Origin of the sequence: Hydrogenophaga bisanensis (genome assembly GCF_042665135.1) — a bacterium.
Lineage (GTDB): Bacteria > Pseudomonadota > Gammaproteobacteria > Burkholderiales > Burkholderiaceae_C > Hydrogenophaga > Hydrogenophaga bisanensis.
The window spans coordinates 1-53,771 of record NZ_JBHTBX010000017.1 but is presented as its reverse complement, the minus strand read 5'-3'; the positions used below and the strand labels follow the sequence as shown (position 1 = coordinate 53,771).

Genomic DNA, 53,771 nt, shown 5'->3' with positions numbered 1-53,771 from the left:
CCCGATCTACGACAAGATCGTGATCAAGTCCAGCAAGTACCACGCCCACGATGAGAACGGCGAGTACAAGATGGGCGATGTGATCGAGATCACCGAGAGCCGTCCGCTGTCGAAGACCAAGAACTGGGTGGCCTCCCGCCTGGTTCAAAAGGCTGCCCTGGTGTAAGCCTGTTCGTGCCGCCCGCCGGCATGAATCCTGAAAGCGACCGACAATCTCGGTCGCTTTTTTCATTTCTGGCGGTCACACGACCGCTGCCATTTGCCCGCCAGGGCACCACCACAGACGAGGAGCACGACATGATCCAGGTAGGCGACAAGATTCCCGCGGTGACGCTGATGGAGTACAGCGAGGTCGAGGGCAATGGCTGCAGCATCGGTCCCAATCCAGTGGACACGGCCAAGGCCAGCGCAGGTAAGACCATCGCCCTGTTTGCGCTGCCCGGCGCCTTCACGCCCACCTGCTCGGCCAAACATGTGCCAGGTTACGTGGAGAAGTTTGATGAACTCAAGGCCGCCGGCGTGGACGAGATCTGGTGCCTGAGCGTGAACGACGCCTTCGTGATGGGAGCCTGGGCGCGTGACCAGAAGACCGGCACCAAAGTCCGCATGCTGGCCGACGGCAGCGCCGACTTCGCCAAGGCCACAGGCCTGACGCTGGATCTGACCGGGCGCGGCATGGGCCTGCGCAGCAACCGCTACTCCATGCTGGTCAAGGATGGTGTGGTCAAAACCCTCAACATCGAAGGTCCCGGCAAATTCGAAGTTAGCGACGCGGACACGCTGCTGGCTCAGGCCAAGTCGGCCTGATGTTTCTGGCGCTGCCGGGCGGCGCTCAGCCGCCCGACAGCGCGTCCAGATCGGCTTTGAGGTAGTGCGCGCCCGGCAACGGGTTGTGGTAGTAAGGGGCCACTTCCTCGAAGCCCAGCTCCTCATACAGGGCGCGGGCAGCCTCCATGTCGCTGAGCGTGTCCAGGAGCATGTTGGTGTAGCCGGCCACCCGGGCACGGGACATGGTCTGCTCGACCAGCATGCGGCCCAATCCGAAGCCCCGGTAAGCCCGGCGCACAAACAGGCGCTTCATCTCGCAGGCGTTGAGATGGTCGCTGTTGACCAGCGCACGAAACGCACAGCAGCCGGCCGGCGCTCCATCGACCGTCGCCAGCAGGAGCAGACCGTAAGGCTCGGCGTACTGCCCAGGCAGGCCAGCCAGTTCCTGCTCGAACCCTTGGAAGCACAAATCCACCCCGATGTCGGCCTGGTAATCGACGAACAGGCCGCGGATGGCATTCAGGTCTTCGTGGCTTTGCGCAACGCGCACGTCAATGGCGACGGATCCGGTATCGGTCATGGTGCAGGGGCAACAGTCCTCGCTGAAAGTTGCCAATATACCCGGGTGCCCGCCCCAGGGCCCGATCAGGCCTTGAGGAGATCCTCAATCAGCCGGTGCAGGGCGTCGGGTTCGGGTTCGCCCACATAGCGTTTGACGATGTGTCCTTGCTTGTTCACCAGATAGGTGGTCGGCGTGAGTTTGACGTCGCCCCAGTCCTTGGCCAGCTGTCCGGTGTTGTCCAGTGCCACCTTGAAAGGCAATTGTCGGGTGGAAGCGAAGTTCTGCACCCAAGCCGGGGGGTCGTAACTCATGGCCACCGCGATGGTCTCGAAGCCTTGTTCCCGGTACTTCTGGTAGGTGGATGCCAGCATGGGCATTTCCTTGACGCAGGAGACACAGGTGGTGGCCCAGAAGTTGACCAGAGTCACCTTCCCCCGCAGGTCCGCGGACGTCAGGGTGCTGCCATCGAGCAGCACGAACCGTGAATCGGGTACGGCTTCGCGGCTGCCGCAGCCGGCCATTGAAAAGGAGGTGGCCAGCAGGGGGACGGAAGCCAGACTGCCCAGCAGATAGCGGCGACGCGAGAGTGACATGGCAGCGTGCTCAAAGATAGACGTGAATAGACTCGGGTGATAACCCCCGGCTCTCCGAGCTCGAATCAGCGCGCGAAGTTCCCCAGTCTACCGGAGCCGTGCGCGGGCCTGCGCCAGTCGGGCCTCCAGATACTCGCCGTAAAAGTCAGGCACGGCCACGCCCACGAGACGCTCCGCCAGTTCCCGACCCTCAGCATCGAAGAAAAGAACGGTCGGGGCGAAGCGGGCCTTCCAGCGACGGGCGAGCTCTGCAGGACTGACTTGCTGACCGCTGAAATCCTGGATCAGCCCGGTGCGGTCCTGAATGTCCAGCTGGACGGCATGAACCTGTCCGGCCTGAACCATGGGCCCGAGGTGATGCTGCCGGACCACATCGCAGTAGACGCAGCCGGCCAGGGTGGTCATGACCACCAGAGGCTCACCCCGGGAGACGGCCGTTTGGGCGGAACCGCGCAGTGAGCGGGTGAGGGGCAAGGACCGAATGGCGGTGGTGGTGTTCATGGCGGCGAGTCTCCAGAGGGATCACACGATTCCACGGCGTTGAAGATCGCCAAGCTCAGTCTCGTTCATGCCCAGCCAGTCGGACAGCACCTCACCCGTGTGCTGCCCGAGCAACGGGGGCGGGAGATCGGTCCGCACGGGTGTGGCACTGAGCTTCATCGGACTGGACACCAGATTCACCTCGTCGGCCAGGGGGTGGGACCACGCATGCACCATGCCGCGTGCGAGGACGTGGGGATCTGCGAAGACCTCCGCCAGGTTGTTGATGGGACCGCAGGGCACCTTGGCCGCCTCCAGCGCGGCCAGCCAGTCGGCCTTGGTGCGCTGGCGCATGATGTCCTCCAGCATCGGGACCAGCACCTGACGGTTGCGCACCCGATCGGCATTGCGGGCAAAGCGCGGGTCCTTGGCCATGGAAGGACACCCGGCCACCTCGCAGAACTTGGCGAACTGACCGTCGTTGCCGACCGCCAGGATGATGTGCTGGGCGTGACCGTGTGCGTCGGGCAACACCTCGAACACCTGGTAGGGCACGATGTTCGCGTGGGCGTTGCCGGCGCGACCGGGTACCTTGCCCTCCGCTCGACCCCGGACCAGGTAGTTGGCACCCAGGTTGGCCAGCATGGCCACCTGGGTGTCGAGCAGGGCCATGTCGATGTGCTGGCCCTCACCCGTGCGCTCCGCGTGGCGCAAAGCCGCAAGGATCGCGACCGTCGCGTACATGCCCGTGAACAGGTCCGCCACGGCGACGCCGACCTTCTGGGGGCCGCCGCCGGGCAGGTCATCGCGTTCGCCGGTGATGCTCATCAGTCCACCCATGCCCTGGATCGCGTAGTCGTAGCCGGCACGCTCCCGGTAGGGGCCGGTCTGGCCGAATCCGGTGATCGAGCAATAGACCAGTCGGGGATTGATCTGGCGCAGGGTCTCGTAGTCCAGTCCGTAGCGGGCCATGTCGCCGACCTTGTAGTTCTCGACGAACACATCGGCCTTGGCCGCCATGGCACGGATCAGCTGCTGACCGGCCGATACGGACAGGTCGCAGGTGATGGAGCGCTTGTTGCGGTTGGCGCCCAGGTAGTAGGCGGCTTCGGCCGTGTCGGCTCCGTCCCGACCCTGGAGAAACGGCGGGCCCCATCCACGGGTGTCATCGCCGCCCGGGTGATGGGGCCCCGAGGGACGTTCGACCTTGACAACGTCGGCGCCCAGATCGGCCAGGGTCTGCGTGCACCAGGGCCCAGCCAGGACACGCGAGCAATCGAGGATGCGGATACCATCGAGTGAGTTCATACATCGATTGTGCGCGACAAGACGGCTCCGTGCTGTCGCCAGCACCCATCGGAGACAGCTTTGCCCATGTTCCCCAAGGCCGGCAGTGCCAGGCCGGCGACCGCCATTGCCACGTTGCTGGCCACCGCTCTGATCGGTGCCTGCAGTCCGACCTTCAACTGGCGCGAAGTGCGTCCCGCCGAAAGCGGGATCGGGACCCTGATGCCTTGCAAGCCCGAGACGGCCGAGCGGGCGGTGCCACTGGGGCCAACGCCCGTGGTTTTGCACATGTCCAGTTGCGACACCGGCGGCCTGACCTACGCGCTGGCCTGGGCCGAGCTGGGTGAAGGGGTGGATCCCGACGCCGCCCAGAGCGCCTGGGAAAGCGCCAGCCGCCAGTCGCTTCGGGCCGTGGGGCCAGGCACAGCTGTCCCGGTCAACGTCCCAGGCGCCGCGAAGGCGACCAAGGTGACCCTCTCTGGCCAGAATCACCAGGGCAAGACCACCGATGCCCAGGTGACCTACATCCGGCAGGGCCGCCGCCTGTATCAGGCGGCCGTCTACGGTCACCCCTTGTCCGAGGACGCGCTCGGGCCCTTCTTCGACAACCTGCGGGTGACGCCATGAGCGATGCCTGGTTGAGCCCCCGGGCCGCCGTTCGTGTCTTCCTGGCGTTCGCGCTCGCCTACTTCATCTCGGCACTCATCCGTGCCGTCACCGCCACGCTGGCCCCGGTGCTCAGCGCAGAGATGCATTTGCAGGCCAGCGACCTGGGCCTGCTGGCTGGCGGTTATTTCCTGGGTTTCTCGCTCACCCAGTTGCCGCTCGGCACCTGGCTGGACCGGTATGGACCGCGGTCGGTGATCCTGGGCTTTCTGGCGGTGGCGGTGGCCGGGTGCATGGCCTTCGCGATGGCCACCGGTTTTTCGGGTTTGCTGTTGGCGCGGGTGATCATCGGCATGGGGGTGAGCGCCTGCCTGATGGCACCACTGACCGGCTATCGCCGCTGGTTCAAGCCGGAAACGCAGCTGCGCACCAACTCCTGGATGCTGATGACCGGATCGCTGGGCATGGTGGCGTCCACACTCCCGGTCCAGTGGCTCATGCCCGCGCTTGGCTGGCGGGGCCTGTTCTGGTTGCTGGCCGCCCTGTTGGTGCTGGCGATGCTGGCGCTGGCGTGGATCGTCCCTGCCTGGCAAAGCCAGACACCGAGGTCGGAGGAGGCGGTGGCCTCTCCAAAGGCGGGCTATGGCGACATCTGGCGCCACCCTTACTTTCGGATGATGGTGCCGGTCGGCTTCGTCAACTACGGGGGCATGGTGGCGGTCCAGACGCTGTGGGCGGGGCCATGGATGGTCAAGGTGGGCGGTGCCAGCGCAGAAGCCGCCGCATTCGGACTGTTTGCCATCAACCTGAGCATGCTGGCCGCATTCTGGCTCTGGGGGGTGGTCAACCCTGGTCTCTCCCGGCGGGGACTGACAGCCGAACGCCTGATCGCCGGTGGGCTGCCACTGAGTTTTGTGCTGTTGCTGGCCATCGTGTGGCTGGGTGCCGATGCCGGCTGGCCTCTGTGGGCTGCTTTCTGCGTCAGCAGCACTTTTGTGGCGCTGTCCCAGCCGGCGGTGGCCCTGGCCCTGCCGGCCGCGGCTGCGGGACGAGCCTTGTCGGCTTTCAACCTGGTGATCTTCGCCGGGGTCTTTGTGACGCAATGGGGCATCGGACTGGCCATCGATGCGCTGTCCTGGCTGGGCTGGGAAGAGAGCTTGCGCTTTCGGGGGGCAGTTGCGATCTTCCTGGCGTGTTGCGTCCTTGCCTATGGTCTGTTCCTGCGCGGACACCGGGGCTTGCGGCGGGCTAAACTTGCCGCATGAACGGCATCCTGATCGTCGCCCACGCCCCGCTGGCTTCTGCTTTGCGGTCCTGCGTGCTGCATGTGTTCCCCGACAGTGCAGAGGCGGTGGCGGCGCTGGATGTCCAGCCGAACACACCCCCCGAAGAGACGCTGGCCCAGGCCCGCATCCTGATGCAGGGCCTGGGTACGCCCGGTGCCTTGGTGGTGGCCGATGTCTTTGGGGCCACGCCCTGCAACGTGGCACAAAAGCTGGTGGACGGGGTGCGCTCCAAGCTCATCACCGGTGTCAACCTGCCGATGCTGCTGCGCACCGTGTCCTATCGGCACGAATCCCTCGATGCCCTGGTGGCTCGCGCCATGAGTGGCGCGACACAGGGCGTCATCCAGGTGGCGATCACCGCCCCGCAGAATCAGGCCCGAAGAGCCACCCATGATCAAGACCACCGTGACCATCAGCAATAAGCTGGGCCTGCATGCCCGGGCGTCGGCCAAGCTCACCAAGCTGGCGGGCAGTTTTCCGTGCGAGGTCTGGATGTCGCGAGGCGAGCGACGCGTCAACGCCAAAAGCATCATGGGCGTCATGATGCTGGCGGCAGGTATCGGCACCGATGTGCAGATCGAGACCGACGGGCCCCAGGAACAGGAAGCCATGGATGCGTTGCTGGCGCTGATCCATGACAAGTTCGGCGAGGGAGAGTGACCCCATGAGGCGAGCATGAGCTTCTGCGTTCACGGACTGACGGTATCGCGGGGCATCGCCATCGGGCGGGCGGTCATCGTCGCGTCCAGCCGGCTCGACGTTGCCCACTACTTCGTCAAGCCCGATCAGGTTGAGTCCGAGATCGAACGCCTGCGCCAGGCCAGAAACGCCGTGGCGGCGGAGATCAGCCGGGTGCAGGAGAGCCTGTCCACCCTGGCATCGCACGATGCGCACCCGGAGCTGGCGGCCCTGCTGGATGTGCACCTGATGCTGCTGCAGGATGAACAGCTCACCAGCGGTGTGAAACACTGGATCATCGAGCGGCACTACAACGCCGAGTGGGCGCTGACGACGCAGCTGGAAGTGATCGCTCGCCAGTTCGACGAGATGGAGGATCCCTACCTGCGAGAGCGCAAGGCGGATCTGGAGCAGGTGGTCGAGCGCATGCTTCGGGTCATGCGGGGCGTGTCCTCGCCGGTGGCTGCGCCCAGCGCGGCATCGCTGCAGACGGAGTTGCTCGACCCCTCGGTGGATGTGCCGCTGGTGCTGGTGGCCCACGACCTGTCGCCAGCCGACATGCTGCAGTTCAAGCAGAGCGTGTTTGCCGGCTTTGTCACCGACGTCGGTGGCAAGACCAGCCACACCGCCATCGTGGCGCGCAGCATGGACATTCCGGCCGTGGTCGGGGCGCGCTCTGCCAGTCACCTGATCAACCAGGATGACTGGGTGGTCATCGACGGCGACGCCGGCGTGGTCATCGTTGATCCTTCGCCGGTCGTGCTGGCGGAATACGGCTTCAAGCAGCGCCAGGGCGAACTGGAGCGGGAGCGCCTGGCACGTTTGCGCAATACGCCAGCGGTCACGCTGGATGGCCAGAAGATCGAGCTGCTCGCCAACATCGAACAGCCTGACGATGCCGCTGCCGCGGTCAAGGCCGGTGCGGTGGGCGTGGGTCTGTTCCGAACCGAGTTTCTGTTCATGGGGCGAAACGGCCGCCTGCCGGACGAAGAGGAGCAATACCAGGCCTACCGACGGGCCGTGGACGGTATGCAGGGCTTGCCGGTGACCGTGCGCACGGTCGACATTGGCGCCGACAAGCCCCTCGACCGGTCACCGGCAAGGGCCGGCGAGGACTACCTCAACCCGGCACTGGGTCTTCGGGCGATCCGGTGGAGTCTGGCGGAACCGGCGATGTTCCTGGCCCAGCTTCGGGCGGTATTGCGGGCTGCGGCGCATGGACCCATCAATCTTCTGATCCCCATGCTGGCCCACGCCAGCGAAATCCGCCAGACCTTGGCCCTGGTGCAAAAGGCCCGGGACCAGCTCGACGCCCGGGGCATGGTGTACGGGTCCGTGCGCATGGGGGCGATGATCGAGATACCAGCGGCGGCACTGACCATGCCCCTGTTCCTTCGGCATTTCGACTTCCTGTCCATCGGCACCAACGATCTCATCCAGTACACCCTCGCCATCGATCGTGCCGACGAGGCGGTCGCCCACCTGTACGACCCGGTGCACCCGGCCGTCCTGCAACTGCTGGCCAGCGTGATTGCACAGGCCCGCGCCGCCGGCAAGGGGGTCAGTGTCTGCGGAGAAATGGCGGGTGACGTGGCCATGACCCGTCTGCTGCTCGGACTGGGCTTGCGCAGCTTCTCCATGCACCCCTCGCAGATTCTGGCCGTCAAGCAGCAGATCTTGCGCTGTGACACGGGCAAACTGGCCACCTGGGCCCAGACGGTGCTGGAGGCCGAGGATCCCGCCGCGCTGATGGCGGATTGAAGCCGCCCTGCCCGTTGTCGTCCCGACAGGGTCAGCGGCTGCGGGTGGCCACGATGGCCGCCCCGATGATCATCACACCGGCCAGGATCACCGGGGCGCTGGGCGCTTCGCCGCGCATGCCCAGCAAGGTCAGGGTCGACAGCAGCGGGGTCAGAAAGCTCAGCACCCCGATCTGCCGGGCATCCCCGCGCTTGAGGGCTGCATCCCACAGGAAAAACGCCCCCCCTAGAGGACCCAGTCCGAGCACCGCGATCAGCAGCCAGTCCTGGGTCGACAGGCTCACTGGCGTCTCCAGGAAGTAGTGGCAGGCCAAAGACAGCAGGCCCGACACCAGGGCGAAACTGCCAATTGCCGCCGTCGGGAAGGCGGGCACGCGCTTGGTCAGCAGCGAATAGCTGGACCAGATGAAGGCGGCGCCCAGCGCGGGCAGATAGCCCCACGCCCAGACCGCCTCGACGCCGTCACCACCGCGTCCAAGTATGGCCAGCACCGCGCCGCCAAAACCGACCAGGGCCGCGATCACATGTCGCCGGGTCAGCGTGATCCCAGGCAGGAAGAGGGGTGCCATGACCACGATGCCCAAAGGCCACAGGTAGTTCACCAGATTGGCCTGCACCGGTGGCGCATGGCGCAGGGCGATGAACAGCAGGAAATGATAGGCAAACAGGCCGTAGATGCCGATGGCCAGTGTCCGGGCAGGCACCCGCCACAGACGGAAGTCGAATCGGGACAGGGGCAGCGCAATCAGGCTGCCGACCAGCAGGGCGACGCCGGTCAGCAGGAACGGTGGCACATGCGACAGCGACACACCCAGGGCCGCCAGCGAGGCCCACAGACCAATGGCGCCCAGAGCGAGCAGGTTGGCGATCACGCACGACCTCCCGTGCACACTGTTTGACGAATGACAAAGCCGGTGGACTGGATCATGCTGGATACTCGTTGGGGTATTTTGAAAGGACTCGTTTCATGAGCACGTTTGACCACAGCGGTCTGATCCAGGACATCAACGAAAGCCTGGCACCCTTTCGCAAGGCACAGCCGGAAGCCATGGCGGGCTTTGGCGCGCTGGCCAGGGCGGCCATCACCGATGGCGTGCTCAGTGCCAAGCAGAAAGAACTGATTGCCCTGGCCATCGGTGTCACCCAGCGCTGCTCGGGGTGCATCGGGTTTCACGTCAAGGCCTTGCACCGGCTGGAATGTACACGCGCAGAGCTGGAGGAGATGCTGGCGGTGTGCGTCTACATGGGCGGCGGGCCGGCACTGATGTACGCAGCCGAAGCCATCACCGCCTGGGAGAAGATGGCGCCGGCCGGCCAGGGGTGAGTCCTTCGGAGAGGCGACCGGGCCTCAGGGCTTGGGGGTGTTCAGGACGCCGTGGGCCTGCTGGTCGGCGTGATAGCTCGATCGCACCATGGCGCCCACCGCCGCGTGGGTGAAGCCCATCTCGTACGCCTTTGCCTCGAACATCTTGAAGGTGTCCGGATGCACATAACGGCGCACCGGCAGATGGTGTCCACTGGGCGCCAGGTACTGGCCGATGGTCAGCATGTCGATGTCGTGCGCGCGCATGTCGCGCATGACATCAAGGATCTCCTCATCGGTCTCGCCCAGGCCGACCATGAGGCCGCTCTTGGTGGGGATGCCGGGGAAGCGCTGCTTGAATTTCTTGAGCAGGTTCAGGCTGAACTGGTAGTCCGACCCCGGGCGGGCTTCCTTGTAGAGCCGGGGAACCGTTTCGAGGTTGTGGTTGAGCACATCAGGCAGGCCGTTGGCCAGGATGTCCAGGGCCTTTTCATCTCGACCACGGAAATCGGGCACCAGCACTTCGATCTGTGTCCCGGGTGACAGCTCCCGCGTGCGCTGGATGCAGGCCACATAGTGGCCGGCGCCGCCATCGCGCAGGTCGTCGCGGTCCACGCTGGTGATCACCACGTACTTCAGCTTGAGCTGGGCAATCGTGCGGGCCAGGTTTTCGGGTTCGTCCGCGTCCAGCGGGTCCGGGCGGCCATGGCCCACATCGCAGAACGGGCAGCGGCGGGTGCACTTGTCACCCATGATCATGAACGTGGCCGTGCCTTTGCCAAAGCATTCGCCGATGTTGGGACAGCTGGCTTCCTCACAGACGGTCACCAGCTTGTTGCTGCGCAGGATGTCTTTGATTTCGTAAAAGCGTGTCGACGGCGACCCCGCCTTGACCCGGATCCATTCCGGCTTCTTGAGCACCTCGGCCGGGGCAATCTTGATGGGAATGCGTGCCGTCTTGGCCTGGCTCTTCTGCTTGGCCGTGGGGTCGTAGCTGGCGGCGGGCTGTGCCTCGCGGACCGTGTTCGGCTCGGTGACGGCGGGGGTGTCGGTGCTTTTCATGACAGGAGCGCCCGGGGGCGCGGCGTGGGGCAGGCAGGGAAGATCGTTCAGGGAGACAGTGTGGCAGACAAGCGCCCGGAAAGCACCTGGGCCACTTCATCTGGTGAAATGACAATTCCTATTGTAGAAAGATCCACCGTCTGCAGGCCCTGATACCCACACGGGTTGATGCGGAAAAACGGAGCCAGATCCATGGCCACGTTCAGGGCCACACCGTGGTAAGTGCAATGGCGGCTGACCTTGATGCCCAGTGCCGCGATCTTGCCGAGGCCTGAAAAATCCGGTGCGGGTGGCTGCGCGGCGTGTGGGTCACGCTTCATCGGGCGCTGGGGCAGCAGGGCGTGGCTGCCCGGATCGTCCAGCCGCACATAGATGCCCGGAGCACCCGCCACCCGGTGGCCCGTCACCCCGAAATGGTCCAGCGTGCGGATCACCGCTTCCTCGATGCGGAAGACATATTCCTTGACGTAGTAGCCAGCGCGCTGCAGATCCACCAGCGGGTAGGCCACCACCTGGCCAGGACCATGGTAAGTCACCTGCCCGCCCCGGTTGGTGCGCACGACAGGCACGTCACCAGGCGCCAGCAGATGATCATCCTGGCCAGCAAGGCCTTGCGTGTAAACGGGAGGATGCTCGCACATCCATAGCTCGTCTGGCGTGTCGGCCCCGCGCGTTGCCGTGAAGGCCTGCATGGCCTCATAGGTGGGCTTGTACGGTACCTGGCCCAGCCAGCGCGTCTGCATCACAGGACGTACTTGACCAGCGGGTGGCTGGTGAGCGTGCGGTAGACCTCGTCCAGTTGCTCGCGGGACGTGACTTCGATCGACACGGTCAGCCCCAGGTAGTTGCCCGCCCGGCTGGGACGATGCTCAAGGCTGTCTTCGTCAAACGCAGGTTCGAAGCTGCGCGCGATCACCACCATGGCCGACACGAACTCGGTCGTGTTGGCACCCATGACCTTGATCGGAAAACGGCAGGGGTAGGTGATGAGCGACTGCTCGGGGGGGATCTCGGGCGGCTGTTGCATGGTGGAATTATCCGGCGCCATTGACGTCTGCACCGATCATGAGGCCATTGACGGTCGGCTGGGGTTTCTACGTATAATGGGCGGCTTTGCGAACCATCGCATCCGTTTGTAAACCGCCTGTAATTTGCCATGACGACAATGCCCAGGCCCCAACAGAGGCCTGAGCCGGTGAACAGGTCAGACAAAGACAACGCGGCTGACGATTGGGAAGATGGGGCGCAGGAACCTGAATTCAAGCCACTGACGCGCGAAGAGGCGCAGCAGTGGCGGGCCAGCCAGCCAAGGCTTTCGCTTTGGATGCTGGTCGGGGTGCAGTGGCTGGTGGGCATCGGTTCGGCGGTGCTGGCATGGGTGCTCACGCAGCGCATGCCGGTGGCCTGGTCGGTGCTCTATGGCTCGGCAGCGGTGGTGATTCCGTCGGCATTGATGGCCTACGGTCTGACCTCCAGTGCCCTGTCCCGGCTGTTGGCGGGTGTGGCGCAAGCCGCGTTTGCCGGCTTCCTGTTGTGGGAAGGGGTCAAGATTCTTCTGGCGGTCGCCATGTTGTGGCTGGCGCCGAAGGTGGTCCCTGAACTCAGCTGGCTCGGCCTGGTGGCCGGGTTGATATTGACTCTGAAGGTCTACTGGTTTGGATTCTGGTTCCAGACCCGTCGTCCCTGAATAACCATCGTTGACTGGCGAAAACGAACATGGCTGCAGAAGGCACTCTCACGGCAGGCGATTACATCCGCCACCACCTTGTTCACCTGACGAACAAGAAGCAGGAATCCATCGTCGACTTCTCGGTCATCAACATCGACTCGGTCGTTGTCAGCCTGACCCTGGGCATCCTCGTCTGTTTCTTCCTCTGGCGTGCCGCCCGTCAGGCCACCGCTGGCGTGCCGGGCCGCTTCCAGGCGGCCGTCGAGATCCTCGTCGAGATGGTCGAAAACCAGGCCAAGTCGGTGATCCACAATGCCCAGAGCCGCAAGCTGATCGCGCCCATGGCGCTGACGGTCTTCTGCTGGATCTTCATGATGAACTTCATGGACATGATTCCGGTCGACCTGTTGCCGCAAATCTGGCACTCGGCTGGCCCGGCCATGGGCTTCAAGGACTACCTGCGCGTGGTCCCCACGGCGGATCTGTCGACCACCCTGGGTTTGTCCGTCTCCGTGCTGCTTCTGTGCGTGTTCTACAACATCAAGATCAAGGGTCTGGGTGGCTGGACACATGAACTGGTGACTGCGCCTTTTGGCACCAGCAAGAACCCCGTGTGGGCGCTGCTGCTGGGCGTGGTCAACTTCCTGATGCAAATGATCGAGTTCGTGGCGAAGACCGTTTCGCACGGCATGCGGTTGTTTGGCAACATGTTCGCGGGTGAGCTGGTGTTCATGCTGATTGCGCTGCTGGGTGGTTACGCTGCCCTCTCGCTCGGCGGGGGCCTGTTCTTCGTCGGGCACCTGATCGCCGGTACGGTATGGACCTTGTTCCACATCCTGGTCATTACCCTGCAGGCGTTCATTTTCATGATGCTGGCCCTGATCTATCTGGGGCAGGCGCATGACGCTCACTGACGCGAACCGGTAGGCCGCGCTCGGGTTTCTTTCGTTTCCTTTCTTTCTTCAACTCTTCTTTCTTTCAACTAGGAGTCATCATGGAAAACATTCTGGGTCTCGTCGCTCTGGCTTGCGGTCTGATCGTTGGTCTGGGTGCCATCGGCGCCTCGATCGGTATCGCCCTGATGGGTGGCAAGTTCCTCGAGTCTTCCGCTCGCCAGCCTGAGCTGATGAACGACCTGCAGACCAAGATGTTCATTCTGGCCGGTCTGATCGACGCCGCCTTCCTGATCGGTGTGGCCATCGCCCTGCTGTTCGCGTTCGCCAACCCGTTCGTCCTGGCTTAATGGTTTTTGCTGCCGAGCCCGGCGGCGCCTGACGGACCGGCCGACAACTCCCGGTCCGCGCGTTTCTTTCCGGCCGGCGCTGCAGCAAGCGCGTCACCACTCTTGTCAACACACAGAAAGGCGTTGCGATGAACATCAATGCAACCCTCTTCGCGCAGGCCATCGTCTTTGCGATCCTGGTGTGGTTCACGATGAAATTCATCTGGCCACCGATCGCCAAGGCTCTCGATGAGCGTGCACTGAAGATTTCCGAAGGTTTGGCTGCCTCCGAGAAGGCCAAGACCGAGCTTGCAGCCGCCAACCAGCGTGTCGAAGCCGAGCTGAGCCAGTCGCGCAACGAGGCGGCCACCCGTCTGGCCGATGCCGAGCGGCGCGCCCAGGCTGTGATCGAGGAAGCCAAGGCGCGCGCCAGCGAAGAGGCTGCCAAGATCGTGGCCGCCGCCCGTCAGGAAGCCGACCAGCAGATCGTCAAGGCCCGCGAAACCCTGCGCGAGGAAGTGGCTGCGCTGGCTGTCAAGGGCGCGGAGCAAATCCTGCGCCGTGAAGTCAACGCTGGCGTCCACGCCGAGTTGCTGGGCCGTCTGAAGACCGAGCTCTGATCCGCAGGCATTCAAAGGTAGACCATGGCCGAAATCGCCACCATCGCCCGCCCCTACGCAGACGCCCTGTTCAAGGCAGCAGGCGCCGATGCCGCCAGTGCGCTTGCCTGGCTCGATGAACTTGCTGCCGTGGCGTCCAACGCCCAACTGCTGCAGTTTGCCGACAACCCCAAGACCAGCGTCGAGCAGGTCCATGGTGTCATCACCGGTGTGCTCAAGACGGCGTTGCCGGCCATGGGCCAGAACTTCCTGAAGACCGTCCTTGAAAACGGTCGGCTGGCAGCTCTGCCCGGGATCGCCGCCCAGTTTCATGCACTGGTCAATGCCCAGCAGGGCACGTCCGACGCCGTGGTCTACAGCGCCTTCGACATCGGCGCTGCCGAGCTGGCCGATCTGGCGGTGGTGCTCGAGAAGCGGTTCGCCCGCAAGCTCAAGCTCCAGGTGCAACTGCAACCCGATCTGATCGGTGGCGTGCGCGTGGTGGTCGGCGACGAGGTGTTCGACACCTCCGTCAAGGCCCGACTGGAACAAATGAAAGTGGCCCTGACGGCTTGAGCCTTCCGGATTCACACCTCTGGCCCGCATCCCTTATTTGAAAGAAGGAAAGAGTCATGCAACTCAATCCCGCTGAAATCTCTGAACTGATCAAGTCCCGCATCGAGGGCCTGGCTGCTTCGACCGACGTGCGCAACCAGGGCACCGTGGTGTCCGTGACCGACGGTATCGTTCGCGTGCATGGCCTGTCGGACGTGATGCAAGGCGAAATGCTGGAATTCCCGGCCAACAAGGATGGCGTGCCTTCCTTCGGCCTGGCCCTGAACCTCGAGCGCGACTCCGTCGGCGCCGTGATTCTGGGTGAGTACGAGCACATTTCCGAAGGCGACACCGTCAAGTGCACGGGCCGCATTCTGGAAGTGCCCGTGGGTCCCGAACTAGTCGGCCGCGTGGTCAACGCGCTGGGTCAGCCCATCGACGGCAAGGGCCCGATCAACGCCAAGATGACGGACGTGATCGAGAAGGTTGCTCCGGGCGTGATCGCCCGTAAGTCGGTGGACCAGCCGGTGCAGACCGGCCTGAAGTCGATCGACTCGATGGTGCCCGTCGGCCGTGGCCAGCGCGAGCTGATCATCGGCGACCGCCAGACCGGCAAGACCGCCGTGGCCATCGACGCCATCATCAACCAGAAGGGTCAGAACATGACCTGCGTGTACGTCGCCATCGGCCAGAAGGCGTCGTCCATCAAGAACGTGGTGCGCGCCCTGGAGCAGGCCGGCGCCATGGACTACACCATCGTGGTGGCTGCTTCCGCGTCCGAATCGGCCGCCATGCAGTACCTGTCGGCCTACGCTGGCTGCACCATGGGCGAGTACTTCCGCGACCGTGGTCAGGACGCCCTGATCGTGTACGACGACCTGTCCAAGCAGGCCGTGGCCTACCGTCAGGTGTCCCTGCTGCTGCGCCGTCCCCCGGGTCGTGAAGCCTACCCCGGCGACGTGTTCTACCTGCACAGCCGTCTGCTCGAGCGTGCAGCCCGCGTGAACGCCGACTATGTCGAAGCCTTCACCAAGGGCGAAGTCAAGGGCAAGACCGGTTCGCTGACGGCACTGCCGATCATCGAAACCCAGGCCGGCGACGTGTCCGCTTTCGTGCCGACCAACGTGATCTCGATCACCGACGGTCAGATCTTCCTGGAAACCAGCCTGTTCAACGCCGGTATCCGTCCCGCCATCAACGCCGGTATCTCCGTGTCCCGCGTCGGTGGTGCCGCCCAGACCAAGCTGATCAAGTCGCTGTCCGGCGGTATCCGTACCGACCTGGCCCAGTACCGCGAACTGGCCGCTTTTGCGCAGTTCGCCTCCGATCTGGACGAAGCCACCCGCAAGCAGCTGGACCGCGGTGCCCGCGTGACCGAACTGCTCAAGCAGGCCCAGTACGCCCCGCTGCCCATCTCGCTGATGGCCGCCACGCTGTTCGCCGTGAACAAGGGCTACATGGACGATGTGGATGTCAAGAAGATTCTGTCGTTCGAAGCTGGTCTGCATGCCTTCCTGAAGGACAAGCACGCTGCCCTGCTGGCCAAGCTCGAGAACGACAAGGCCATGGACAAGGACGCTGAAGCTCAGCTGACCGCCGCCATCGCCGACTTCAAGAAGACTGGCACGTACTGACCCGCCCTTGGCGAGCTAAGGAGCAGCAATGGCAGCAGGTAAGGAAATCCGCGGCAAGATCAAATCGGTGGAAAACACCAAGAAGATCACCAAAGCCATGGAAATGGTGGCCGCCTCCAAAATGCGCAAGGCGCAGGACCGCATGCGTTCGGCCCGGCCCTACAGCGAGAAGGTGCGTCAGATCGTGGGCAACCTGAGCAAGGCCAACCCCGAGTACACGCATCCGTTCATGGAGCGCAACGACGCCAAGACCGCCGGTTTTGTGGTCGTCACCACCGACAAGGGTCTGTGTGGCGGCCTCAACACCAACGTGCTGCGCGCCGTGACCAACCAGCTCAAGGAGCTGCAAGGTCAGGGTCAGGGCGCCGAGGTGGTGGCCATCGGCAACAAGGGTCTGGGCTTCATGAACCGCGTGGGTGCCAAGGTGGTGTCCAGCGTGACCAGCCTGGGGGATACCCCCCATCTGGAGAAGCTGATCGGCCCCGTCAAGGTGCTGCTGGATGCCTACACCGAAGGTCGCATCAACGCGGTCTACCTCTGCTACACCAAATTCATCAACACGATGAAGCAGGAAGCCGTGGTCGAGCAGTTGCTGCCCTTGTCGTCCACCGAACTGCAGTCGGGTGCCGGTGGCAGGGATTGGGACTACATCTACGAACCGGATGCGCCGGCGGTGATCGACGAGCTGCTCCTGCGCTACGTCGAGGCCCTGGTCTACCAGGCGGTCGCTGAAAACATGGCGTCCGAGCAATCGGCCCGCATGGTGGCCATGAAGGCCGCGACCGACAACGCCGGTAACGTCATCAGCGAACTCAAGCTGGTCTACAACAAGACCCGCCAGGCCGGCATCACGAAAGAGCTGTCGGAAATCGTGGCCGGCGCTGCGGCGGTCTGATCCCCGGCGCTCAACTGAAATCTAGAGAAACTCAAAGGTACACATCATGTCTCAAGCACAAGGCAAGATTGTTCAGTGCATCGGCGCCGTCGTGGACGTGGAATTCCCCCGCGACCAGATGCCGCGCGTTTACGACGCCCTGAAGATGGAAGGTTCCGCCCTGACGCTGGAAGTCCAGCAGCAGCTGGGCGACGGCGTGGTCCGCACGATTGCGCTGGGTTCGTCCGACGGCCTGCGCCGCGGCATGGTGGTGACCAACACCAACGCCCCCATCACGGTGCCGGTCGGCAAGGCCACCCTGGGCCGCATCATGGATGTGCTGGGTCAGCCGATTGACGAGCGCGGCCCCGTGAGCCAGGAACTGACGTCCTCCATCCACCGCAAGGCTCCGGCCTATGACGAGCTGTCGCCGTCGACCGAACTGCTGGAAACCGGCATCAAGGTGATCGACCTGGTCTGCCCGTTCGCCAAGGGCGGCAAGGTGGGTCTGTTCGGTGGTGCCGGTGTGGGCAAGACCGTGAACATGATGGAGCTCATCAACAACATCGCCAAGGCGCACTCGGGTCTGTCCGTGTTTGCCGGCGTGGGTGAGCGTACCCGTGAAGGTAACGACTTCTATCACGAGATGGCCGATTCCGGCGTCGTGAAGCTGGACAACCTGGCCGAGTCGAAAGTGGCCATGGTCTACGGCCAGATGAACGAGCCCCCGGGCAACCGTCTGCGCGTGGCCCTGACCGGTCTGACCATTGCCGAGTCGTTCCGTGACGAAGGCCGTGACGTGCTGTTCTTCGTGGACAACATCTACCGTTACACCCTGGCCGGTACCGAAGTGTCCGCCCTGCTGGGTCGTATGCCTTCCGCCGTGGGCTACCAGCCGACGTTGGCCGAAGAAATGGGCCGCCTTCAAGAGCGGATCACGTCCACCAAGGTGGGCTCGATCACCTCGATCCAGGCCGTGTACGTGCCTGCGGACGACCTGACCGACCCTTCGCCGGCCACGACCTTCGCCCACTTGGACTCCACCGTGGTGCTGTCGCGTGACATCGCTGCACTGGGTATCTACCCTGCCGTGGACCCGCTGGACTCCACCAGCCGCCAGCTGGACCCGCTGGTGGTGGGTCAGGAGCACTACGAAGTGGCCCGCGCCGTGCAAGGCACGCTGCAGCGCTACAAGGAACTGCGCGACATCATCGCCATTCTGGGCATGGACGAACTGGCTCCCGAAGACAAGCTGGCCGTGGCCCGCGCCCGCAAGATCCAGCGTTTCCTGTCGCAGCCGTTCCACGTCGCCGAAGTGTTCACCGGCTCGCCCGGCAAGTACGTGCCGCTGTCGGAAACCATCCGCGGTTTCAAGATGATCACCGCCGGTGAGTGCGATCACCTGCCCGAGCAGGCCTTCTACATGGTCGGCACGATCGACGAGGCGTTCGAAAAGGCCAAGAAAGTCGCCTAAGTGCGGGGCCCTTCGGGGCTCTCCACTGAGACCACTTTCCCCTTTTCACAGGAGCAACTATGAGCACCATCCACGTCGATGTGGTCAGCGCCGAAGAGTCCATCTTCTCCGGCGAGGCCAAGTTTGTGGCGCTGCCCGGCGAAGCGGGCGAGCTCGGCATTCTGCCCGGGCACATTCCGCTGATCACCCGCATCAAGCCGGGTGCGGTGCGCATCGAGAAGGCCGACGGGGACGAGGAATTCGTGTTCGTGGCCGGCGGCATTCTGGAGGTGCAGCCCAACCGCATCACGGTTCTGTCCGACACGGCCATCCGCGGCCATGACCTGGACGAGGCCAAGGCCAACGATGCGCGCAAGCAGGCCGAGGAAGCCGTCAAGAACGCCAAGAGCGATATCGACCTGGCCAAGGCCACGTCGGAGCTGGCGGTCATGGCGGCACAGATCGCTGCCCTGCGCAAGTATCGCCAGAAGAAGTGAACCTGGCTCGGGATGCATGCCCGGCGCCCAGAAAACCGGCCGTTCGCGGCCGGTTTTTTTTTGAGCCGCCAGTTTGCATCCCTTCGGACAGCCGCACTACCATTGCAACGAGCAGTCTCCCGCCATGACGTCCATTCTTGAAAGCCCCGACCTGAGCCCCGAAGAGGTGGCCGCGCGTCTGCTGGTGACCCCGTCGGCTCTGGATGACCTGACGTTGGCGGATGCGGTGAAGATTGTGGGTTATATGCGACCCAAACGGTTTGCGGCCGGCACCGTCTTCATCCGTGAGGGGGAGGTTCGTCGCAACGATTTCATGCTGCTGGTGTTGGAGGGAGACATTTCCGTGGACAGCGCCAACCCTGGCGATGGGGAGCCGCTGGTCTATGACGTTCTAGGTCCCGGTAGCCTGATCGGCGAAATGGGCATGCTGGACGGTGGACCCCGGTCAGCCAACTGCACCGCGGTGACGGATGTGGCTGCGGCCATCCTGACCCGCACGGCCCTGATGCGATTGCTCAGGGATGATCCGCGGGTCGGCTCGCGCCTGTTGTTGGCCATCACCAAACGGCTGTCCGATCACCTGCGAGAGACCACCCGGAAGTTGCGAACCTTCGCCCAGATGAACAAGGCCTTGCAGGAAGAATTGCTGATCGTGATGAATCGACGGGTAGGTCCGGCGGGGTCTGCGGGACGATGATCCGTACGCCCACAACGTGGCACGCCAGGGACAACCGGGTGGCCCCGCATGAAAGAACGCATCCAGTCGCGCCGCTGGATGACCGGTATCGGGCGCCACGCTGGCTGCCCGGTGGCAATGCGCAGACCCTGTGGTCCGCCGTCCTCGCACGGCGCCACATCGGGCCACCTCCGCACTGGCGCCGTGAGCGCTGGACCACCCCTGACGGTGACTTCATCGACGTCGACTGGACCACACACCCGGTGAAGGAGGGGGCGCCCCTGCTGGTGCTCTTTCATGGCTTGGAGGGTTCGTCTTCCAGCCAGTACGCCGTGGCGTTTGCCGACTGGGCAGCGCGTCAGGGTGTGCTGATGGCGGTTCCACACTTTCGCGGATGCTCCGGCGAACTGAACCTGGCACCGCGCGCCTACCACTCTGGCGATCACCAGGAAATCGACTGGATCCTGCGTCGATTTGCCGACATGCAGCCAGAGCGACCGCGGATGGCGGCGGGCGTGTCGCTGGGTGGCAATGCCTTGATGAGGTGGGCGGGTGAGCACGGTGCCGCGATCCAGGGGGTGGTGGGTGCCATCGCGTCGGTCTGTTCGCCACTGGATCTGGCCGCGGGTGGGCATGCCATCGGGCGAGGCTTCAACCGCCTGGTCTATACGCGGGTGTTTCTCAACACCATGGTGCCCAAGGCCCTGCGCAAGTTGCAGCAGCATCCGGGTCTGTTCGATGGTGAAGCGCTGCGGCGAGCCCGCGATCTGTACGAATTTGACAACCTGTTCACGGCGCCGCTGCACGGCTTTCGCAACACGGATGACTACTGGCGCCGGGCATCGGCCAAGCCCTGTTTGTCGGCCATCCGCGTGCCGGCCCTGGCGCTCAATGCGCTGAATGATCCGTTCGTGCCCGCCGCCTCACTGCCCTGCGCCAGGGAAGTGGGTCCTTGCGTGACCTTGTGGCAACCGGCTCATGGTGGACATGTGGGGTTTCCGGCGTCACTGCCCCGCTGGCGTCTGCCGGGGCATGTCCTGACCATGCCGGAGGCGGTGGGTGCTTGGTTGCTCAGTCATGCTGTGTCGAAAGAGACGGCACAGCCGCAGGAGGTGTGATGGATGAGATGGTGAAGGCTGCCATGGCCAAGTGGCCCCAGGTCCCGGCCTGCTATGGCTGGCTGGGACTGGATGCGCGGGGGACGTGGTACATGCGCGATGACCGCACCCAGGCAGCGGGACCGTTTGCGCCGCTGTCGGGCGAGTCGACCAAGGTGTCCAAGGGCGCGCCCCTTTTGCACGACAAACTGATCGCGTTCATCCACCGCAACTACCTGCCTGACGATCAGGGACGCTGGTTTTTCCAGAACGGTCCGCAACGCGTGTTTGTGGAGCTTGAACTCACCCCGCTGATCTGGCGGCTTCAGCCCGACGGCCGTGTGCTGGCGCATACCGGTATGGATGCCGGACCGCTGCAGCGATGCCTGCTGGACGAGTGGGGTCGGCTCTACCTCCAGACGGCGGCGGGCTTGGGTCTGGTCCACACCGCCGACATGGACAGTGCGGCCGATCGGGTCGAGCGCGGCGAGTGGGTGCCGCAAGAGGTGCGCTCAGCGGATCTGGAGCGGCTGGGCGGCTTCATCCGCAGCCCGCAGCGGGCTCAGCAGTCAGACACACCAGCCTGAACCGATCGGGTGATCCGGCAACAAAAAACCGGCTCGATGGCCGGTTTTTTTGTTGGGCAGCATTGCCGCCGGGCAATTACTTGGCGGCCTCTTCAGCAGGCGCCGCTGCGGCAGGCGGGTTGGGCACGTCGAACTTGCCGCCACCGGCGTTGGCCAGGTGCACCACGGCACGGCCAATCTCGATGTCGGAGAAGGCGCCGCCACCCTGGGCACCCATGGCGCCCTTGCCCTTGAGAGCGGAGTTGAGCAGGGCCTCGTAGCCAGTGGCCACCCGGGCCGCCCAAGCACCGGCGTCACCGAACTTGGGGGCACCGGCCAAGCCAGCGTCGTGGCAGGCCGCGCACTGGGCCTTGTAGACCGCGTCACCCGCCTGCAGAGGGCGGTTGGCGTCGCGCAATTCCACCGAACCCACTTTCTGGATGCGGACCGCCGTGGCCAGCTCCTGATCGACCGCACCAGCGGCGGGCTTCTCACCCCGGGTCACGAAGTAGACCAGACCGATGATGATGAAGACCGGAACCACGAAGGAGAAGAAGGACGTCCACAGCAGCTGGGCGGGCGTCTTGATGGGGCCGGTGTGAGAGTCGTGCGCGTGATCGCTCATGTTGTCCTCGGGGTCGCGAAACGGGGCCAGGGAGTGTGGGGTGGGGCCCGGCCCGAAGCGGGCAGGGAGCCAGCGATTATAAGGGCCGGGGCCTTTGAGCCAACTTGCTCGGGTATGCCCTGCTAGAATGCAGCTTGGTTGCGGCTGTAGCTCAGTGGATAGAGTATTGGCCTCCGAAGCCAAGGGTCGTGGGTTCGATCCCCGCCAGCCGCGCCAACATCTATGACTCACGTGGGTTTCTCATGCCCGCGCCACAGTCAGACCTTCTTCCTCGACTCAACAAGTGCTGCTGCCATGGGCCAACTGGGCGCATCTGTGGCCAAAATCCTTCGGACGCACGCAGTTCGGACTGTTGGTAAGCTTGCGGCGTGAACACCGTTCCTACCGGATCGACCTTGGTGCGGTGCTATGACCGTGAGAGTGGCACGCATGCGCACGAGCATGCGCAGGTCCTGTTTGGCGTCGGCGGAACCCTGCAGGTCGAAGTCGCAGGGCATGCCGCCTGGGTGGACGCGACCTGTGGTCTGGTGGTGCCTGCAGGGGCTATTCACGCCCATTGCGCCACATCAATGGCGCGGGTCCTGGTCATTGATGACCTGACCGGACCTGCCACGGAGCGCCTGCGGCGATTCGAGCTTCCACCGGGTTGGTCCAAACATAGGTTCGCCTTTGACGCTCTTCTGGACACGCTGTTGGGTGCCACCACGATCAGGCAACGGCGTCGCATTGACCTGGACGCGCTTGCCGAGCGAATCGATGCGGATCTGGCGCGCGACTGGACGGTGGCCGACCTTGCCGAGGCCTGTTGCCTGAGTCCGCAGCGCCTTCGGGCGCGCTTTGCCTCGGGCCTGGCTCAATCTCCCATGGCTTTTGTGCGGGCTCGGCGACTGAGGCGGGCCGAGGAGTTGTTGCGTCGTGGCTTTGCACTGGATACCGTTGCCGTGCAGGTAGGCTATGCGAGCGCCAGCGCCTTGTCCGCCGCATTGCGCCGTGAGTGCGACCTTGGCGCCAGGGACCTTCGGAGAAAACGAGCGTTTCTCGAAAGTTGAGCGCCTGACCCGCACCACAATGCGGGCCATGCAAGTTGCTCATCGTCCGTTGCTGGGTGTGGCCTGTGTGATCGGAGCCGCCGTTCTCTGGGGCACCACCGGGACTTCGCAGGCTTTGGCAGGCGGCACCCTTTCGTCGTTGTGGTTCGGTGCACTACGGCTGGCCTTTGCCGCCTGTTTTTTCGTGGTTTTTGCCGCCGCCACGGGTGGCCTGACACGGCGTGCCTGGAAGGATCTTCCGCCAACGGTCGCCCTTGGCGCCGGACTGTGCATGGCTGCCTACAACCTGACTTTCTTTGCCGGCGTAAAGCTCACCGGGGTGGGGGTAGGCACCGCCATCGCCCTGGGCAGTGGCCCGATCTGGGCAGGACTGCTGCAGGCGGTGTTCCAACGCCAGCCACCCACGGGTGCCTGGTGGCTGGGAACGGTGGTCGCAATCGTGGGCGGCGTGCTGCTGTCGGCTGGGGGTGGCGTGCAGTCGATCTCGGCAACAGGGGTGGTGCTGTGTCTGGCCTCGGGGCTGTCATACGCCGTCTACACCCTCTTGAACAAACGCGTGGTCGGCCTCGCCCCCGCATCATCGATCACGCTCGCCGCCTTTGGCGTGGCCGCCTTGGTGGCGTTGCCGGCGGCCACTTTCCAGACGGGATTGCCGCATGTTGGTAGCAGCGATCTGGTTGCGGTCGCCTACACGGGCGTGGTGACGGCGGGTGTGGGCTACCTTCTGTTCAGTTTCAGCCTGCATCACGTCCGGCCAGCCACCGCGGTGACACTGGCACTGACCGAGCCCGTCGTGGCCTTCGTGCTGGCGGTGCTGGTACTCGGTGAACCGACAGGCATGGCTGCCACGATCGGTCTGACGCTGGTCGTGGCGGGGGTGCTGGGTGTGGTGCGCAGCGAGCTGTCTTCGATTCGTGGTGGCTCTCGCGCCAAGTCGTGAGATGACTCCTGGCCGATGATCCGTTGAACCCGAAGGTACCAGGGCGCGTGCCTGGTTTGCTGTCAGGGTGCCTCGTGCTTGGCCTGATCGGCCAGGCAGTTCAAGTTTTTAGCCGCACCCCCGGGTGGACTGATGGGCTACCTGCTGGTGGTAGCGGCCGCAGCCACTGCCGAATTTGTGGTTTCTCGCCCCTACAATCACGCCGCCCTGACGCAGGCCCCCACGCGCTCTCAACGTTCGTCATGAAATCACTGACCGTACCTTTCATCCAACTCCCGCTGGCCTTGACGATGTTGCTGTATCTGCCCGCCCATGCGCAGACTGTCGAGGTGGTCGGTACCGGTGCGACCTTCCCTGCCAAGGTATACGTCCAGTGGGCAGCAGACTATGCCAAGAAAACCGGCCAGCCGTTGACCTACAAGCCGGCAGGCTCTTCAGCAGGGGTCAAGGGCATCACGGAGCGCACGGTCGATTTCGGCGCGACCGACGTCCCGCTCAGTCAGGCCGAACTGGACAAACGCGGTCTGTTTCAGTTCCCTACCTTGGTGGGCGGCATTGTTCCCTTCGTGAATCTGCCGGGCATCGCTGCCGGAGAACTCCGGCTGGATGCAGTGACCTTGGCCCGAATCTGGGCGGGGGACATCACGCGCTGGAACGACTCGGCGGTGAGGGCCTTGAATCCTGGACTGACTCTTCCCAATCTGCCCATCCAGCGGGTGGTTCGAAGCGACGGATCGGGAACCACCACCGTGTTTGTCGAGTATCTGAGGACGGCTGCGCCTTCCCAGGCCGCTGCCATCGTGCCGGACGGTGGGCGCGCCAGGTGGCCAGGCGAAACGATCGGTGCCGACGGTTCCAGCAAGTTGGTCGCGGCGGTCAAGGCCACGCCAGGGGCCATTGGTTATGCATCGTCCGACTACTCGATCCGAGACAACTTGAGTGGTGTGGCTCTGCTCAACCGTCGGGGAGAGTATGTCCAGCCGACATTGCCGGCATTCAAGGCGGCCATCGTGGCAGGCGCTCTCTTCAAGAACCAGCTTGAGCCCACCTCGCTGCTCAACGTCGATGGGGTGGGTGTCTGGCCCATCGTGACCGCGACTTACGTGTTGGTGTCCCGAGAGCCGGAGTCGCTGGAGCGTGCCAGTCGCACGCTCAACTTCTTCTACCAGTCGTTCTTGCTGGGGGACCGAGCGGTTGCGGGGACAGGATTTGCCCCTTTGCCCATTGCCACACAGGCGCGCATCGTTCGCCTGCTGACCACCTTCAAGACACCCAGCGGTCAAACCGTGCCAGTCATGGGAGCCTCCAGCGGAGAATCAATGGTGGCCATGCAGCGTTAAGGACATTCCTGAAGAAACTTGCTGGCCAGAACCACGGGTGGATATGCGTTGCCTGTTGATGCGACCGATCCAACGATCCTCGATGAATCTACGTATGCCTGAGGCTTGCATCATTTACTTGACGTATCTTCGGAGTCACCAGAGTCATCAGAAGCGCAACGCCTTGTCAGGTGTTCCGGCAGCCACTTCATCTGCCGGGCATCGCTCCAGTTGACGCCATAGAGTACCAACTGCTGCGATGGCGTTCCATCAGCTTGCCATGCAGCATGCACTGAAAACTGCTTGTCAGCGTCTGGCTCGTCCAGCATGAATTTTCATTGTGACCACCAGAGGTCATGTCGTACAGGCTTCAGGATCGGGTACCGACCATTCGTTCAGGCGAAGCGATGGGGATGCCGCCAGTGGACAGCATCCCCATTCCGGATCATTTCACCCGCTTGATGTCGCTGTAGGCGCCGCCGGTCTTGAGCACCACGGTGACATCGGCCTGTCCCCGGTTGCGCCAGAACCAGCCGTGGTTGCCGGTGAAGGCTGCCACCAGCTCACCTTCGTCCGATCCCACACCGCGTCCCTTTTCGTAGCTGATGGATCGCCCCGGGGCGTCACCGTGCGTGTCGAAGTTCACAACCCCGCCTTGCACGGTCCAGGAGAACAAGGCTTTCTCGCCTTCCTTCATCTTGAGCTTGATCTCGGTGCCTTGGCCTGGGGTCAGTGTGAACGTCATTTCGTCCCTCCACGCGTGATCTCCTGCAGAGTCCGCACTGGGGGCAGGCTGCGAAACGCTTGGGGCTGAGGCTGCTGGTGCCGGCGTTGATGCCTGGCTGGCGGCTGCTGACTCTGTCGGTGGCGAATGCGAGTCCTGAGTGGCCGCCGCATCTTCCGCAGCCTCTTTGGCCAGCCGGGTCTTGATCTCGCCCATCTCGGTCAATCCCAAGGCCCGGCCAATGCCCGTGGGGTCGACCCCGTACTCGGACGGGAGGACCACGGTGTAGAGAAGGACCACGGCAGAGACCGCAGCGATGATGGTGGAACGGATGAGCTGCCGGGTCGAGGGCAGTTCGGCACGGGAGGGAATGTCTGTGTTGTACATGGTGTTCAAACCCGAATTCATTGAGAGACGATGTAGCCGGTCAGTTGCATGCCCACCAGAATGAACCCGGCGGCCATCATGGCCACGTTGGCGCTGTAGGCGTAGCGCGCAAAGCCTGCGGTTCGGCGCCAGTAACTGATGCCGATCAGGATCACGGACAGCGCGAGCAACTGCCCGATCTCCACCCCGACGTTGAACGCCAGCAGGTTGGGCACAAGGCCATCGCGTGAGATCTCGTATTCCTGGATCTTGGTGGCCAATCCAAAGCCATGGATCAGACCAAAGATCAGGGTGGCCACCTTCGTGTTGGGCTGAACCCCGAACCAGCGCTGAAACGCTCCCAGGTTATCCAGCGCCTTGTAGACCACCGAGAAGCCGATGACCGCGTCGATCAGGTAGCTGTTGATCCCGATGTTGTAGTAGACCCCCAGCACCATGGTGGTGGAGTGCCCGATGGCAAACAGGCTGACATAGACCGCAATGTCCTTGAGCTTGTAGAGGAAGAAGATGACCCCGAACAGGAACAGGATGTGGTCGTAGCCGGTGGCCATGTGCTTCGCACCCAGATACGTGAATGGCAATAGGTGCACACCGGAGATCTCCTGGATGTACCCCTTGTCGCCCTGGGTCACGGCGTGGGCGAACACATCGGCAGAAGTGAAAAGAAAAAGGGCCAGAACCAGCAAGTTGGCCATGGCAGGGTCCAGCCGCGCCCATGGCGAGGCACGCAGCCGGTCATAACAAAGGCTGAGCATTGAAACTCCGAGGTGAAAAAAGCAAACGTCCCGGACCGCGTGCGCAGCCCGAACCCGAGAAGCAGGGACAGGGTCAGGCGCGCGGGGGACGTTCCAGGCCATCGAGCGATGGCGATGGCCCGGAGCTAGCTGGGCGAGCCCGCCAGATGGCAACCGGCCCATTCAAACCGGGGAGGCTTTGGGGTAATGCGTGCGCATGATCGTGGCTGTGATCACCTGCGTGATGCGAATGGCTGTCAGCAGGCGCCGGGACATCGTCCTCATGGCTATGACCATGTCCACTATCCAGGTCCCAGGATTCAGAGTGATCCAACACGGCAAAAGCGGCGGAGCCGTGCGACTTGACCAACCCCCAGGGCGTGATCAAGGCGCCCATCAGCATCACCAGGGCGGTCAAGAACGCTGCAAAGCGATCGCCGCCAGCCCACCAAGCGCTGGGCAGATTTCTTTGGCTAAGGGCATTGATCATCGGTGAGAAGCTCACTTCAACACCTTTTATTGTAACCTCTGGGGGAGGATATCCTGAACTACAAGAGATCATCAAGATGCACACCCATGAAACCCACCCGGCCGTGATCAAACGCCTGCGACGTGCGGGAGGCCACTTGAGCAGCGTCGTCAAAATGCTTGAAGACGGTAAGCCCTGCCTGGAGGTGGTCCAGCAGTTGCAGGCCGTCGAGAAAGCCATCACCCAGGCCAAGAAGACGCTGATTCAGGATCACCTGGACCATTGCCTGAGCCACATGTTGGACGCCCAGGGCCAGGCACAGCCTGACTCCCTGGACGAGTTCCGTCAGATCACCAAGTACCTATGAATGCCAGCGTGGGCTTCGCGCTGGGGGCGGCTGCCCTGTTCGGCCTGAGTACGCCCATTGCCAAACTGTTGCTGGGCTCAGTATCCCCGGTACTGCTGGGCGGACTGCTGTACCTGGGTAGCGGGGTCGGTCTGATCGCCGCTAGGTTCTGGCGTGACAAGGGTTGGCAGATCACAGGGCTAAAGTCGGGCGAATGGCCCTGGCTTGCTGGCGCCATCGTCTTCGGAGGGGTTCTGGGGCCTGTAGCTCTGATGCTGGGCCTCCAACGCACCGCAGGGTCGACAGCATCCCTGCTTCTCAATCTCGAAGCCGTGATGACGGCCGTACTGGCCTGGGTGGCGTTCAAAGAGAACGCGGACCGCAGAGTGGTGGTGGGGATGCTGGCCATCGTGGCGGGCAGCGTGATCCTGTCGTGGCCCACCGGCGGTTCGACCGACAGGGAGCTTGGATGGGGCGCCGGGCTGATCGTGTTGGCCTGTCTGTGCTGGGCCATCGACAACAACTTCACCCGCAAGGTGTCTGCCTCGGATGCACTCTTCATTGCGGGAAGCAAAGGCCTCGTGGCCGGGTGTGTGAATGTCTCCATCGCCATGGCCGTTGGAGACTCATGGCCCCCATTGCCCACCGCGTTGGGCACCATGGCGGTGGGGTTTTTGGGTTACGGGGTGAGCCTGGTGCTGTTTGTTCTTGCGCTTCGGGGACTGGGAACCGCTAGAACGGGCGCGTACTTCTCGGTGGCCCCGTTCATCGGCGCCCTCGTATCTTTGATGTTGCTGGGCGAATCGGTGGGGTCTGCCTTCTGGGTGGCCTCTGGTTTGATGGCCTTAGGTGTCTGGCTGCATCTGACAGAGCGACATGAGCACAAACATACTCACGATCCCATGGAACACACCCATCCCCATTTTCATGATGAGCATCACCAGCATGTGCACGACTTCGCGTGGGATGGGCAGGAGCCGCATGCGCATGAGCACAAGCACCCTGCGATGACGCACACGCATCCGCACTACCCCGACATTCATCATAGGCATGTCCACTGACATGAACACGATGGGAAAGCGGATTGCCCAGACCATCAATCAGCGACGAAATCTCTTCAAGTCAATTCGATGAGCAATGACCCGTTGGCTGCATGGCAGCATGACCTGGTTTGTGCGCTGATCCTGGGGCAGTCGCATGAGCACGGACACGGACATGGTCACGGGCATTCGCACGGCCACGGCCATGCAGACCATGATCACGATGGCCACCATCATCATTCAGACCTTAACCTCAAGTCCGCCTATCTGCATGTGATCGCCGATGCCGCCACCTCTGTGCTGGCCATCGTGGCGCTGCTGGGCGGCTGGTTTTTTTGGCTGGATGTGGCTGGATCCGTTGATGGGCATCGTGGGTGCGGTGCTCGTGGCGGTGTGGGCCATGGGACTGATCGTTGAAACCGGAAAGGTCCTGCTGGATCGCGAGATGGATCATCCCGTGGTGGACGAGATTCGTGAAGTCATTGAGTCGCCACCCGGGCAAGACGTGACCCGCATTACGGATCTTCATGTGTGGCGTGTCGGTCAGAGCGTGTACTCCTGCGCGCTGACGGTCGTGACCAGAGACCCCGCTTTGACCCCTGTGATGATTCGCGAACGGCTGTCCGTGCATGAGGAGATCGTGCACTCGACCATCGAGATTCATCTCGTGACCGACTCACCGTCCGTCCGAATTCATCTTCTACCGGCACAAGGTGTGACTCAACCTGGCAGCCGGCCACCCATCACTTCCGCCAGTACCCGCGTGTAAACAACACCAGGAACGACAGCATCTCCAGGCGACCGAGCAGCATGGCCAGCGTGCACACCCAGGTCTGGAAGTCTGTCAGTCCCTGGTAGTTACCGGAGGGGCCGATTTCATTGAGACCTGGCCCCATGTTGTTGACGCTGGCGACCACGGCCGAGAAGGCGGTGTCGAAGGAGAGATCGCTGAGCAACAGCAGCATCGTCAAACCGATGATGGTGCCGCCATACACCAGCATGAAGCCCAGCACGGCGAAGATGGTGCTGTTGTCAACCACCTGACTGCCCAGCGTGACCGGATTGACTGCACGTGGGTGAATGATGCGCGACATCTCGCGTCGGGTCTGCTTGATCAGGATCACGATGCGGACCATTTTGATCCCGGCCCCCGTCGAGCCGGCGCTGGTGGCTACACCCGAGAGCATGATCATGAACAGCGGGGCGAACACCGGCCAGGTGGTGTAGTCGACCGTGGCATAGCCGGTGGTTGAGCCGATCGACACCACGTTGAACAGTGCCATCCGAAGCGTCTCAAACGGGTCTGACGTGGTTCCTTTCACCAGCAAGAGACCGGTGATGAACAGGCTCGATCCCACAAGCATCAGCATGGATCCACGCCATTCAACGTCCCGCCATATGCGCCAGGGCTGTCGCTTGATCAGCGCCATGAAATACAAGGCAAAGTTCCCGCTGGCCAGCAGCATGAAGACGATGGCGACCCATTCCAGCGTCGGCGACTGGAAGAACCCGAAGCTCGCATCGTGGGAAGACAACCCACCCAGACTGAGGGTGGTGAACATGTGCATCCATGCATCCAGCGGCGACATGCCGCCCAGCCAATAGGCGGTCACACAGGCCAGAGAGAGCAGGACGTAGACCGACCACAGGCCTTTGGCTGTCTCCGTGATTCGGGGTGTCAGCTTGGCATCTTTCATTGGCCCGGTGGCTTCTGCCCGGAACAGCTGACTGCCCCCCGAGCCCAGCATGGGCAGGATGGCCACGGCCAGCACCAGAATGCCCATGCCCCCCAGCCACTGAAGGAAACAGCGCCAGAGGTTGATGGATACGGGCAGCTGGTCCAGGCCGGTGTACACCGTGGAGCCCGTGGTGGTCAGCGCTGAGACGGCTTCAAAGTAGGCATCGGTGAAGGTGGTGGGCGTGCCCGCCAGTTCGAAATACGACAGCAGGGGTATGCAGGCCACCAAGGGCAGCAGGGTCCATGCCAGACCCACCAGCAGGATACCGTCTCGGGCCTGCAGCTCCTGCTGCTTGCCGCGGCGGGAGGCCAGGTACCTGAGAAAGACGCCGCAGGCGAGTGTTGCCGCAATGGCGGCCGGGTAGGCCAGCAACGCCCCATCGTCTGTCCACCAGGAAACCCCCATGGGCACCAGAATCGTCAGCCCGAACACCATGAAGATGGCACCGAGCACCGGAGCAACACGAAGAAAGGGCATGTTGGTCAACCGAAGAAGGTGGCGCTGACCTGAAAGAGCTTCTCCACCTGACGCACCAGACGCTTGTTCGGGATGAAGATGATGATGTGATCGTTGGCCTGGATCACTGTGTCATGGTGTGGCATGAGTACCTCGGAGTCGGGGCCTTCGCCGCGAACGATCGCGCCGATCCTTGCCCCACTGGGCAGCTTGACTTCCTGAACCAGCCGACCCACCAGTTTGGAGGTCTTGACGTCGCCGCGCGCAATGCCTTCCAGTGCCTCAGCCGTACCGTGGCGCAGGCTGTGAACGGCCGCGACGTCCCCTTGGCGCAGGTGGGCGAGCAACTCACCGATCACGGTCTGTGCGGGAGATATCGCAATGTCGATGGTGCTGCCCTGCATCATGTCGGCATACGCCCGCCGGTTGATCAGCGAGAGCACCCGGTTGGCGCCAAGGCGTTTGGCCAGCATGGCCGACATGATGTTGTCCTCGTCGTCGCTGGTCAATGCCAGGAACATGTCCATGTCACCCACGTTCTCGTCCAGAAGCAGGTCTTCATCGGCGCCGTCGCCATTGAGGATGAGCATCTCCGATGGAAGCTGGCTGGCCAGGTACTCGCATCGCCGGCGATCACGTTCGACAATCTTGACTTCGCACTGCCCCGCCAGGCTGCGTGCCAGCCGCAACCCCACCTTGCCGCCACCTGCAATCATCACCCGGCGCACCGGTTCATCGATGTTGTGGATGGCGCCGAGCACATGCCGGATCATCCGCGTGTCGGCCAGCACGAATACCTCATCGCCCGGCAGGATGCGCGCGTCGGGTGTTGCTGGGACCTCAGCGTCCTGCCGGTAGAGCGCCACGACCCGCATCTGCACCTGCGGAAAGCGCTCACGGATCTCTCCAATGGGATGACCCACCACGGCGCCACCATCGGCCGCACGCACAGCAATCAGCGAGACGCGCCCGTCCGCAAATTCCAAGACCTGAAGGGCTTCAGGGTAGCTGATGAGTTGGTGGATGTAGCGCATCACCGACTCTTCCGGGCAAATGACATGATCCACCGCAAAGCCGCTCTTGCCCAGCAATTCGTCGCCTTCCTGGAATTCGGGAGACCGCAGTCGGGCGATGGTGGCGGGCACATTGAAGACGTCGTGCGCCACCTTGCAAACGACCAGGTTGGCTTCGTCGGCGGCCGCACAGGCGATCAGCATGTCGGCATCGCGGGCGCCTGCTTCTTGCAGGACGGACGGCTGAATGCCATTGCCGACCACACCGCGCAGATCGTGCTTTTCTTCCAGGAGCCGCAGCCGCGCAGGGTTCTGGTCGATGACGGTGATGTCGTTCTGTTCTGAAACGAGACTCTCGGCCACGCTTTCGCCGACCCGACCCGCGCCGAGGATGATGATCTTCATGATACGAAATGATACGCCTGCGCTCGACACCCTAGACTGGGTTTGGTCTGGTAGACCGTGGGCAGTTTTTCTTCCTCAACAAGGTGTGTGTGACCGCCAGCAGCCTATTCCTGATTCACGTGATACTGGTGCGGCTGGTGGGAAGTAGATCACCAGCAGAGACCCATGACTTCTGGTGAGACGAAGGTGGAAAGCATTGATATGCGCTAGGCTTTGCCATAAACGCCATCCATGGAGATACACATGCTGATTCGCCTGACCTATGCAAGCCGTGCCCGGAACCTGGGGCCGATGGATGTCAAGGACATTCTCGAAAGCTCCAAGCGCAACAACCAGGCTCTGGGCGTCACCGGGGCACTCTGCCTGTCCAACGGTATTTTTCTGCAGTGCCTGGAGGGAGACAGGGCTGTCGTCAATGCGCTCTACCACCGTATCCTCCTCGATCCACGTCATCAGGATCCTGCCATTCTTGATTTTGACGAGGTGACTCATCGCCAGTTCAGCGCTTGGTCGATGGGGCTGGTCAGTGCTGTTGCGGACAACCAATCGTTGTTCCTCAAGTACGCCTCAGGCCCTGAGTTCGACCCCTACCAGATGCGACCGGTCGCGCTTCGCGCATTCTTTAACGAGTTGATCCAGAACACTCGCTGGATTGGATAGGTACGCCACCTCTGAGTCGGCCCAGAATCCGTTTTTGAAGTCAGACTTACCTCACCGGCTGATGCGCAAGGCGCTGGGCTTGCCGGCGAACACCCTCGAAGATCGTCTCGGCCACGTCTTGCGGAAAGCCCCCTGGCATCTGCGACGTCACCGAGGCGATGGCTGGTTCCAACCGGTCGAGCAGTTCGGTCAGGATGTCCTCTGCGTTCGCACCCCAGCCGCAGCGTGCGGCGGTGGCGTTGAAGTGTCGCCGCAGGATGGTGGCCAGTTCATGGTGCCGGTTCTTGCCGCTGACGGCCATGGCCAGTTTGGCGTTGCGCCAAGCCAGTTGGGTTTTGCCTTTGCCAATGATGGGCCAGGCAGAGAGCACGTCGTACAGGGGCGTCAGTGCATACGCACCACCGGCCTGCAACCGGATGCTGAAGTTCTTGGCGTGGCCGTCCGTGGCTGCCAGCTGCCAGAAGACGATCTGGCTGGCCAGGAGTGTGCGCAGATCGGCGCGCGCGTTCTGTGAGCCGCTGAGCACCTGGGCGATCTGCTCAACCCCGGGGCCACCGTCGGCCTCTTACTTTCTGGTGGGGCTCACGCCCAAGGCCTGTCAGAAGTCCTCCTGCGGCAGGCGAAGAATCCACTGGCCCGAGGGGTGGAGTTTGCGGTCGAAGCGTTCTACCACCAGCACCGGGGGGTGGTCGGCGAAGGTCACGATGTCGGCCTTGGCGACGTTGAACCCCAGCGCTTCCATGAACTTCAAGCACAGCCACTCGTTGCAGACCGACGTGCGCATGTCTGCCTGCATGTTGCCCACCAGTCCGATGGGCAGCTTGATGATGTGGGTGGTGGGTGGTGGGTGTGGCGCCCAGTGGCCTCATCCATTGGCCAGCGTGACGCAGCAGGGCGGTCTTCTCCTGCGCACCCGCGATCGAGATCCGGAAGTCCCGGTCTTTGCCATGACTGGCGAAGGAGCCTGTCGTGACCGTGGCGCGCAGCAGGGCAGCCACCGCTTCATCATCCAGGGCTTCACCTTCGATGCGGTCGAAGCCGGTGGGCGCCTCATCGGCAGGCAACAACTGGACAGCACCCACGCAGTCACGACCGATGGCGGCCAGCAGATCAAAGGTGTCTTCTGAACCCGCCGAATAGCGCTGTGCCAGGCGCCGGCGGATGGCTCCGCCGTCCGGCAGCAGGTTGTCAAAGAAGTACTCGACGCGGTCACCGCGCAGCGGCGCGTTGCCCACCAGTGGCAGGGGCAGGGACAGGGACAGCGGCCGGGCAGCGCTGGATGCCAGCCAGCCGTCTTCGTAGCGCAGCTCCATGGGGCGGCGAGTCGCAGGCGTCCAGTGGCCCACCAACTCCCCGTTGGTCCAGATGGCCAGTGGCTGGCTGCTAGAGCGGCGCCCCATGGCTTACCACTCGCCCGTCTGGGGGGCATTGACCGGTGGTGTCTTGTCGCGCGGTTGCACGCTCAGCTGCAGTCCCAGTTGGGCGCACATGGCTAGGAGCTGGTCAACACTCAAGGTGCCCGGCTCCCGCTCCAGTTCGGACACTCGCCGCTGGCTCAGACCCAGGCGCTCAGCGAGCTGCGCCTGCGTGAGCTTCTGGCTTTTGCGCGCGCCCTGCAGAACAACGCCCAGTTGCGAGGCCGTGACGAGAGCTTGAGTTCGAGCAGACATTGATTACCGCCTATTCCAGTAAAAATACTTGACCGGAAATTATGCTAAACCGCAAACAGCGGAGTACCCGCTTAAAGCGGACGCCCCGCTACGAAAGCAGACAGAGGGTCCGACTTCTCCAGAAACATCGACTTGGCGAGTGACTAAAGCCTGTGCGGCACGCGGCATTCTGGTCAGCAACATCCGTGGCTATGCGACGTGCACCGTGCCTGAGCACACCTTCGCATTGATCTTTGCCTTGCGGCGAAGTGTGTGCGCCTACCGCGATGCGGTGCGCGCCGGACGCTGGCAGGACGCCCGGCAGTTCTGCTTCTTCGATCATCCGATCCGCGATCTGGCGGGATCCACCCTCGGTGTGATCGGCGACGGTGAGCTGGGGCAGTCGGTCGCGGCCATGGGTCGTGCCCTGGGCATGCGCGTGAAGTTCGCCGGCCACAAGGGCAGAACCGGGCAGGGCAGCTTGTACACCCCATTTGATCAGCTGCTGGCCGAGGCCGATATCCTCACGCTGCACTGTCCGCTCAACGACCAAACCCGCCACATGATCTCTGCGGCAGAGTTCGGTCGGATGACACGCAAGCCGCTGCTGATCAACACGGCGCGCGGCGGCCTGGTGGATGAATCTGCCGTCGGTCCGGCGTTGGAGGCAGGGCAGATCTCAGGTGCTGCATTCGACGTGACATCGGTGGAACCACCGCCACACGATCACCCATTCATGAGCCTTCTGGACCGACCCGACTTCATCCTGACCCCTCACGTGGCATGGGCCAGTGCGGAGGCTATTCAGGCGTTGGCTGATCAGTTGATTGGCAACATTGAGGCCTTTGTGGCGGGGACTCCGAGGAATCCGGTGAAGCCCAAGACCTGATAGGTCGGAGGGCAGCTACCAGTCGCAAAGGGTGTCAATGCTCGCTTTGCACCCAGTTCTCTATCTCAAGTGCAGGAACCCGCTCGAACTCTGCGGTGTTGTTGGTGACCAGCACCAAACCTTCGCTTCGCGCGTGGGCAGCGATGTGCAGATCATTCAAACCAATGGGGCGCCCCAGTTTCTCCAGGTGGGCGCGGATGGCACCATAGTGCTGTGCCGCTTTTGAACCATAGGGAAGTACGTCAAGACGGCTGCAGAAATCCTCAATGGCCATCAGGTTCTCAGTGACTCGGGAGCTCTTTTCTGCGCCGTGCATCAGCTCAGCCAGCGTGATGGAAGAAATGGCCATCCGACTGGCGTTCGCATTGAAAACCGAGAGCACCTCGATCGGACGCCTCTTGAGGACGTAGATGACGATGTTGGTGTCCAGCAGGTAGCGCAGCATCAAAGAGCTTCCCGCTCGGCTTGTTGCTGGCTGGCGCGCTCCGGCAGGAAGTCGTCCGTCACCGTCGGACCATTCAGGAAGAAGCTGTCCCAAGTCTGGCCGACAGGCGAAATGATGCGCTCGTTGCCCTTGGCCCGGATCTCCACTCTTTTGACGCCTTCGGGCAGACGGACGTCCAGAGGTAGGCGAACTGCCTGAGTGCGGTTGTTGATGAAGACCGTGCCGATGGCCATAAGACCCCCTTGAAGCCGTTGTATATGGCAATGGTATACGGCTTGCTTGGTGACTGTCAAGCCAAGTACTTTCCGGTGCGCCAGACATCAGTGGATGACCGCTCCTTGCTGAAGGAGGCGAGGCAGACCGATGGTCATCCCATGCAAGAAGGGCATGACTGGACAGACCCAGCTGATCTGCGTAAAGTGGACACCAAGTGATGACGATAGGCCCCCTGCTGTCCAGTCGTCCAACTTCATGTTTTGGCTGTCTTCCCTCTAAAGACGCCTCACCACGCCACACGGTACAACGCAAAACCATCTGACATACCAGATGGTTTTGAAGGCTCCGAAGCCAAGGGTCGTGGGTTCGATCCCCGCCAGCCGCGCCAACATCGACGACTTACTTGGGTTCTCATGACCCATGCCACAGTCAGACTTCCTCCATCGACGCCACAAGTCTGGTTGCCACGGTCCGTCCGTGGCCCACAGCTTTCGGTCGCCCGCCATGGCGTCTGTGTCGTTGGCTTGCGCCGCCAATACAATTTCCCGGTAAACAAGACCATCGCGAGGTACCCGTCCCATGCGCCACTGATGCCGCCGTCGAACTGACGGCAAATCTCCACTGCCCCCAAGCGCGGGGGAGCTCTTTGCATCTTTGGACTCTGTATGGCGACCACCCATTACCTTGCATTGGAGGACGTGTCCTGCGTCCTCCCGGACGGCACCCCGCTGTTCGTTCACCTCACCGAAACCTTTGATGACCAGCGCCGCACCGGTCTGGTCGGCCGCAACGGCAGTGGCAAGACCATGCTGGCGCGTGTGCTTGCCGGACTGTTGCCACCGTCCAGCGGGCGCTGCGTACGTGCTGCGACAGTGCACTACCTGGCCCAGCAGGTCGGCGTACCCGCGCCAGGGTCTACCGTGGCCGATCTGGCTGGCGTGCAGGCCGCGATGGCTGCCCTGCGACGTATTGAAGCAGGCAGTACCGATGCGGCAGACTTCGACACCGTGGGAGAACGCTGGCACATCCGCCTGCAACTCCAGCAAGCACTCGAACAACACGGTCTGGGTCACCTGCAGGCCGACACCCCGGCCGCTCGCCTCAGCGGTGGTGAGACCATGCGCGTGGCGCTGATCGGTGCGCTGCTTGCCGAGGCCGACTTCCTGATCCTGGATGAACCCAGTAACCACCTTGATCAACCCAGTCGCACCGCGCTGATCGATCAGCTTGCAAGCTGGCCACGAGGGTTGCTGGTCATCAGCCACGACCGGCAGTTGCTCGACACCATGGATCGCATCGTCGAGTTGTCGCCGCTGGGCCTGCGCAGCTATGGCGGCCACTACACGTTCTATGCGCAGGCCAAAGCGCACGAACAGGAGAGTGCGGTGGCCGAACTCGAGCGAGCCAGGCTTGACCGCCGGCGCGAGGAGCAGGCAATGCGCGCGCAGCGCGAGAGAAAGGAAAAGCGCCAGGCACGCGGCGCGCGCGCAGGCCAACAGGCCAACCAGGCGAAGATCCTCCTCGATCGACAGAAGGAGCGCAGCGACCATTCCACAGGCAAGCTGCTTCGCCAGCAGGCGGCCGCGCAACAGGCCTTGGTGCAACGCGTGCGCGAAGCGGCGGAACAAGTGGTCGACGAGGCTGCCATCCACCTGCACGTGCCGCACAGTGCCGGCGTCGCCCAGCGGCTGGTGGCCGAGCTGGACGATGTCGAACTGCCCTTCGTCCCTCAGTCGCTGCGCCGCATCACGCTGCGGATAAGGGGTCGCCAGCGGATCGGCCTGACGGGCCCCAATGGCAGCGGCAAGTCCACCCTGCTCAAAGTACTGGCCGGGACGATCAGACCGATGGCAGGGCGATGTCAGGTCATCGCTGGTACGGTATACCTTGACCAGAGTCTGGGCCAATTGGACCCGGAACGCCCGGTGCTGGAGCAACTGCAGCAAGCCCGGCGAAGTTTGGACGAAGGCGCACTGCGGATGCGCCTGGCACAACTCGGCCTGGACGCACAGAAGGTGGTGCGGCCCAGCCAGCTGCTCAGCGGCGGCGAGCGACTGAAGGCCGCCCTGGCCTGCGCGCTCTACGCTGACCCGCCACCGCCCCTGCTGTTGCTCGACGAACCCAGCAATCACCTGGATCTGCCATCGCTGCGGGCGCTGGAAGCGCTGCTGGCGAGCTACCAGGGTGCCATGCTGGTGGCGTCACACGATCCGGTGTTTCTCGGGGCATTGGGGTTGACGGATCGTTTGGAGGCGACGTGGGAGGGGTGGCGGTTGTATGCGGTGGACTGATTAGCCTCGACAATGCGACAGCGCCAATTCTCGACGGCCTTCAGGAGCCTCGCATGTCAAAGCCGTACAAGAGTACCGACCCGCTCACGCAGAAGCACGCTCCCAGCGACGCAGGTCGTGCGGAAAAGGGCGCAGCTCGCCTTGCGCGCGACACACGTGGGTGGGTCGCCGCCAACAAGCGCCCGGGAAAGGAGTTCGAAGCCCGACGCAACCTTCCATCCGGCCCGCTGGGCGGCTCAGGCCGCAAAACGAATATCTCGCGATCCTCCTAGGCCGCCGCGAGACCGCCATCGGCCTGAACCGGCCAGCCGACCAGCCGTCTCGTCGAGTCGAAAGCCGGCTTTTGGCGGACATCAGCTCTTCGCGTAGCCCACCGTCTGCGTCAGCAGAATCTGCTGATCATTCGTCAACCCCATCGCTTTCGTCAGCGCATTGCGGTCAAACCAGGCCCGCACCACTGTCCCCAGCCTGTGCGAGGTGCAAAACAGGTACACGTTCTGTGCCATGGCACCTGCAGCCACCGAGGCGTAGGCCTCGCGTTGCCCGGCAGGCACCATCTTCATCCGACCATGGTCAGCCACGTAGACCAAGTCCAGCGGCGCGCTGTCGACAAAGTCCTGGTAGCCGGTCACACGGCGCACGTCGTCGCCTTTGATGAGCTGCAGCACGTGGCGTTGCGGTTCGTAGCGGTACAGGCCTTGCGGTAGCGCCACGTACAGGTCCACCTCCTGCGCGTTCATCGCCGATGGCGCGGTGCGGCCGCCGTGCTCGGTACGGTTGATGCCGGCGGCAGCCCACAGCAGGTCAGACAGGGTTTGCAAGGCCAGCGCGTCAGGGAGGAAGTCGCGTTGGGACTGGCGCTCTTGTAAGGCCTGCATCAACGGAAGGCCACCCGTGGTCTGCGCTGGGGGGAGCGCCATTTCTTCAAGCACCGTGCCACTGGTGGGTTGGCCGTGCAATTGACCCAGCATTCCCAGAGCGAGTTTGGTCAAGGTGTTCATGTTCTCCTCCCTGTAAAAGTCAAGCACCCAAGCACACAGTGGTCAGGTCCTGCTCTTTCGTGCGATCCGCTCCCAGTCGCGCAAGGTCTGGAGTATGCGGTTGCGTGAGTCGGGGTGACTGCCACGGAAGGACTGCATCAGGCGCGCCTTGATTGCCTCACCGGGTGGCGATGACCTGCCCCCATTTGCCGTATCAACGGACCGGAGAACTCCCAGGTTGAAGGTTAATCGAAGTTTTGTTTCTGGTTACTGACATTAGCACCGCCCAGGCGCTGGCGGTGCTGTTGGGCGAGTCGCGCCAGCGGGATGCGTCCCAGACTGCAGTGAGGCCTATCCGTCAACTGAGGAGGCGCCAATGACTGAAGTGACGAGGGCGTTGCCATCTCAAGCAAGCCTTCACCTGTTGTGAACCGCGCGGCGATCGCGGGTTCACTTGAGCACCTGACAGCACGTTCCTGGTGCTGTCAGGATGACGCGGCGAGCTTAGGGCTGTCGCAGCCGAGTTCCTTGAGGATTGAGGCGGTGTCACTTCCGACCTCACCCACTGAATGACATGACGTCACCGGTGTCCGGCTGAACTTCGGTGCCGGGGCGGGCTGAGTGATGCCATCCATGGTGACAAAGGTACCCCGAGCGATGTTGTGAGGATGGCGTGGTGCCTCATCGAGGTCCAGCACGGGCGCAAAGCACACGTCGGTCCCTTCCAGCAGATCGCACCACTGCTGTCGTGTCTTCGTGGCAAAGACCTCGGCGAGCTTGGCTTTGAGGGCTGGCCATTGGCTGGCATCCCACTGGGCATCGAAGGCAGGATCCGTGAGGGCGCATTTTTCGCGCAGCAGCGCGTAGAACTGTGGCTCCATCGGCCCGATGGAGATGAGCTTTCCGTCCGCACACGGGTAGGTGTTGTAGAAGTGGGCCCCGCCGTCGCCGTTGTTTACACCCGCTTCGCTGTTCCAAAGGCCGACGGAATGCCATCCTTGCACCAGGGCTGTCAGCAGGGCGGCACCGTCGGTGATCGCGGCATCGACCACCTGGCCTTCGCCGGTCGCTTTTGCGTGCGACAGCGCGGCAAGCACGCCAAAGGCCAGCAGCATGCCGCCGCCGCCAAAGTCACCGATCAGGCCCGGCGCCACGGTGGGTGCCTCGCCGGCTCGGCGGTTGGAATGCAACGCGCCAGAGATCGCCACGTAGTTGATGTCATGTCCCGCCGCTTGCGACAGCGGCCCGGTCTGGCCCCAGCCTGTCACCCGGCCATACACAAGCGATGGACGGCGCTGCAGGCAGATGTCTGGCCCGAGACCCAGGGACTCCATGACGCCAGGTCTGAATCCTTCGATGAGGATGTCGGCACGTTCAATGAGTGCCAAGGCCGTCTGTTGACCCTCAGGACTCTTGAGGTCCAGTGCAATGGATTCTCGACCTCGGGAAAGTACGTCGCTCTTTCGGGCGGTGAGGGCAGCCATACCCGACGCCTTGCCGGGCTTCACCGGGCGATCAATGCGGATCACCCGGGCGCCCTGGTCTGCGAGCATCATCGCGGCAAAGGGCGCCGGACCGAGTCCGGCAAACTCGACGACGGTCAGGTGAGACAGCGGTCCGGCGCGCATCCTCACAGCTCCACAACGAAGCCGTTCTTGCCGGCGGTCTTGTTGCTCACGAGGAAGGCCTCGTTGAGATCGATGCCAAAACCGGGGCCTTCATTGGGATAGCACAGGCCGGCCTCGAACTTCGGAATGTTCAGGGCGATATCGGTCCCCGGAGCGATGTTCTTGCTTTCCATGGTGCCGTGGATCATCAAGGGGCCGATGGATTCGTTGAGACCCTGGGTGGCCCATTCGTTGGCGGTCCACAGATGGGCCGATGGGCTGTGCTCCAGGCCCGAGCCGATCATGCAACCACAGTGCACAGGCAAACCGGCCAGACGGGCCATGGTCAGCCAACGCTGCGACTTGACCAGGCCACCGGCCTTCTGCAGCTTGAGGAACAGACCGTCGGCCGCACGGCGATCGATGATCTCCTTGAGGTTGTAGAGCTCCTGGGCCGATTCGTCCGCATAGATGGGGGTCTTGACGGCAGCGCGCAGGCGGGCCATGCCCTCGATGTCCCAGTGCGCCAGGGGCTGCTCGATCAGGTCCAGACCCGCCGAGTCGATCTTGCGGATGATGTGCAAGGCCTTCTCGTAGCTCCAGAAGCCGTTGGCATCGATGGTCAGGTAAGCGTCGGGGCCGACGGTCTCACGCACAGCGTGCACCATGTCGATGTCGTCCTGGATCGTGCCGTAGCCGATTTTCATCTTGAACAGGGCAAAGCCGATGTCCTTGGCCCGCTTGGCCTCGGCGGCCACGTCGTCGGGTTTGCCCGCCGACAGCACCCAGCCCTGTCGTGCGGCTTCCATGGTTCTGCCACCCAGCAGTTCATAGACCGGCACGCCCAGCAGCTTGCCCTTGAGATCGTGCAGGGCGAAATCGACGGTGGCTTTGGCCTGGTTATTGTCACGCACCAGCAGGTCCATCTTGGCGACGATCTTCTCGATGCATCGGGGGTCTTCACCCAGCAGGATGCGCGGGGCGATGACCTGCTGGATCATGCCCATGATGGATTCCTGCAATTCACCGCGGTACCACGACGAGGTGTCTCCGGAATCGGAGAAACCCACCGTGCCGTCGTCACAGGTGATTTTCAGCACCACGCTGTCGATGGAGGTAATGCGGGTGTTGGGCATGATCACCGGCTTCTTCAGGGGAGTGGAAACCGGGGTGCATTCGACTTTGACAATCTTGGCCATGGCGTTGGATCAGGGTAAGGGGTGCGCGGGGGAAATGCGCAGGCCACTGGCCCGCGCAGCAAGTTGGAAGGTCAGAGGGGGTAGGCCGGGGCGGTGTTGCGGATGGTGGTCCACTGCCACTGGGTGAACTCGTCCCAGTTGGCCGGACCGCCGTGGCGAGAGCCGTTGCCAGAGGCACCGCGCCCACCCATGGGCATCGTGCCGTCGTCGTTGACGGTCTGGTCGTTGATGTGCAGCAGGCCCACGTTCAGCTGTTCGCCAAGGGCCATGCCCCGGCCGATGTCACGCGTGTGGATGCCGGCAGACAGTCCGTACTCACTGTCATTGGCCAGCGCCACGGCCTGGCTGTCGGAGTCAAAGGCGCTGATGGCGACCACCGGGCCGAAGATCTCCTCGCGGAACACAGGCATCTCGGGCGTGACGTCCGCCAGCACCGTGGCCGGGTAGAACTGACCGTTGGGCGTGCCACCAGCCAGGAGCCTGGCGCCCATGCGGACGGACTCCTGCACGATGCGGTCAACCCGCTGCACCTGGGCTGCGGTGATGATCGGACCCAGGGCCACCGGTTGGGTGTGGGGATCGCCCACGGGCAGCGCCTTGGCCTTTTCGGCCATGCGCGACGCATAGGTCTCGTACAGACTGCGATGAACCAGGTGACGGCCGGCGCTCATGCAGATCTGACCCTGGTGCAGCCAGGAGGCCCAGGAGCCACCGCAGATGGCCATTTCCAGGTCAGCGTCATCGAGGATGATGAGCGAGTTCTTGCCACCCAGTTCCAGGGCGACCTTCTTGAGGTGCTTGCCGGCGAGTTCGCCCACACGGCGGCCCACGGCGGTGGAACCTGTGAAGGAGATCATGGGGACGTTGGGATCGGTCACCAGCGCCTCACCCGCCTCGGCAGCGCCCGGCAGCATGTGCAGGACCCCCTTGGGCAGGCCGGCGGCCTCCAGCATCAGGGCCAACAGGACGCCGCCGCTGACCGGGGTGCGGGCGTCCGGCTTGAGGACCACCGCATTGCCCGTGGCCAGGGCCGGCAGCACCGCGCGGCTGGAGAGCAGGAACGGGAAGTTGAACGGTGAGATCACGCCGACCACACCGTGCGGCACGCGGCGGGCCAGGCTGGTGACGCCGTCGACGCTGGGCAGCACCAGACCACGCGACTGGGTCAACATCGCCGCAGCTTCGTGGCAGTGGTGGACCACCGAATCGATCTCGAACATGGCCTTGGGGATGATGCCGCCGGTCTCGCGAACGATCCAGGTGGCAAACGCCTGCCGGTTGGCTTCCAGCAGTTCGCCAGCCTTGCGAAAGATCTTGGCCCGTTCGCCATAGGGCATGGCCGCCCACGACTTCTGTGCCTGTCGTGCCAGCAGGGCACTGGCCTGCACATCCTGTGCATTGGCCAAAGCCACCTGGGCCAGCACCTGCCCGGTGGCGGGCTCGATCACGTCAATCTGTCCGCCGGACAGGGCTTTCCATTCGCCCGCCAGTGCTTTGGCGGACCAGTTGGTGCTGTTGAGCAAATCGGCTGTCATGTGTCATCTCCTGGTGTGTCGGTGGTCTCGTGCATGTTCTCGGTTTCGCTCGTGCGGTGCGGTTAGCACCGGCGCGGTCTTATTCGAGTCCGGGTCGACTGTAGAGGTGACCTCGCATTTTGTCAACCAACCGGTGGGTGACAAAATTGCATGAGGCCCACAGAATCGGGCCAACGCTTGCACACAGCAAGTCAGATCAACCTGATGACCGGAGAGACAACTTGACAACCACCTATCGCTCGCCCTGGATGACCGAGGAGCTGGACATGCTTCGCCAGACGGCACGGCGCTTTTTCGAGGAAGAGGTGGCGCCGCACGCCGAACGCTTCCGCCGACAGCACCACGTGGACCGCGAGGTCTGGGAAAAGGCCGGCGAACTGGGCCTGTTGTGCATGAGCATTCCCGAGGAGTACGGCGGCATGGGCGCCAGCTTTGCCCACGAAGTGGTCGTGATGGAAGAGCAGGCCCGTATCTGCGACACCACCTTCGGCTTCATTCCGGGTGCGCTCAACAGCCCGGGGTTCTTTCACGGGACCGCCACGCACGAGCAGCTGTTGCGCTGGATGCCCGACATCGCCCGTGGCAAGAAGATGATTGCGGTGGCGATCACCGAGCCCGATGCCGGTACCGACGTCAAGGCGTTGCGCACCACCGCGCGGCGCGACGGTGACGAGTACGTGCTCAACGGCAACAAGATCTTCTGCACCCTGGGCGATCAGGCCGACATGGTGCTGGTGGCGGCCCGCACGGGCGAAGCCGGTTCGGGCGCCAAGGGCCTGTCCCTGTTCATGGTGGAGAAGGACAAGTGCCCGGGTTTCAAGGTGGCCAAGATCATCGACAAGATCGGTCAGAACGCCCTGAACACCGCCGAGATCTTCCTGGAGGACGCTCGCGTGCCCGCCGAGAACCTCATTGGTGGCGTCGAAGGCAAGGGCTTCTTCCAGCTGATGGATGTGTTCACCCGTGAGCGCCTGTCCATCGGCATCGTGGGTATTGCCTGTGCCGAACGCGCGATCGAGCTGACGGTCGAGCACGCCAAGAACCGCAAGATGCTGGGACAGACCCTCTGGGACTTCCAGAACACCAAGTTCGTCCTGGCCGAGTGCCTGACCGAAGCGCGCATCGGCCGGGTGTTCATCGACAACATCGTCAATGACATGGTCGATGGCAAACCATTGCAGCCCAACGACGCGATGATGGCCAAGTGGTGGGGCTCGCACAAGCAGTGCGAAATCATTGATCGTTGCCTGCAGCTGTTCGGCGGCTATGGCTATTGCACGGAATACCCGATCGCGCAGCTGTACATGGATGCGCGTGTCGCGAAGATCTACGGTGGCTCCAACGAAACCCTCAAGGACGTGATCGCCCGGTCCATGTAAGGGCCTGTCTGGCGCGCTCCCATGCAAAAGGCCCGGACGTGATTCCGGGCCTTTTGCATTCCAGGCGTGCAGGCCAGCAGCCTGCCAAGGGAACGGGGCGTCTCAGGCCGCGCCAGTGCCGATGCCTTTGACCAGTGTCTCGACAAAATTGTCGGCCACATCCTGGATCGAGAATTTGCCCTTGCCCGAGTACCAGCGGGGTACCCAGTTGAGCGCCCCAAACAGCAGCGCCGACACCATGCCCGGGTGGCAGGGCCGGATCACACCGGAGGCAATGCCTTCGGTGATCAGGGCCCGCACCGTCTGGTCCAGCCGCCGCTGGAACTGGCGGATGTCGTCACCCGTCATGTTGTCCAGCGGGCCCGCGCCCACCAGCACCAGGCAGCGTCCGAAGTCGTTGTTCTGCGCCTCGGCCAGGCTTCTGACAAACAGCCGCAACCGTTCAAGCACCGGAATCGTCCGGTCTTCCATGCTCTTCATGACCGTGTCAAGGTTGCCAAAGGACTTGACCAGGCACTGGTAAAGAATGCTCTCCTTGTTGTTCACGTAGTGGTAGAGCGTGGCCTTGTGCATGCCCAGCCGGTCAGCGATCATGTCCAGGGACGTGGCCTCATACCCGTTCTGGGCAAAGAGCTGTGCCGCCGTGCGCAGGATGGCCGTTAGCTTGTCTTCGTGCTTGGCGCCCGGCACGGCCTTGCGGCGGGTGGCGGCGGGTTTGACCGTCGCCTGCTTTCGCGAGGCTGTCTTGGTCGGCTTGTCGGTGGTGATCGCGTCAGGCATGGTGCAATTATTGTGCTGAAACGACACCAGCGTCGACGAGGCTCTGGATCCGGGTCGCGTCGAGTCCCGCTTCGGCCAGGATCGCGCGGCTGTGTTCGCCCAGCAGCGGTGCGCGGTGCCTGACCTCGCCGGGGGTGTCCGACAGCTTCACGGGAATGCCAGGCACGCTGACCGGGGTGGCAGATCCGGGGTGCTCCACCTGCGGCAGCATCTGCCGGACGGTGAAGTGCGGGTCGGCGAAGATCTCGGCGGCGTTGTAGATGGGACTGAAGGGTACCTTGCCGCCGAACAGTTCTTTGAGATCCGCCTTGGTCTTGGTGGTGGTGAATCGCTCAATGGCTTCCCGCAGCGCAAGATGGTTTTCCCAGCGAAGCCCTTCATTGGCGAAACGCGGATCCTCCAGCAGTTCCGGTTGCCCGATGAGCTGACACAGGAGCTTGAACTGCGTGTCGTGGGGCGCGGCAATCGCGATCACGCCGTCTTTGGCGTAGATGGTGCCGAAGGGAGCCAGGCCCGGAATACCGTTGCCCACCGGTTCAGGTGAAACGCCGCGGTAGCTGTAGGTGCTGACCACCAGTTCCGACAGGGCAAGGATGCTGTCGGTCATGGCCACGTCCACATATTGCCCAGCGCCAGTGGTGCGAGCATTCCAGATGGCCGCCATGGTGCCAAAGGCGGCAAACAGGCCCGAGACCGTATCGCCAGCGCCGCCGCCCACCTTGACAGGATGCTCTTTGTCCTCGCCGGTGACCCCCATCCAGCCCCCCATCGCCTGGGCCACAATGTCGAACGCTGGCCAGTCCATGTAAGGGCTGGCGCCGCCCGATCGGTCGCCAAAGCCCCGGACCGAGGTGTACACCAGGCGCGGATTGATCTTGCGCAGGCTCTCATAGCCCAGGCCAAGCTTGTCGAGTACACCCGCCCGGTAGTTTTCCACCAGTGCGTCTGCCCTTGCCACCAGCGTCTTCAGGAGCTCCTGGCCCTCGGTCGACTTGAGGTTGATGGCAATCGAGCGCTTGTTGCGGTTGCAGGACTGGAACAGGCCGCCAAAGTGGCGCTGTTGATCGTCCGGGCGGAACGGCCCCATGCGACGGAAAAAGTCCCCTTCCAGAGGTTCGACCTTGATGACATCGGCACCGTGGTCGGCCAGGATCTGCGAACAGAAGGGGCCGGCAAGCGCATGGGTCAGGTCGAGAACGCGCAGGCCGCGCAGGGCGCCAGCAGTGGGGGTCATATAAGTCTCCAATCAACCAAATGGTTGGTTGATAATATCAAACAACAGTTCCCGGAGGGCGGGACTGTCCTGTGCCACGGCAGACGACCGCGATCCGAGCGACCAACGGCGTCATGATCATGCGGATTTTGCTTGAAGGCCAACAGGTCGTGCGGTCAGCAGGGCAAAAAACTAGCGTAAACCCTAATTGTCCGGAGAATCCTCTCCTTGGACACTACTTTCGTCAACCAACCAGTTGGTTGAATATTTCGGATGTCTGCGGTCCTGACTGGGGCTGGCGAGTCCTGAGCCCTACCTTTAGATGGAGACACGCTGTGATCAAACTCAAAAAACTGCTCATCGGTGCTGGTGTGCTGGCATCCATGGCGCTTCAGGGCGCCGCCGCCAGCGAGATGACCTTGCGTCTGCACCAGTTCCTTCCCCAGACCTCGAGCGTCCCCGCCATGGCGATTGCGCCCTGGATCGAAAAGGTTGAAAAGGAAAGCGGTGGCAGGATCAAGGTTCAGCACTTCCCGCTGATGCAGGCTGGCGGTACGCCGCCGCAACTTTTTGACCAGGCGCGGGACGGCGTGGTGGACATCATCTGGACGGCTCTGGGTTACACACCGGGTCGATTCCCGCGCTCCGAAGTGTTCGAACTGCCCTTCATGGCCAACAAGGACGCCGAGAAGTCATCGCTGGCGTTCCATGAGTTCGTGACCACCCATGCGATGGAGGAATTCAAGGACGTCAAGCTGCTGGCGGTGCATGTCAATGGCCCGGGTGTGTTGCACACCAAGACCCCGGTCAAGACCCTGGATGATCTCAAGGGTATGCGGGTGCGTGGTGCTTCACGAATCGTGAACATCACCCTGGAGCAACTGGGCGCGGTTCCGGTGGGCATGCCGGCGCCTGCCGTGAGCGAGGCACTGTCCAAGGGGGTGATCAATGCCACGTCGCTCCAATGGGAAGTCGTCCCGGCCTTGCGCATTCAGCAGATGGTCAAGAACCACACCGTGACGGCGGGCGAGCGAGGTCTCTACACGGGTACCTTTGCTTTCGTGATGAACAAGGGTACCTACGACAAGCTGCCTGCCGACCTCAAGAAGGTGATCGACAACAACAGCGGACCCAAGGTCGCAGCGCTGTTTGGCAAAGCCATGGACGAAGGCGACAAGAAGGGCATCGAAGCAGTCCGCAAGGAAGGCAACACGATCATTACCTTGGACGCCGCTGAAACTGCCCAGTGGCAGCGGGCCACATCGCGTGTGCGTGCCATGTGGTACCAGGAAGTGGCAAAGCGCGGTATCGACGGCGACAAGCTGGCCGCCGAAGCCGACAAGCTGATTGCCAAGCACAGCAAGTAAATCCGAACGAACGGGAAATGCGCATGACCCACAAGGTCCTGCGCATTTTTTCTGGAGAACCGAAGTGATTCGATGGATTTTCATCTCAGCCAAGTGGAGCGCTTTGCTGGGAGGTGTCGTGCTGTGCGCCATCACCGTCATGAGTGTCATGAGCATTGCCGGACGCGCCATGGTGCCGATCGGTCTTGGGCCGGTGCCGGGCGACTTCGAACTCGTGGAAGTGGGCATCGCCGTGGCGGTCTTCGCTTTCCTGCCCTGGTGTCATGTGCAAGGCGGACATGCCACCGTCGACCTCCTGGCCGGGGTCATGGGGCCGAGCCTGAAAAAGTCGATTGAGGCGGTCTGCGACATCCTCATGGCGCTGCTTTGGCTGACCCTGACTTGGAAAATGTGGGATGGCATGGTTGAGAAGATGGAACAGATGGAGACCTCCTTCATCCTCCAGATACCGGTGTGGTGGGCGTTCGCCATCTGTCTTGCAGGAGCGTTCATCGGTTGTCTGACCTACCTGGCCAAGGCCGCCATCGCACTGGGTCTGGCCAACTGGCCAGAGGGATTCGGCATGTCTGTGAGCGGGGGGCACTGAGATGGGACCTCTTGAACTGGCGGCTTGGTCCTTTCCCGCTCTGCTGGCACTGATCTTCGTGAGGGTCCCCATAGGGCTTGCGATGGCTTTGTGCGGGCTTGTCGGTGCCTTCTTCATCTACGGCAACGCCGCGCCCATCCTCAACCAACTCAAGCAGGTGACTTACAGCACCTTCTCGAACTACAACCTCTCGGTGGTTCCCCTGTTCCTCCTCATGGGTCAGTTTGCTGCCTTGGGCGGACTCTCCAGGGCGCTGTTCAAGGTCGCCGAGGCGTGGATCGGTCACCGCAAAGGCGGTGTGGCCATGGCAGCCGTCGGCGCATGCGCGGGGTTCGGCGCCATCTGCGGCTCATCGCTGGCCACCGCCGCCACGATGGCTCAAGTTGCGCTGCCGGAGCTGAAGCGAGCCGGCTACTCGGGTGCACTTTCGACCGCCAGCCTGGCTGCAGGTGGCACGCTGGGCATTCTCATTCCGCCCTCGGTGGTGCTGGTGATCTATGCGATCCTGGCCGAGCAGAACATTGCCAAGCTGTTCCTGGCGGCCTTCATCCCCGGCATCCTGGCCGCGGGGGGCTACATCGTGGTGATTGCGATCTATGTCCGGCTCAAGCCCGAGAGCGCGGGCAGCATGGCGCCGATGCCCATGAAGGAGCGCTGGCGAGCCACCTGGCAGGTCTGGCCGGTGCTGCTGATCTTTCTCGCGGTGGTCGGTGGTATCTACACCGGACTCTTCACGCCCACGGAAGGTGCGGCCGTCGGTGCGTTCGGCACGGGGCTGGCCGCCTGGTTGTCCGGCGGGCTCAATACCCGTACGTTGAAAGAATCCATCTACGGGACCGCTGTCGCCACGGGCATGATCTTCATGATTGTGCTCGGGGCCGGGCTCTACAACACCTTCCTGGCGCTGTCCCAATTGCCACAGGAAATGGCGCAGTGGGTCATCGGCTTGGGGATGAGCCCCTGGCTGGTTCTGGCCAGTGTGCTGGTGGCCTATCTGCTGCTGGGATGCGTCATGGACTCGCTGTCGATGATCCTGCTGACCATACCCATCTTCTTTCCCATGATCATGGGGCTGGACTTTGGCCTGAGCCCTGAAGAGACCGCCATCTGGTTTGGCATCCTCGTGCTGATCGTCGTGGAGGTGGGGCTGATCACGCCCCCTGTGGGGATGAACCTCTTTGTCATCAACAACATGGCCAAGGACACGCCGATTCTGGAGACCTATCGGGGCGTGACGCCGTTCGTGATCAGTGACCTCCTCAGAACGTTGTTGCTGGCGGCCTTTCCCGCCATCACGCTGGTGGCACTGCGAATCTGAACGAATCTGAACCGGGCTGGGTGAGCAGGCGGTACCGAGCAGCCAATACATCGAACTGAAAAACATGAAAATCATCGTCCCCGTCAAGCGCGTGGTGGACTACAACGTCAAGGTGCGTGTCAAGAGTGACGGCACGGGCGTGGACATTGCCAACGTCAAGATGAGCATGAACCCGTTCGACGAGATTGCCGTCGAAGAGGCGGTTCGCCTCAAGGAGAAGGGCGCTGCCACCGAGGTGATCGCCGTCTCCTGCGGCGTGTCCCAGTGCCAGGAGACCCTGCGCACGGCCATGGCCATTGGTGCGGATCGCGCCATCCTGGTCGAGACCGATGTCGAGCTGCAGCCCCTGGCCGTGGCCAAGCTGCTCAAGGCGCTGGTGGACAAGGAGCAGCCGGGCCTGGTGATCCTGGGCAAGCAGGCGATCGATGATGACGCCAACCAGACCGGCCAGATGCTGGCCGCGCTGGCCGATCTGCCGCAGGCCACCTTTGCCTCCAAAGTGGAAGTCGCCGGTGACAAGGCCAAAGTGACCCGCGAAGTCGACGGGGGGCTGGAAACGCTGGAAGTGAGCCTGCCGGCGGTGGTGACCACTGACCTGCGCCTGAATGAGCCGCGCTACGTGACGCTGCCCAACATCATGAAGGCCAAGAAGAAGCCGCTGGAGACCGTCAAGCCCGAGGACCTGGGCGTGGACGTGGCCCCGCGCCTGAAGACCCTGAAGGTGGCCGAGCCGGCCAAGCGGGGCGCGGGTGTGAAGGTGCCCGATGTCGCCACCCTGGTCGACAAGCTCAAGAACGAAGCCAAGGTGATCTGACCGCCGCGCCCCCTACACTGATCAAGGAATTCACGTCATGACCGCACTCGCGAACATTCTTGTTGTGGCCGAACACGACAACGCTTCCATCAAGGGCGCCACGCTCAACACCGTCACTGCCGCCGCTGCCTGCGGTGGTGAAGTGCACGTGCTGGTGGCCGGCCACAACGCCGGCGCTGCCGCGGCCGCCGCCGCCCAGATCGCTGGCGTGGCCAAGGTGATCCACGCCGACGCCGAGGGCTTTGCCCATGGCCTTGCCGAGAACGTGGCCGCCCAGGTGCTGGCCATCGCTTCGGGCTACAGCCACATCCTCTTCCCCGCCACCGCCAGCGGCAAGAACGTCGCCCCGCGTGTGGCTGCCAAGCTCGATGTGGCGCAGATCAGCGACATCACCAAGGTGATCAGTGCCGACACTTTCGAGCGCCCGATCTACGCCGGCAACGCCATTGCCACTGTGCAGAGCCAGGATGCCACCAAGGTGATCACGGTGCGCACCACCGGCTTTGACGCCGCAGGGCAGGGCGGCTCGGCCGCCGTGGAAACCGTGGCTGCGGCCAGCGGCAACGGCAAGAGCGCCTACGTGGGCAGCGAAATCGCCAAGAGCGACCGGCCCGAACTGACGGCGGCCAAGATCATCGTCTCCGGTGGCCGCGCGCTGGGCAGCAGCGAGAAGTTCAACGAAGTGATGACGCCGCTGGCCGACAAGCTGGGTGCGGCCATCGGTGCCAGCCGCGCCGCGGTGGACGCCGGTTACGCGCCCAACGACCTGCAGGTCGGCCAGACCGGCAAGATCGTGGCGCCGCAGCTGTACATCGCCGCCGGCATCTCCGGCGCCATCCAGCACCTGGCGGGCATGAAGGACTCCAAGGTGATCGTGGCGATCAACAAGGACCCCGAGGCCCCGATCTTCTCCGTGGCCGACTACGGCCTGGAAGCCGACCTGTTCTCGGCCGTGCCGGAACTGGTGGGCGCGATCTAAGCGACATCACGATTGGTCAGTGGCCGGAATCCGTATCGGACGCCGGTCATCAATTCACGTATCAGGAGCTCACGTCATGCACCAACCCACGACGCAGCCGCGTCCGTCGATCTATTACCCGTATGAGGTGTTCCAGCCCTGGCTACCCTCGCAGCACGGGGCGCAGCCACGCCAGAAGGTGGTCATCGTCGGCAGCGGGCCGGCGGGCATGGTCACGGCGCTGGAACTGGCGCGCCACGGCGTGGCCAGCGTGGTGCTCAGCGCCGAGTTGCAGTTCTCGCAGGGCAGCCGGGCCATCGTGTTCACCCGCCGCTCCATGGAGATCCTGCAGCAGGTGGGCGTGGCCGAACGCATGACCGAGGGTGGCCTGCCCTGGCGCTTTGGCAACTCGTACTACCGGGGTCAGCGCGTCTTTCGCATGGAAGCGCCGCACGACGCCGATGACCGGTTCTTCCCCATGCTCAACGTGCAGCAGCAGTACATGGAGGAATATCTGCACGATGCCTGCGTGGCCAGCCCGTTGATCGAGATGCGCTGGGGCAACAAGGTTGTGGGCGTGACCCAGCGCGAGGGCTACGCCGAGGTGCTGATCGACACGCCAGAGGGTGAGTACACGCTGGAGAGCGACTGGGTGGTGGATGCCTCCGGTGGCCGCTCGGCCATCCGCACGGCCATGAACCTGCAGATGGAAGGCGCCTCTTACGAAGGTTTCTTCGTCATCGCCGACATCCGCATCGACCTGCCGCTGCCGACCGAGCGCCTGGCTTTCTTCGACCCGGAGTGGAACCCGGGCAACACCATCCTGATGCACCGCGAGCCGCACGGCATCTGGCGCGTGGACTACCAGCTGCCCGAGGGCGAGACGCCGGAGGAGGCCCTGCGTCCGGAGTCGCTCAAGGCCCGCATCGACGCGCAGCTGGCGATGATCGGCCATGCCGGCACGCCCTGGGAGATGGACTGGAGCTCGGTCTATTCGGCCCGCACCCTCACGCTGCCCGATTTCGTGCACGGCAGCGTGATCTTCACCGGCGACGCCGCCCACCTGCTGCCCATCTTCGGCGTGCGCGGGGCCAACACCGCCTTCCAGGACGCGCAGTCGCTGGGTTGGCACCTGGCGTATGTGGTCAAGGGCCTGGCGGGCCCCCGCCTGCTGGCCAGCCACAGCGCCGAGCGGGTGGGTGCGGCGCGCGAGATCATTGCCGAGTCGGGCAAGAGCGTGCGCTTCATGACGCCGCCCACCCGGGGCTTCCGCCTGCTGCGCGACGCGGTGCTGTCGCTGTCGCTGCAGCACGAATTCGTGCGCCCGCTCTACCACTGGCGCACCTCGCGTCCGCACGAGTACACCCATTCGATGCTCAACAGCCGGGGCGACGACAACGCGCTGTTCACCG

General features: G+C 63.2%; 57 protein-coding genes, 1 tRNA gene and 3 pseudogenes (1 of these 61 running past the window's edge). 37 read left to right on the top strand and 24 right to left on the bottom strand.

The window, feature by feature from the left end:
* Together rpsQ and ACFQNJ_RS17935 are read left to right on the top strand one after the other, a co-directional pair.
* Nucleotides 1-166: the 3' portion of a 30S ribosomal protein S17 gene (gene rpsQ, locus ACFQNJ_RS17940; RefSeq protein WP_382260003.1), read on the top strand. Its footprint begins 104 nt before the window's first position; the window shows 166 of its 270 coding nt (coding positions 105-270); its start codon lies beyond the left edge, outside the window; the stop codon is at nucleotides 164-166.
* Between the two features lie 131 nt (nucleotides 167-297).
* Nucleotides 298-807: a peroxiredoxin gene (locus ACFQNJ_RS17935; RefSeq protein WP_382260001.1), complete on the top strand. Its 510-nt coding sequence runs from the start codon at nucleotides 298-300 to the stop codon at nucleotides 805-807.
* A 25-nt stretch (nucleotides 808-832) separates the two neighbouring features.
* On the opposite strand, the gene ACFQNJ_RS17930 is transcribed toward ACFQNJ_RS17935, so the two are convergent.
* The 4 genes from ACFQNJ_RS17930 to ACFQNJ_RS17915 all read right to left on the bottom strand — a co-directional run bounded on the left by ACFQNJ_RS17930 (nucleotide 833) and on the right by ACFQNJ_RS17915 (nucleotide 3,711).
* Nucleotides 833-1,348, bottom strand: coding sequence for a GNAT family N-acetyltransferase (locus ACFQNJ_RS17930; protein ID WP_382259999.1), 516 nt, complete (start codon nucleotides 1,346-1,348; stop codon nucleotides 833-835).
* A 65-nt stretch (nucleotides 1,349-1,413) separates the two neighbouring features.
* Nucleotides 1,414-1,851 (bottom strand): TlpA family protein disulfide reductase, encoded by a 438-nt coding sequence (locus ACFQNJ_RS17925; RefSeq protein WP_382260013.1) that lies wholly within the window; start codon nucleotides 1,849-1,851, stop codon nucleotides 1,414-1,416.
* A 159-nt stretch (nucleotides 1,852-2,010) separates the two neighbouring features.
* Nucleotides 2,011-2,424: a thioredoxin family protein gene (locus ACFQNJ_RS17920; protein WP_382259997.1), complete on the bottom strand. Its 414-nt coding sequence runs from the start codon at nucleotides 2,422-2,424 to the stop codon at nucleotides 2,011-2,013.
* Between the two features lie 21 nt (nucleotides 2,425-2,445).
* Nucleotides 2,446-3,711 carry a CaiB/BaiF CoA transferase family protein gene (locus ACFQNJ_RS17915; protein WP_382259995.1) on the bottom strand — a complete coding sequence of 422 codons (1,266 nt, stop codon included), beginning with the start codon at nucleotides 3,709-3,711 and terminating at the stop codon, nucleotides 2,446-2,448.
* Between the two features lie 66 nt (nucleotides 3,712-3,777).
* Here ACFQNJ_RS17915 and ACFQNJ_RS17910 point away from each other — a divergent pair, with 66 nt between their 5' ends.
* Genes ACFQNJ_RS17910 through ptsP form a run of 5 tightly spaced genes read left to right on the top strand, consistent with a single transcriptional unit; the run spans nucleotide 3,778 to nucleotide 8,021 of the window.
* On the top strand, nucleotides 3,778-4,317 hold the full coding sequence (locus ACFQNJ_RS17910) for a hypothetical protein (protein ID WP_382259993.1): 540 nt from the start codon (nucleotides 3,778-3,780) through the stop codon (nucleotides 4,315-4,317).
* On the top strand, nucleotides 4,314-5,561 hold the full coding sequence (locus ACFQNJ_RS17905) for an MFS transporter (protein ID WP_382259991.1): 1,248 nt from the start codon (nucleotides 4,314-4,316) through the stop codon (nucleotides 5,559-5,561). Before ACFQNJ_RS17910 ends, ACFQNJ_RS17905 begins: the two co-directional genes overlap by 4 nt.
* Nucleotides 5,558-6,004, top strand: coding sequence for a PTS sugar transporter subunit IIA (locus ACFQNJ_RS17900; RefSeq protein WP_374643339.1), 447 nt, complete (start codon nucleotides 5,558-5,560; stop codon nucleotides 6,002-6,004). Before ACFQNJ_RS17905 ends, ACFQNJ_RS17900 begins: the two co-directional genes overlap by 4 nt.
* Nucleotides 5,973-6,242: an HPr family phosphocarrier protein gene (locus ACFQNJ_RS17895; protein ID WP_374640909.1), complete on the top strand. Its 270-nt coding sequence runs from the start codon at nucleotides 5,973-5,975 to the stop codon at nucleotides 6,240-6,242. The genes ACFQNJ_RS17900 and ACFQNJ_RS17895 overlap by 32 nt, the downstream gene beginning before the upstream one ends.
* Nucleotides 6,243-6,257: 15 nt before the next feature.
* On the top strand, nucleotides 6,258-8,021 hold the full coding sequence (gene ptsP, locus ACFQNJ_RS17890) for a phosphoenolpyruvate--protein phosphotransferase (protein WP_382259989.1): 1,764 nt from the start codon (nucleotides 6,258-6,260) through the stop codon (nucleotides 8,019-8,021).
* Nucleotides 8,022-8,052: 31 nt separating this feature from the next.
* On the opposite strand, the gene ACFQNJ_RS17885 is transcribed toward ptsP, so the two are convergent.
* The gene (locus tag ACFQNJ_RS17885) at nucleotides 8,053-8,892 is read right to left on the bottom strand and encodes a DMT family transporter (RefSeq protein ID WP_374640834.1); all 840 of its coding nucleotides are present in this window, start codon (nucleotides 8,890-8,892) and stop codon (nucleotides 8,053-8,055) included.
* Nucleotides 8,893-8,987: 95 nt separating this feature from the next.
* On the opposite strand from ACFQNJ_RS17885, the gene ACFQNJ_RS17880 reads away from it, so the two are divergent.
* Nucleotides 8,988-9,344: a carboxymuconolactone decarboxylase family protein gene (locus ACFQNJ_RS17880; protein ID WP_374640835.1), complete on the top strand. Its 357-nt coding sequence runs from the start codon at nucleotides 8,988-8,990 to the stop codon at nucleotides 9,342-9,344.
* A 24-nt stretch (nucleotides 9,345-9,368) separates the two neighbouring features.
* Here the strand turns inward: ACFQNJ_RS17880 and lipA are convergent, their stop codons facing one another.
* The 3 genes from lipA to ACFQNJ_RS17865 are packed head-to-tail and all read right to left on the bottom strand — an operon-like array spanning nucleotide 9,369 to nucleotide 11,412.
* Nucleotides 9,369-10,385 carry a lipoyl synthase gene (gene lipA, locus ACFQNJ_RS17875; protein ID WP_382259986.1) on the bottom strand — a complete coding sequence of 339 codons (1,017 nt, stop codon included), beginning with the start codon at nucleotides 10,383-10,385 and terminating at the stop codon, nucleotides 9,369-9,371.
* A 47-nt stretch (nucleotides 10,386-10,432) separates the two neighbouring features.
* The gene (gene lipB / locus ACFQNJ_RS17870) at nucleotides 10,433-11,128 is read right to left on the bottom strand and encodes a lipoyl(octanoyl) transferase LipB (RefSeq protein WP_382259984.1); all 696 of its coding nucleotides are present in this window, start codon (nucleotides 11,126-11,128) and stop codon (nucleotides 10,433-10,435) included.
* Complete coding sequence (locus tag ACFQNJ_RS17865; protein ID WP_374640838.1) at nucleotides 11,128-11,412, bottom strand: YbeD family protein; 285 nt, start codon at nucleotides 11,410-11,412, stop codon at nucleotides 11,128-11,130. Before ACFQNJ_RS17865 ends, lipB begins: the two co-directional genes overlap by 1 nt.
* 168 nt (nucleotides 11,413-11,580) lie before the next feature.
* Here ACFQNJ_RS17865 and ACFQNJ_RS17860 point away from each other — a divergent pair, with 168 nt between their 5' ends.
* The 12 genes from ACFQNJ_RS17860 (at nucleotide 11,581) to ACFQNJ_RS17805 (ending at nucleotide 21,248) form a co-directional block, all read left to right on the top strand.
* Nucleotides 11,581-12,072 carry an ATP synthase subunit I gene (locus tag ACFQNJ_RS17860; RefSeq protein ID WP_374640839.1) on the top strand — a complete coding sequence of 164 codons (492 nt, stop codon included), beginning with the start codon at nucleotides 11,581-11,583 and terminating at the stop codon, nucleotides 12,070-12,072.
* A gap of 29 nt (nucleotides 12,073-12,101) precedes the next feature.
* A complete protein-coding gene (atpB, locus tag ACFQNJ_RS17855) occupies nucleotides 12,102-12,968 on the top strand; it encodes a F0F1 ATP synthase subunit A (RefSeq protein ID WP_382259982.1) in 867 nt (288 codons plus the stop codon).
* An 80-nt stretch (nucleotides 12,969-13,048) separates the two neighbouring features.
* A complete protein-coding gene (gene atpE, locus ACFQNJ_RS17850) occupies nucleotides 13,049-13,297 on the top strand; it encodes a F0F1 ATP synthase subunit C (protein ID WP_234264340.1) in 249 nt (82 codons plus the stop codon).
* Nucleotides 13,298-13,425: 128 nt separating this feature from the next.
* Nucleotides 13,426-13,896 carry a F0F1 ATP synthase subunit B gene (locus tag ACFQNJ_RS17845; RefSeq protein WP_374640841.1) on the top strand — a complete coding sequence of 157 codons (471 nt, stop codon included), beginning with the start codon at nucleotides 13,426-13,428 and terminating at the stop codon, nucleotides 13,894-13,896.
* A gap of 24 nt (nucleotides 13,897-13,920) precedes the next feature.
* Nucleotides 13,921-14,451 carry a F0F1 ATP synthase subunit delta gene (locus ACFQNJ_RS17840; protein ID WP_382259979.1) on the top strand — a complete coding sequence of 177 codons (531 nt, stop codon included), beginning with the start codon at nucleotides 13,921-13,923 and terminating at the stop codon, nucleotides 14,449-14,451.
* A 56-nt stretch (nucleotides 14,452-14,507) separates the two neighbouring features.
* Nucleotides 14,508-16,064, top strand: coding sequence for a F0F1 ATP synthase subunit alpha (gene atpA, locus ACFQNJ_RS17835; protein ID WP_374640843.1), 1,557 nt, complete (start codon nucleotides 14,508-14,510; stop codon nucleotides 16,062-16,064).
* 28 nt (nucleotides 16,065-16,092) lie between these two features.
* On the top strand, nucleotides 16,093-16,959 hold the full coding sequence (gene atpG / locus ACFQNJ_RS17830; RefSeq protein WP_374640844.1) for a F0F1 ATP synthase subunit gamma: 867 nt from the start codon (nucleotides 16,093-16,095) through the stop codon (nucleotides 16,957-16,959).
* A gap of 46 nt (nucleotides 16,960-17,005) precedes the next feature.
* A complete protein-coding gene (gene atpD / locus ACFQNJ_RS17825) occupies nucleotides 17,006-18,412 on the top strand; it encodes a F0F1 ATP synthase subunit beta (protein ID WP_374640845.1) in 1,407 nt (468 codons plus the stop codon).
* A 59-nt stretch (nucleotides 18,413-18,471) separates the two neighbouring features.
* Nucleotides 18,472-18,888, top strand: a complete 417-nt coding sequence (locus ACFQNJ_RS17820) for a F0F1 ATP synthase subunit epsilon (protein WP_374640846.1) — start codon at nucleotides 18,472-18,474, stop codon at nucleotides 18,886-18,888.
* Nucleotides 18,889-19,012: 124 nt separating this feature from the next.
* Nucleotides 19,013-19,585, top strand: coding sequence for a Crp/Fnr family transcriptional regulator (locus ACFQNJ_RS17815; protein ID WP_374640847.1), 573 nt, complete (start codon nucleotides 19,013-19,015; stop codon nucleotides 19,583-19,585).
* A complete protein-coding gene (locus ACFQNJ_RS17810; RefSeq protein ID WP_382259975.1) occupies nucleotides 19,582-20,682 on the top strand; it encodes a YheT family hydrolase in 1,101 nt (366 codons plus the stop codon). The genes ACFQNJ_RS17815 and ACFQNJ_RS17810 overlap by 4 nt, the downstream gene beginning before the upstream one ends.
* A complete protein-coding gene (locus tag ACFQNJ_RS17805) occupies nucleotides 20,682-21,248 on the top strand; it encodes a DUF2946 family protein (protein WP_382259973.1) in 567 nt (188 codons plus the stop codon). Before ACFQNJ_RS17810 ends, ACFQNJ_RS17805 begins: the two co-directional genes overlap by 1 nt.
* A 76-nt stretch (nucleotides 21,249-21,324) precedes the next feature.
* Here ACFQNJ_RS17805 and ACFQNJ_RS17800 read toward each other — a convergent pair whose 3' ends face one another.
* Complete coding sequence (locus ACFQNJ_RS17800) at nucleotides 21,325-21,852, bottom strand: c-type cytochrome (RefSeq protein ID WP_374640850.1); 528 nt, start codon at nucleotides 21,850-21,852, stop codon at nucleotides 21,325-21,327.
* Between the two features lie 140 nt (nucleotides 21,853-21,992).
* On the opposite strand from ACFQNJ_RS17800, the gene ACFQNJ_RS17795 reads away from it, so the two are divergent.
* The 4 genes from ACFQNJ_RS17795 to pstS all read left to right on the top strand — a co-directional run bounded on the left by ACFQNJ_RS17795 (nucleotide 21,993) and on the right by pstS (nucleotide 25,181).
* Nucleotides 21,993-22,068, top strand: a tRNA-Arg gene (locus ACFQNJ_RS17795).
* A 152-nt stretch (nucleotides 22,069-22,220) separates the two neighbouring features.
* Nucleotides 22,221-22,901: an AraC family transcriptional regulator gene (locus ACFQNJ_RS17790; RefSeq protein WP_382259971.1), complete on the top strand. Its 681-nt coding sequence runs from the start codon at nucleotides 22,221-22,223 to the stop codon at nucleotides 22,899-22,901.
* Between the two features lie 28 nt (nucleotides 22,902-22,929).
* On the top strand, nucleotides 22,930-23,841 hold the full coding sequence (locus tag ACFQNJ_RS17785; RefSeq protein ID WP_382259969.1) for a DMT family transporter: 912 nt from the start codon (nucleotides 22,930-22,932) through the stop codon (nucleotides 23,839-23,841).
* A 242-nt stretch (nucleotides 23,842-24,083) separates the two neighbouring features.
* Nucleotides 24,084-25,181, top strand: a complete 1,098-nt coding sequence (gene pstS, locus ACFQNJ_RS17780; RefSeq protein WP_382259967.1) for a phosphate ABC transporter substrate-binding protein PstS — start codon at nucleotides 24,084-24,086, stop codon at nucleotides 25,179-25,181.
* A 110-nt stretch (nucleotides 25,182-25,291) separates the two neighbouring features.
* Here pstS and ACFQNJ_RS17775 read toward each other — a convergent pair whose 3' ends face one another.
* From ACFQNJ_RS17775 to ACFQNJ_RS17765, 3 genes are all read right to left on the bottom strand, one after another.
* Nucleotides 25,292-25,489, bottom strand: coding sequence for a hypothetical protein (locus ACFQNJ_RS17775; protein WP_382259965.1), 198 nt, complete (start codon nucleotides 25,487-25,489; stop codon nucleotides 25,292-25,294).
* Between the two features lie 116 nt (nucleotides 25,490-25,605).
* Nucleotides 25,606-26,271, bottom strand: a complete 666-nt coding sequence (locus tag ACFQNJ_RS17770) for a transmembrane anchor protein (RefSeq protein WP_382259963.1) — start codon at nucleotides 26,269-26,271, stop codon at nucleotides 25,606-25,608.
* Nucleotides 26,272-26,288: 17 nt separating this feature from the next.
* A complete protein-coding gene (locus ACFQNJ_RS17765) occupies nucleotides 26,289-27,026 on the bottom strand; it encodes a HupE/UreJ family protein (RefSeq protein WP_417450361.1) in 738 nt (245 codons plus the stop codon).
* A 341-nt stretch (nucleotides 27,027-27,367) separates the two neighbouring features.
* On the opposite strand from ACFQNJ_RS17765, the gene ACFQNJ_RS19355 reads away from it, so the two are divergent.
* From ACFQNJ_RS19355 to ACFQNJ_RS17750, 3 genes and pseudogenes are all read left to right on the top strand, one after another.
* Nucleotides 27,368-27,841 (top strand): metal-sensing transcriptional repressor, encoded by a 474-nt coding sequence (locus tag ACFQNJ_RS19355; protein ID WP_417450359.1) that lies wholly within the window; start codon nucleotides 27,368-27,370, stop codon nucleotides 27,839-27,841.
* Nucleotides 27,838-28,881 carry a DMT family transporter gene (locus ACFQNJ_RS17755; RefSeq protein ID WP_382259961.1) on the top strand — a complete coding sequence of 348 codons (1,044 nt, stop codon included), beginning with the start codon at nucleotides 27,838-27,840 and terminating at the stop codon, nucleotides 28,879-28,881. Before ACFQNJ_RS19355 ends, ACFQNJ_RS17755 begins: the two co-directional genes overlap by 4 nt.
* Nucleotides 28,882-28,983: 102 nt before the next feature.
* Nucleotides 28,984-29,629: pseudogene (locus tag ACFQNJ_RS17750) on the top strand (cation diffusion facilitator family transporter); the annotation flags it as partial.
* On the opposite strand, the gene ACFQNJ_RS17745 reads toward ACFQNJ_RS17750, so the two are convergent.
* Nucleotides 29,604-31,076: a TrkH family potassium uptake protein gene (locus ACFQNJ_RS17745; RefSeq protein WP_382259959.1), complete on the bottom strand. Its 1,473-nt coding sequence runs from the start codon at nucleotides 31,074-31,076 to the stop codon at nucleotides 29,604-29,606. The pseudogene ACFQNJ_RS17750 and the gene ACFQNJ_RS17745 sit on opposite strands and share 26 nt — an antisense overlap.
* 5 nt (nucleotides 31,077-31,081) lie before the next feature.
* Nucleotides 31,082-32,473: a Trk system potassium transporter TrkA gene (gene trkA, locus ACFQNJ_RS17740; RefSeq protein WP_382259957.1), complete on the bottom strand. Its 1,392-nt coding sequence runs from the start codon at nucleotides 32,471-32,473 to the stop codon at nucleotides 31,082-31,084.
* A gap of 243 nt (nucleotides 32,474-32,716) precedes the next feature.
* On the opposite strand from trkA, the gene ACFQNJ_RS17735 reads away from it, so the two are divergent.
* Nucleotides 32,717-33,133, top strand: coding sequence for a BLUF domain-containing protein (locus ACFQNJ_RS17735; RefSeq protein ID WP_382259955.1), 417 nt, complete (start codon nucleotides 32,717-32,719; stop codon nucleotides 33,131-33,133).
* A 46-nt stretch (nucleotides 33,134-33,179) separates the two neighbouring features.
* On the opposite strand, the pseudogene ACFQNJ_RS17730 reads toward ACFQNJ_RS17735, so the two are convergent.
* Both ACFQNJ_RS17730 and ACFQNJ_RS17725 read right to left on the bottom strand, forming a co-directional pair.
* Nucleotides 33,180-34,533, bottom strand: a pseudogene (locus ACFQNJ_RS17730) (type II toxin-antitoxin system HipA family toxin).
* Nucleotides 34,534-34,536: 3 nt separating this feature from the next.
* Nucleotides 34,537-34,803: a helix-turn-helix domain-containing protein gene (locus ACFQNJ_RS17725; protein ID WP_382259953.1), complete on the bottom strand. Its 267-nt coding sequence runs from the start codon at nucleotides 34,801-34,803 to the stop codon at nucleotides 34,537-34,539.
* 151 nt (nucleotides 34,804-34,954) lie between these two features.
* On the opposite strand from ACFQNJ_RS17725, the pseudogene ACFQNJ_RS17720 reads away from it, so the two are divergent.
* A pseudogene (locus tag ACFQNJ_RS17720) lies at nucleotides 34,955-35,671 on the top strand (NAD(P)-dependent oxidoreductase); the annotation flags it as partial.
* A 34-nt stretch (nucleotides 35,672-35,705) separates the two neighbouring features.
* Here the strand turns inward: ACFQNJ_RS17720 and vapC are convergent.
* Both vapC and vapB read right to left on the bottom strand, forming a co-directional pair.
* Nucleotides 35,706-36,116 carry a type II toxin-antitoxin system tRNA(fMet)-specific endonuclease VapC gene (gene vapC / locus ACFQNJ_RS17715; protein WP_382259951.1) on the bottom strand — a complete coding sequence of 137 codons (411 nt, stop codon included), beginning with the start codon at nucleotides 36,114-36,116 and terminating at the stop codon, nucleotides 35,706-35,708.
* The gene (gene vapB / locus ACFQNJ_RS17710) at nucleotides 36,116-36,349 is read right to left on the bottom strand and encodes a type II toxin-antitoxin system VapB family antitoxin (protein ID WP_382259949.1); all 234 of its coding nucleotides are present in this window, start codon (nucleotides 36,347-36,349) and stop codon (nucleotides 36,116-36,118) included. The genes vapC and vapB overlap by 1 nt, the downstream gene beginning before the upstream one ends.
* 648 nt (nucleotides 36,350-36,997) lie before the next feature.
* Here vapB and ACFQNJ_RS17705 point away from each other — a divergent pair.
* Nucleotides 36,998-38,623 carry an ABC-F family ATP-binding cassette domain-containing protein gene (locus ACFQNJ_RS17705; protein WP_382259947.1) on the top strand — a complete coding sequence of 542 codons (1,626 nt, stop codon included), beginning with the start codon at nucleotides 36,998-37,000 and terminating at the stop codon, nucleotides 38,621-38,623.
* A 353-nt stretch (nucleotides 38,624-38,976) separates the two neighbouring features.
* On the opposite strand, the gene ACFQNJ_RS17700 is transcribed toward ACFQNJ_RS17705, so the two are convergent.
* The 4 genes from ACFQNJ_RS17700 to ACFQNJ_RS17685 all read right to left on the bottom strand — a co-directional run bounded on the left by ACFQNJ_RS17700 (nucleotide 38,977) and on the right by ACFQNJ_RS17685 (nucleotide 43,944).
* A complete protein-coding gene (locus ACFQNJ_RS17700) occupies nucleotides 38,977-39,624 on the bottom strand; it encodes a SagB/ThcOx family dehydrogenase (RefSeq protein WP_382259945.1) in 648 nt (215 codons plus the stop codon).
* Between the two features lie 464 nt (nucleotides 39,625-40,088).
* A complete protein-coding gene (locus tag ACFQNJ_RS17695; RefSeq protein ID WP_382259943.1) occupies nucleotides 40,089-41,231 on the bottom strand; it encodes a CaiB/BaiF CoA transferase family protein in 1,143 nt (380 codons plus the stop codon).
* A gap of 2 nt (nucleotides 41,232-41,233) precedes the next feature.
* A complete protein-coding gene (locus ACFQNJ_RS17690) occupies nucleotides 41,234-42,409 on the bottom strand; it encodes a mandelate racemase/muconate lactonizing enzyme family protein (protein WP_382259941.1) in 1,176 nt (391 codons plus the stop codon).
* Nucleotides 42,410-42,480: 71 nt separating this feature from the next.
* Nucleotides 42,481-43,944: a benzaldehyde dehydrogenase gene (locus ACFQNJ_RS17685; protein WP_382259939.1), complete on the bottom strand. Its 1,464-nt coding sequence runs from the start codon at nucleotides 43,942-43,944 to the stop codon at nucleotides 42,481-42,483.
* Nucleotides 43,945-44,165: 221 nt separating this feature from the next.
* Here ACFQNJ_RS17685 and ACFQNJ_RS17680 point away from each other — a divergent pair, with 221 nt between their 5' ends.
* A complete protein-coding gene (locus tag ACFQNJ_RS17680; protein WP_382259937.1) occupies nucleotides 44,166-45,323 on the top strand; it encodes an acyl-CoA dehydrogenase family protein in 1,158 nt (385 codons plus the stop codon).
* Between the two features lie 102 nt (nucleotides 45,324-45,425).
* Here ACFQNJ_RS17680 and ACFQNJ_RS17675 read toward each other — a convergent pair whose 3' ends face one another.
* Nucleotides 45,426-46,103, bottom strand: coding sequence for a TetR/AcrR family transcriptional regulator (locus ACFQNJ_RS17675; protein ID WP_382259935.1), 678 nt, complete (start codon nucleotides 46,101-46,103; stop codon nucleotides 45,426-45,428).
* 7 nt (nucleotides 46,104-46,110) lie between these two features.
* The gene (locus ACFQNJ_RS17670) at nucleotides 46,111-47,337 is read right to left on the bottom strand and encodes a CaiB/BaiF CoA transferase family protein (RefSeq protein ID WP_382259933.1); all 1,227 of its coding nucleotides are present in this window, start codon (nucleotides 47,335-47,337) and stop codon (nucleotides 46,111-46,113) included.
* Between the two features lie 314 nt (nucleotides 47,338-47,651).
* Here ACFQNJ_RS17670 and ACFQNJ_RS17665 point away from each other — a divergent pair, with 314 nt between their 5' ends.
* The 6 genes from ACFQNJ_RS17665 to ACFQNJ_RS17640 form a co-directional block, all read left to right on the top strand.
* Entirely contained in the window at nucleotides 47,652-48,683 is a 1,032-nt protein-coding gene (locus ACFQNJ_RS17665; protein ID WP_382259931.1) for a TRAP transporter substrate-binding protein, read from the top strand.
* 64 nt (nucleotides 48,684-48,747) lie between these two features.
* Nucleotides 48,748-49,269, top strand: coding sequence for a TRAP transporter small permease (locus ACFQNJ_RS17660; RefSeq protein WP_382259929.1), 522 nt, complete (start codon nucleotides 48,748-48,750; stop codon nucleotides 49,267-49,269).
* 1 nt (nucleotide 49,270) lies between these two features.
* Entirely contained in the window at nucleotides 49,271-50,587 is a 1,317-nt protein-coding gene (locus ACFQNJ_RS17655) for a TRAP transporter large permease (RefSeq protein WP_382259927.1), read from the top strand.
* Nucleotides 50,588-50,651: 64 nt separating this feature from the next.
* On the top strand, nucleotides 50,652-51,401 hold the full coding sequence (locus ACFQNJ_RS17650; protein ID WP_382259925.1) for an electron transfer flavoprotein subunit beta/FixA family protein: 750 nt from the start codon (nucleotides 50,652-50,654) through the stop codon (nucleotides 51,399-51,401).
* Between the two features lie 37 nt (nucleotides 51,402-51,438).
* Entirely contained in the window at nucleotides 51,439-52,380 is a 942-nt protein-coding gene (locus ACFQNJ_RS17645) for an electron transfer flavoprotein subunit alpha/FixB family protein (protein ID WP_382259923.1), read from the top strand.
* Between the two features lie 76 nt (nucleotides 52,381-52,456).
* Nucleotides 52,457-53,771, top strand: a 1,315-nt coding sequence (locus ACFQNJ_RS17640) for an FAD-dependent monooxygenase (RefSeq protein WP_382259922.1), incomplete at its 3' end; no start/stop codon positions are given.

Bases quoted from the DNA above. Each gene is read 5' to 3' on its own strand.
- ACFQNJ_RS17935 (WP_382260001.1), top strand. From the start codon at position 298: ATGATCCAGGTAGGCGACAAGATTCCCGCGGTGACGCTGATGGAGTAC.
- ACFQNJ_RS17930 (WP_382259999.1), bottom strand. From the start codon at position 1,348: ATGACCGATACCGGATCCGTCGCCATTGACGTGCGCGTTGCGCAAAGC.
- ACFQNJ_RS17925 (WP_382260013.1), bottom strand. From the start codon at position 1,851: ATGGCCGGCTGCGGCAGCCGCGAAGCCGTACCCGATTCACGGTTCGTG.
- ACFQNJ_RS17920 (WP_382259997.1), bottom strand. From the start codon at position 2,424: ATGAACACCACCACCGCCATTCGGTCCTTGCCCCTCACCCGCTCACTG.
- ACFQNJ_RS17915 (WP_382259995.1), bottom strand. From the start codon at position 3,711: ATGAACTCACTCGATGGTATCCGCATCCTCGATTGCTCGCGTGTCCTG.
- ACFQNJ_RS17910 (WP_382259993.1), top strand. From the start codon at position 3,778: ATGTTCCCCAAGGCCGGCAGTGCCAGGCCGGCGACCGCCATTGCCACG.
- ACFQNJ_RS17905 (WP_382259991.1), top strand. From the start codon at position 4,314: ATGAGCGATGCCTGGTTGAGCCCCCGGGCCGCCGTTCGTGTCTTCCTG.
- ACFQNJ_RS17900 (WP_374643339.1), top strand. From the start codon at position 5,558: ATGAACGGCATCCTGATCGTCGCCCACGCCCCGCTGGCTTCTGCTTTG.
- ACFQNJ_RS17895 (WP_374640909.1), top strand. From the start codon at position 5,973: ATGATCAAGACCACCGTGACCATCAGCAATAAGCTGGGCCTGCATGCC.
- ptsP (WP_382259989.1), top strand. From the start codon at position 6,258: ATGAGCTTCTGCGTTCACGGACTGACGGTATCGCGGGGCATCGCCATC.
- ACFQNJ_RS17880 (WP_374640835.1), top strand. From the start codon at position 8,988: ATGAGCACGTTTGACCACAGCGGTCTGATCCAGGACATCAACGAAAGC.
- lipA (WP_382259986.1), bottom strand. From the start codon at position 10,385: ATGAAAAGCACCGACACCCCCGCCGTCACCGAGCCGAACACGGTCCGC.
- lipB (WP_382259984.1), bottom strand. From the start codon at position 11,128: ATGCAGACGCGCTGGCTGGGCCAGGTACCGTACAAGCCCACCTATGAG.
- ACFQNJ_RS17865 (WP_374640838.1), bottom strand. From the start codon at position 11,412: ATGCAACAGCCGCCCGAGATCCCCCCCGAGCAGTCGCTCATCACCTAC.
- atpB (WP_382259982.1), top strand. From the start codon at position 12,102: ATGGCTGCAGAAGGCACTCTCACGGCAGGCGATTACATCCGCCACCAC.
- atpE (WP_234264340.1), top strand. From the start codon at position 13,049: ATGGAAAACATTCTGGGTCTCGTCGCTCTGGCTTGCGGTCTGATCGTT.
- ACFQNJ_RS17845 (WP_374640841.1), top strand. From the start codon at position 13,426: ATGAACATCAATGCAACCCTCTTCGCGCAGGCCATCGTCTTTGCGATC.
- ACFQNJ_RS17840 (WP_382259979.1), top strand. From the start codon at position 13,921: ATGGCCGAAATCGCCACCATCGCCCGCCCCTACGCAGACGCCCTGTTC.
- atpA (WP_374640843.1), top strand. From the start codon at position 14,508: ATGCAACTCAATCCCGCTGAAATCTCTGAACTGATCAAGTCCCGCATC.
- atpG (WP_374640844.1), top strand. From the start codon at position 16,093: ATGGCAGCAGGTAAGGAAATCCGCGGCAAGATCAAATCGGTGGAAAAC.
- atpD (WP_374640845.1), top strand. From the start codon at position 17,006: ATGTCTCAAGCACAAGGCAAGATTGTTCAGTGCATCGGCGCCGTCGTG.
- ACFQNJ_RS17820 (WP_374640846.1), top strand. From the start codon at position 18,472: ATGAGCACCATCCACGTCGATGTGGTCAGCGCCGAAGAGTCCATCTTC.
- ACFQNJ_RS17815 (WP_374640847.1), top strand. From the start codon at position 19,013: ATGACGTCCATTCTTGAAAGCCCCGACCTGAGCCCCGAAGAGGTGGCC.
- ACFQNJ_RS17810 (WP_382259975.1), top strand. From the start codon at position 19,582: ATGATCCGTACGCCCACAACGTGGCACGCCAGGGACAACCGGGTGGCC.
- ACFQNJ_RS17805 (WP_382259973.1), top strand. From the start codon at position 20,682: ATGGATGAGATGGTGAAGGCTGCCATGGCCAAGTGGCCCCAGGTCCCG.
- ACFQNJ_RS17800 (WP_374640850.1), bottom strand. From the start codon at position 21,852: ATGAGCGATCACGCGCACGACTCTCACACCGGCCCCATCAAGACGCCC.
- ACFQNJ_RS17785 (WP_382259969.1), top strand. From the start codon at position 22,930: ATGCAAGTTGCTCATCGTCCGTTGCTGGGTGTGGCCTGTGTGATCGGA.
- pstS (WP_382259967.1), top strand. From the start codon at position 24,084: ATGAAATCACTGACCGTACCTTTCATCCAACTCCCGCTGGCCTTGACG.
- ACFQNJ_RS17775 (WP_382259965.1), bottom strand. From the start codon at position 25,489: ATGCTGGACGAGCCAGACGCTGACAAGCAGTTTTCAGTGCATGCTGCA.
- ACFQNJ_RS17770 (WP_382259963.1), bottom strand. From the start codon at position 26,271: ATGTACAACACAGACATTCCCTCCCGTGCCGAACTGCCCTCGACCCGG.
- ACFQNJ_RS17765 (WP_417450361.1), bottom strand. From the start codon at position 27,026: ATGCTCAGCCTTTGTTATGACCGGCTGCGTGCCTCGCCATGGGCGCGG.
- ACFQNJ_RS17755 (WP_382259961.1), top strand. From the start codon at position 27,838: ATGAATGCCAGCGTGGGCTTCGCGCTGGGGGCGGCTGCCCTGTTCGGC.
- ACFQNJ_RS17745 (WP_382259959.1), bottom strand. From the start codon at position 31,076: ATGCCCTTTCTTCGTGTTGCTCCGGTGCTCGGTGCCATCTTCATGGTG.
- trkA (WP_382259957.1), bottom strand. From the start codon at position 32,473: ATGAAGATCATCATCCTCGGCGCGGGTCGGGTCGGCGAAAGCGTGGCC.
- ACFQNJ_RS17735 (WP_382259955.1), top strand. From the start codon at position 32,717: ATGCTGATTCGCCTGACCTATGCAAGCCGTGCCCGGAACCTGGGGCCG.
- ACFQNJ_RS17725 (WP_382259953.1), bottom strand. From the start codon at position 34,803: ATGTCTGCTCGAACTCAAGCTCTCGTCACGGCCTCGCAACTGGGCGTT.
- vapC (WP_382259951.1), bottom strand. From the start codon at position 36,116: ATGCTGCGCTACCTGCTGGACACCAACATCGTCATCTACGTCCTCAAG.
- vapB (WP_382259949.1), bottom strand. From the start codon at position 36,349: ATGGCCATCGGCACGGTCTTCATCAACAACCGCACTCAGGCAGTTCGC.
- ACFQNJ_RS17705 (WP_382259947.1), top strand. From the start codon at position 36,998: ATGGCGACCACCCATTACCTTGCATTGGAGGACGTGTCCTGCGTCCTC.
- ACFQNJ_RS17700 (WP_382259945.1), bottom strand. From the start codon at position 39,624: ATGAACACCTTGACCAAACTCGCTCTGGGAATGCTGGGTCAATTGCAC.
- ACFQNJ_RS17695 (WP_382259943.1), bottom strand. From the start codon at position 41,231: ATGCGCGCCGGACCGCTGTCTCACCTGACCGTCGTCGAGTTTGCCGGA.
- ACFQNJ_RS17690 (WP_382259941.1), bottom strand. From the start codon at position 42,409: ATGGCCAAGATTGTCAAAGTCGAATGCACCCCGGTTTCCACTCCCCTG.
- ACFQNJ_RS17685 (WP_382259939.1), bottom strand. From the start codon at position 43,944: ATGACAGCCGATTTGCTCAACAGCACCAACTGGTCCGCCAAAGCACTG.
- ACFQNJ_RS17675 (WP_382259935.1), bottom strand. From the start codon at position 46,103: ATGCCTGACGCGATCACCACCGACAAGCCGACCAAGACAGCCTCGCGA.
- ACFQNJ_RS17670 (WP_382259933.1), bottom strand. From the start codon at position 47,337: ATGACCCCCACTGCTGGCGCCCTGCGCGGCCTGCGCGTTCTCGACCTG.
- ACFQNJ_RS17655 (WP_382259927.1), top strand. From the start codon at position 49,271: ATGGGACCTCTTGAACTGGCGGCTTGGTCCTTTCCCGCTCTGCTGGCA.
- ACFQNJ_RS17650 (WP_382259925.1), top strand. From the start codon at position 50,652: ATGAAAATCATCGTCCCCGTCAAGCGCGTGGTGGACTACAACGTCAAG.
- ACFQNJ_RS17645 (WP_382259923.1), top strand. From the start codon at position 51,439: ATGACCGCACTCGCGAACATTCTTGTTGTGGCCGAACACGACAACGCT.